A 57,671-nucleotide genomic window follows, 5' to 3' on the forward strand; every position below is an offset into this window, starting at 1 on the left:
ACAATGATGCGCTCATGCTGGATTTTGTGATTGATGATAAGAAAGAGCTCTATGACTGGCAGGCGGTCCCTCGTGACAACTCTGCCAAGGAAAAAGACATCCCGCTGACCATTACGCGCATTAACCTGGGCATGACATCGATGAATGCCCCTTTGGACGTGCGTGTTGTGGACTCCGTGGGGCTGTCTAATCCGTTGGGGGCTCGTCAGCCGCGTATTGAGGGTTCGCGAGTCGGCCACAACAAGCATCTTCCGCTGTCTTGGCAGGCTGCAGATTCTGCGGCCAATCTCAGCGACCTTCCCGTATGGGTTGACGGCCCAGAGGCGAGGAGTGTGCGTAAGGTTCTCTATACCGAGGACGTGGCCGAGTTTATTGCGAGTTATCGAGAACCAATGAGTGTTTCGCGATTCCTTAAAAACATTGCTTTTGCACTCGGACCAGGACGTTCGTTGGAACTTAGTCCAGATCCTGCCCACTATGGGGCTAACACAGACCAGTCCGCCCGTATTTCTTGGCCGGTGAGCGCCCACACTGACTAGTGACGCTTTGCCTCAATTGCATGTATTACCCGCAAAAGTGGGTAAATGAGAGTGCTGCTGGAGTGGGGAACTTTCAAAAAACTAAGTTCCGACTATGAAAAAGGGCATAAGCGAGTTAATCTAACCTGGATTATATCGGTTCTGTAACGGCCCAGACTTTCTGCTCGATACTTAAGCAGGAATGAGACGGGGCGTTTGCGTGCACATGATAACTGCGACGCCGCATACTTAGTTCGAGGAGATTTATGACGATCGCGTCCCGATTGAAAAAGGTAGGCAAAAAAACTACCGCCACACTTACGGCTGTGGCTACGGCGGCAGCCCTGACCGTTGCAGGCACGGGTGTTGCTTCTGCAGGGCCTCGCGACTGGCTGCGCCCAGATGCTACAGGCACCTGCGAGTGGGATGCAGCAAACTACTGGGTGCAGCGTTGCGACGTTGCTTCTCCGGCCATGGGGCACAACGTAACAGTGCAGATCCAGCCGGCAGGTCGTGGCGGTAACGCTGCTCTCTACCTACTCGATGGGGCACGTGCCTCCGATGCGGCCAACGCCTGGACTTTTGACGCCTCCGCACAGAGCATGTTTGTGGATAACAACATCACCTTGGTTATGCCAGTGGGCGGCGCAGGTAGCTTTTATACCGACTGGGCAGCACCATCAGGAATCGGCTCTGTAGGGCAGGTTTTCAAATGGGAGACCTTCCTAACCCAAGAGCTTCCTGCGTACCTCGAAGCGCATTTTGGCGTTGCTCGCAATAACTACTCCGTAGGTGGCCTCTCCATGGGTGCTACCGCTGCAATGAACCTGGCTGCGTTGCATCCAGAGCAGTTCCGTCAGGTGCTGAGCTACTCCGGTTATCTCGCAATGACTGCTCCTGGCATGTACAGCCTCTTGGGCCTCGCCCTCCTCGAAGTTGGTGGCCTGAGCATTAACTCTATGTACGGTAGCTTCTTCAGCCCACGTCGTATCGAGCTAGATCCTCTGTTTAATATGCGGGGTCTTGATGGTAAAGACGTCTACGTCTCTGCTGCCAGCGGTGCATGGGGCGGCCCGGACATCGAAAAGTACTCGTTCAAGGATCGTGTCAATGGTTCCATCCTGGAGGTGGCTTCTCGCATCTCCACCAAGATTTGGGAGACCAGGGCAAAGGGTTATGGCCTGAACTACACCGCGGACTACCCAGCTGTGGGCGTTCACAACTGGCTGCAGTGGAACTATCAGTTGGCTATTACCAGGGATCGTATCCTTAACGTTATGAACGCCTGGTAAGACTGCTATCGCATTCTAAGCTGTGTATCCCCAGAGGGTTTGTGCCTCTGGGGATTTTTATGTTCTTGCTAGTTTGGCCATTACATTGGTCTACGGCTGTTTCTATTGTCCGCTTCTGTTTGTGCTTCCAAGGTGATCGCATGTCCCATATGTCTGAGAGGTCTCAGTCATTCTTGACCCCGCTTGGATGGTTGCTGGCGCTCTTTGCCGGGTGGGCCGCATGGTGGCAGGGGTCTCGAAATTCTCAGCCTGATGATTGGGCGAGCCTGTGGGTAGGCGGACGTATCGTTGCGGATGGCCATGCGGACAGTCTTTATTCCATTGATCCGACAGATTTTGGTAACCCCACGGGGCCAGTGTGGGCGGAGTATGGGGAAAAAGTTAGCGACCTCGCGCCTTTTGCACATCCTTTTGTCCATAACCCCTTGGTCGCCTACGTATTGGCACCGGTGACCCAATTGATGAGTTTTTCCACGAGCGCTTCTGTGTTGTTGGTGCTCAGTGGCATATCAGTGGTCTTGTTTAGTGCTGGTTGCATTAACTTATGGACGCGCCAGACCCCTCAGATAGTTCCCTTAATAATTGCCTCGGTGGCGGTGTGGGTTTCTGCGTCGACACAGCTCAGCTTCTGGATCGGGCAGACTACTCCCATCATTATGATGCTGATTGTTGTGGGGCTCTGTATGAGTGTGCGTCGACCGTGGCTATCGGGATTACTTTTATCCATCGCGGTGCTGATCAAGCTCACTCCGGTGCTCATCGTGGTGATAATGCTGATCTTTGCCAAACGCAGGCGTGCTGGAGTGTGGGCCGCGGGGCTGAGCCTGCTCTGGGGTCTGCTTACCCTCATCGTTGCGCCGGGGCCGGTTATTGGTGCGTGGCTGCAGACTTTAGGATGGCTGGGGTCAAAGACCCTGGTTTCTCCGATTAATCAGTCCCTGGCGTCGTTACTAGCTCGAGGGCAACAGCCCGAGGGGAGCATTGTTGCCGTGATCGATGAGGCTCCTGCATCGGTGATGTGGTGGAGCTTTGGAATAGTGCTGGTCACCATAGCATTATTCCTGTTCAGCCTGATCAGGCTGAAAGACTTCCGATTTGAGATTTGTGCGGTAGTTGCTTTTTTGGGGGTCACGGCATTAGCGGGAATTGTATGGACTCACTACACGATGGTGGCCTTTGTGGCTGTGGCGGGGTTGGTGGTGCTGTCTGAGAAAACTTCTTGGTGGGCAGTGCTTGGGCTGCTTCCCGCGGTATTGCTTTTCCCGCCGTTTGGAGAGGCATTTGTTTCTGCGGAAAGAACTCCCAACTCCCTCATGTGGGCAGGTTTCCTCTCTTTGGTCATTCCGATGATTGTGCTGGCTGGAATGGGGTTGGGGGCACGCCCGGAGATTCGTTCTGAAAGGACGCTTCGGTGGGGTTCCCTGGTGGCGTCGGTGAAGGAAATAGTGAGCGGTCGTGGATAGATATACGCCTGAGAACCCTGATAATGGTGTGAAAATAACGTATTAGAGCTAAAGAAGAGTAAAAAGTGCCGGTGTGTCACTAGCCAAAGTCTCAAGTTGAACTTAAACTTGAGAAACGACCTTGTGGTCCTATTGTCTTCGTGCCCACACACGATTCCAAGGGGCCACTGCGGCGAGAATAAGTCAATAACTCGGCTGCATCGAGGCGTTTGTAACGGCGATCAAGGTGAGCGCAGATAGAAATAGGGAATTTCCGGAGGCGGGGAACCTCCGGAGACGCCCCGTCTGCACCACGCTTGCCCTTGGTATGTCGTGGTCAGCGCTGGATTAAAGCCAACCATAACTACTAGAAGGACAAAGACTCTATGCGCGACACCGCATCCCGTCTCAGCAAACGTGGTTCCCTCTGGATCGCTGCGGCTGCTGTACCTGCTGCTTTGGCAGTAGGCGCCGCAGTCATCGTTCCGGCCACGACGACGGCTCAGAGTGCCCACATCGGTGGGCTTATCGACGACCAAACCGGCTACCTCAAAAACGAGGGAGTACATCGGACCCCGATCCGTACCGATCACCCGAAGATCGAAGGCCTGCCAGAGGGCGTGTCTGTTGATCGCGTCGAGTGGATCACCAACCGCCGCATAGCGCTGTTTATCAAGTCGGCTGCGATGCCCGGTAACCCCATACAGGTTCAGGTGCTCCTGGCTCGCGACTGGCACCAGGATCCAAACCGCACCTTCCCATCAGTGTGGGCCCTTGACGGCCTGCGTGCTGTGGAAACCGAAAGCGGTTGGACCATCAACACCAATATCGAGCAGTTCTATGCAGACAAGAACGTCAACGTAGTCATGCCGGTGGGTGGCGAGTCTTCCTTCTATTCAGATTGGCAGCGCGAGAACAACGGTAAGCACTACAAGTGGGAGACCTTCCTTACCCAGGAGCTTGTACCTGTGTTGGCGCACGGATACCGCACTAATGACTCCCGCGCCGTCGTCGGGCTTTCCATGGGTGGAACCGCCGCAGTTAACTTGGCCGAGCGTCGCCCGGACCTATTCAAGTTTGTCGGCTCATTCTCGGGTTATCTAGACACCACCTCTATTGGCATGCCTACGGCTATCCGTGCGGCACAACGGGACGCAGGTGGATATGACACCACTGCAATGTGGGGGCCGGATGGCTCTCAGGATTGGATCGATCACGATCCGAAGCTCGGCGTTGAGGCCCTGAAGGGCATTAAGACCTATGTTTCTGCAGGTTCCGGACGCGATGACTATGGTCAGCCCGGATCCGTTGCTAAGAACCAGGGCACGTATGCCGGCATTGGCCTGGAAGTCATCTCTCGTATGACCACGCAGACCTTTGTGGATTATGCCAAGCGTGCAGGAGTGGACGTAGTATCGCACTTCCGTCCTTCCGGCGTGCACGACTGGCCTTATTGGCAGTTTGAAATGACTCAGGCGTGGCCATACATGGCCGATGCTTTGGGATTGTCTTCCGAGGATCGAGGCGCATCCTGCGCAGCCATCGGTGCTATCGCCGAGGCAACCAAGGGCGGCCAGGTGGGAACCTGCGTAAACAATGAGTATGACATTGCTGGCGGCAAGGCTGAGGACTTTGTCGACGGCCGCGCTTATTGGTCCCCAGCGACCGGCGCGCATGCGCTCGGCGGGCGCGTCGGAGCCCGCTACTCCGAGATCGGTGGCCCTAACTCCTGGCTGGGATTCCCAGTTTCCGGTGACTTTAAGCTCAAGGACAACGTTGTTGCCGCACAGTTCGAGCGAGGCAACATCTACTGGTCTCCAGAGCGCGGCGCTTTTGAAGTCCCCAAGGACCTCGTGGATAAGTGGGGCGAGATTCAGTGGGAGAACGGCTCCTTGGGCTACCCGGTGGAAGACGCGAAGGACATCAATGGCGGCCTGGTGCAAAAGTTCCAGGGCGGATACGTTACCCGCGACAAAGACCATAAGAACCACTGGGTTCGCGGTGAGATTGCCAGAAAGTATGGCGAGATGGACACCGCTAAGTCTAAGCTTGGCTTCCCAACCTCGGATGAATACCTTATCCCGGGCGGCGCCTTCCAGCAGTTCGAGCACGGCAATATTTATTGGTCTGCAACGACCGGCGCACACGTGATCTACAAGGGCGCGATCTTTGACGCGTGGGGAGCCAAGAAGTGGGAGCAGGGAGAGTATGGTTGGCCAACCTCCGATCAGAGCTCGATCCCTGCGGGCGGTGAAGAAATCTCCTTCCAGCACGGCAAGATCAGTGAAATAAACGGACGCGTAGTGGAGGATCGTCGATAATGCGCAGTAACCGCCTCCTTGTAGGAGCTCTTTTAACTGGCGTTGGTGTTACTCTCGCTGCTTGCGGCGGGGGCGCTACCGTAGAAGATTCCGGCACGAGTACTAGTATTGCCCCGCTAACGCGGGAGGCTAAATCCTCTGACTCTACGTCGGCTAAGAGCTCGGCTTCTGAGACAACATCCGCACACGATTCGGGCTCTGCTTCGAATGGTGGCGGGCGTGTGGAAGAGCCATTCAAGGATGGCGCGGGCCAGGAGATTACGGCTAAGCCAACGCCTGGGGAGTCCTTCTCTGCAAAAGAAAAGGCATTTTTGGATGCCTTGACCAAGGGCGGAGTGAACGTCGCTGGGGTAGAAAACCAGATGATCGGGGCTGCCGGCGTTGTGTGTCAAGGAAACAGCCAATCGTTGAGCCCGGCTACTGTTCAGGCAGTTGCGGGGCAGCTCTTGGAACAGCAACGAGCAAAGCTTTCCTTTGACGAGCTGACTAAGCTCATTGATTCTTCGGCCCGATCCGCGTACTGCTAAAGATTATGAAGAAACTGCTCACGGTTATAGCGACCATCGTGGTGTTGATGCTGATTCTTGTAGGCATCGTTCGGTGGATGAGTGATAAGGATATGAATCCGCTTGATCCCGGTGATAGGGGCGCCGCCCCTAAGTCGGGGGAGACATCTGAGCCCGTCCAGCCTTCGCACTGCCCTGACGTGGAATTTATATCTGCGCCGGGTACGTGGGAATCGGCAAAGAACGATGATCCAATCAATCCAATGGCAAATCCTGCATCCTTTATGTTGTCTATTTCTCGACCACTGCAAGAGCAGTATTCTGCAAACCGCGTAAAGGTATGGACGCTGCCTTATACGGCGCAGTTCCGGAACATCAATGCTCAGCATGAGCTGAGCTATGACGAGTCAAGGCAAGAGGGCACGTCCACGCTAGAGGGTGAGTTGATTCGCACCCATCAGGAATGCCCGCTGACAGACTTCATTCTCGCTGGTTTCTCCCAGGGGGCAGTGATTGCTGGAGATATTGCTAACAAGATTGGTACCGGTCAGGGAGTTATCCCCGCGGAGCGAGTGAGGGGTGTCGCCCTCATCGCGGATGGCAGGAGACAGCCAGGTGTGGGCCAGGCTGTAGGAAATCCTGTGGACGGTGTTGGAGCGGAAGTTGCTCTCGAGCCACTCAACTTTGTGATTCAGCCCATTGTCCCGGGGGCTACCATGCGCGGTCCGCGCGTTAATGGTTTTGGTGAGTTGGATGCAAAAACCTTTGAGATCTGTGCGCCGGATGACACGATCTGTGATGCCCCGGCTGACGTAGGAAATGCGTTGATCCGAGCTCAGGCATTGGTTGAGGCAAACGGCGTTCACGCGCTTTATGCGACCAACCCGCACGTAATTCCTGGAACCACTGCCAACCAATGGGTAGTGGACTGGGCAAAGGGCCTGATCGGCTAATCGAGCAGTATGAGAAAGCTGGAAACCTCACGGGGTTTCCAGCTTTTGTTTTTGTGCACGGATAACCTCTGGAGGGGACCTGCCGAGTGCGTCGTACTGCCGACGCTTAAGGGGATTGGTAGCCTATAGCTAAAGATTTCCCCTAAATATCTAGATTTTTGATCACTGTGTAACGCTTTCGCAATCAAAACTAATAAAGTAGATGGAACGTTAAGCACTTTCGGTGCGTGCGGATGGCTGTGTAGTGGCCCCGTGCTAGGAAACCCTCAAGGAGATTTATGGATCTGAATCAGGCTATGCGCCAGTTCTTTAACGAGAAGGGCGAGATTACCCTCCGGCCCGAGCTGACCCTCGCTGGCCTTGGCGAGGTTCTCTTCCAGGCTGATGCCGCAACAGGCGGGGCTGATCGCCACTGCATCCGCTTCTGGGACTTCACTTCTTCCCGGGAAGGCGAAGCCCGTGACTTTAACCGAACCGAGGTAAACACCCGGATCAAGGTAGTTGCAGCGCGTCTTCAGCAGGTAGGCAGTATCGGTGACCGCGTGGCTATTCTGGCTAACAACAGCCCAGAGTATCTCTTTGGATTCCTAGGTTCGCTCTACGCAGGCATGGTCCCCGTGCCGCTGTATGACCCGACAGAGCCGGGCCATGCAGACCACCTCACTGCAGTTATGGGGGACGCCAAGCCCACCATCGTGTTGACCAACAACACGTCTGCTACGGCTGTTCGCCGCTTCTTTGCAGACACCCCAGGTGCGGAACGCCCACGTATCATTTCCATCGACTCCTTGCCTGATTCTGGCGCACAGAGCTTTGTTAACCCATTGCTCACGGAGGAAGGACAGGCCTTCGCTGCTGCTGCAAAGGTTGCTCCTGTTGATCTTCCGGCATTCTTGCAGTACACCTCGGGCTCTACCCGTACCCCCGCAGGTGTTGTGCTGACTAACCGTTCGATCTTGACCAACGTGCTGCAGATCTTCACAGCCATTCAGCTCAAGACGCCACTGCGCCTTGTCTCTTGGCTTCCGCTGCACCATGACATGGGCATCATCTTGGCAGCGTTTGTGACTCTGCTGGGTCTGGAGTTTGAGCTCATGGCTCCACGCGACTTTATCCAGCAGCCATCGCGCTGGGTGAATCAGCTTAAGCGCCGTGAGGGTGACAACGCGGTTTACACTGTTGTCCCGAACTTTGCGCTGGAGTTGGCGGCTCGTTACGCAGCCCCTGAGGCCGGCTCGGATGCGGATTTCTCCAAGGTCGACGGTCTTATCGTCGGTTCCGAGCCTGTCACGGAAAAGGCAGTGAACGCTTTCTTGGCTGCGTTTGGGCCTTTTGGTCTCAACCGCTCTGTGATTCGCCCCTCTTACGGTTTGGCAGAGGCATCCCTGCTGGTGACCACACCGCAAACTCCGGAACGCCCGCACATTGCGTACTTTGATCGCGATCAGCTCGCTGCAAACAAGGCCGTACAGGTTGCTTCCGATTCTCCTGCTTCCATATCCATAATGGGGTGTGGCCAGGCAGTTGCACCACAGAAGCTCGTGATCGTGGATCCTGAGACCAAGCAAGAGCTTGCCGACGGCTCCATCGGTGAGATCTGGGTTCATGGCGATAACGTGGCGGCCGGCTACCTGGATCGCGCTGAGGACACAGTGGAGACCTTCCGCAATACGTTGGCAGGTCGTTTGGCTGAGAACTCCCATGCAGAAGACGCTCCCGAGGATGACCGCTGGATGGCTACCGGCGACCTTGGAACCATAGTCGACGGCGACCTATTTATCACCGGTCGACTCAAGGACCTGGTCATTATCTCTGGTCGTAACCACTATCCGCAGGATATTGAGTACACCGTGGATCATGCTTCCGAGCACATCCGCCCGGCAGCCGTCGCTGCGTTTGCTATTGAAGGCGATGACGTAGAAAAGCTGGTTATCCTGGCTGAGCGTGACCTTGAGCGCGACGCTAGCGGTGATGCTGAAGCTATCGAGGCGATCCGTGCAGCAGTGACGGAATCCCATGGCGTGGTTCCTGCTGATATCCGCGTGGTTGCTCCTGGAGAGATCCTCCGCTCTTCTTCCGGGAAGATCGCGCGACGCGTGAACAAGAAGGCATACCTAGAGCAGTAATTGGATTTGGGTAGAGGAGGGGTCGTCGAAAAGCTTAATGCGCGGCGGCCCCTTCTTGTGCTTTTATAGTGCGGGTTTGGCAAACCGCAGTGGATGAAACATTTAGTTCCTCGGTGACGATATAGAATAGAACGACTGTCGTAGGTAAATCTTATCGGTGCTCCTTTTTCGAGGGGTGCCGATATTTCGCCGATCACTGAGAAGGTTTTATAGGTATGGATTCTCGCCAGGGTGCCAAAAACGCGATGACCACCGAGCAACTGAGAGTATGGTTGCGCAACTGGGTTATCGCCACTACTGGTCTACCGGCTGAAGAGATCACAGATGACAAGCCGATGCAGTCTTTCGGTTTGTCTTCCCGTGATGTTGTGCTGCTATCAGGCGAGTTGGAGAACCTCCTCGGTGTTCAGCTTGATGCAACGATCGCCTATGAATATCCGACTATCGCGGCGCTGTCTAAGCGCCTGGTAGAGGGTGCTCCCCGTGAGCAGGCTGTACGTCTACAGACCCTCACCCGTACCTCGGCTACCTCAGGGAACCACGACATTGCGGTTGTGGGTATGGCGGCGCGCTATCCGGGCGCCCGCAACATCGATGAGATGTGGTCCATGCTGGTGGAGGGGCGCGACGGCATTACCGATCTCCCCATTGGGCGTTGGTCGGAATATGCGGCTGATGAGGTCACCACCAAAAAGATGGCCGATATCGATTTCCGGGGCGGCTATCTGGACGATATTTCCAGTTTTGATGCCGAGTTTTTTGGGCTTTCACCGCTGGAGGCCGTGAACATTGACCCGCAGCAGCGCATCATGCTTGAGCTGACGTGGGAGGCCCTGGAACACGCGCACATTGCGCCCTCCCAATTGCGCGGGGAACCGGTAGGCGTGTTCGTTGGTTCTTCCAGCAACGACTATGGAATGTTGATCAGCGCAGATCCCTCTGAGTCGCACCCCTATGCGCTCACGGGTACTGCCAGCTCGATCATCCCCAACCGTATCTCCTATGCATTCGACTTCCGTGGGCCGTCGGTCAGCGTAGACACCGCTTGTTCCTCCTCGCTGGTATCTGTGCACCAAGCCATTCGGGCGTTGCGTGAGGGAGATGCCTCCGTTGCTGTGGCTGGTGGAGTGAATATCCTCGCTGCCCCCTTTGTCTCTACGGGCTTTGGTGAGCTGGGGGTCTTTAGCCCCACCGGAAAGATTCATGCTTTCTCCGATGACGCAGACGGTTTTGTGCGTTCCGACGGTGCCGGCGTGCTCATTTTAAAGCGAGTGCAGGACGCCATTACGGATGGCGACAATATCCTGGCTGTGATCAAAGGCTCGGCCGTCAATTCAGATGGGCATTCCAACGGGCTAACTGCCCCGAACCCTGATGCACAGGTAGACGTCCTGCATCGTGCCTATAACGACGCCGGCGTGGACCCCGCGACCGTGGACTATGTGGAGGCGCACGGTACCGGCACGATCCTCGGCGACCCCATTGAGGCCACCTCCCTAGGTAAGGTCCTGGGCCCCGGGCGCGATTATGCTACGCCCACCCTGCTGGGGTCAGCCAAGACAAACTTTGGGCACACCGAGTCGGCCGCAGGCGCTGCTGGCCTGATCAAGGTTGTGCTCTCTATGATTAACAACGTGCTGCCGCCGTCCCTCAACTACACGGCACCGAACCGCTACGTTGACTTTGACGCGGAACACCTTGAGGTGATTGAGGACCCGCGTGAATGGCCTGAGTACTCGGGACACAAAATTGCAGGTGTGTCCGGCTTTGGTTTTGGCGGAACCAACGCGCACGTGGTTGTTTCCTCCTTTGTTCCTGAGGAATACACTGCTCAGCAGAAGCCCACTCCGCAGCTGATAGACCCGGAGGATCCTAACGCGGTCACTCTCGAGGTATCGGGGCTGTTGCCGTCGCGACGCAGAGAAGTCGCTGCACAGCTTGCAGACTTCCTGGAAGGGCGTGCGGACGAAGACCTGATTAAGGTTGCGCGTAGCGTAGCCAAGCGTAACCATGGGCGTTCTCGCGCCGTAGTCCACGCAAATACCACCGCGGATGCCGTGAAGCGCCTGCGCCAGGTTGCGGAAGGCAAGATCAGTGCGGGTATTGCCGCCGCAGATTCGCCGGCTACTGTCGGGCCAGTTTTTGTCTACTCCGGTTTTGGCTCCCAGCATCGCAAGATGGTGAAGAACCTGGTGGCTATGTCTTCCGAGTTCCGGGCGCGCCTGGAAGAGCTTGATCAGCTGGTAGTTTTTGAGTCGGGATGGTCCATCCTGGATATCGTCGCTGACGATGCACAGACCTATGACACCGAAACCGCACAGGTGGCTATCACCGCAATCCAGATCGCGCTGACGGATCTCTTGGCCTCCTATGGGGCTCGCCCGGCCGCGGTGATGGGTATGTCCATGGGCGAGATAGCAGCGGCATATGCAGCCGGTGGCTTGAGCGCTGAGGATGCTATGCGCATTGCGTGCCATCGCTCCCGACTCATGGGAGAGGGCGAAAAGTCTCTTCCTGAGGACCAGCTGGGTGCGATGGCTGTGGTGGAGTTCTCCGTGGAGGCACTCGACGAGTTTATTGCCGCCCATCCAGATTTTGCTGGTATTGAGCCTGCCGTTTATGCCGGCCCAGGGATGACCACAGTGGGCGGGCCACGAGAGGCCGTGGTGCGTCTTGTAGAGAAGCTGGAGTCTGAAGAGAAGTTCGCTCGTCTGCTTAACGTTAAGGGCGCCGGGCATACGAGTGCCGTTGAGCCGCTTCTTGGTGAGCTCGCAGCCGAGACCTCGGACATTACCCCGCTACCTATCAGCATTCCGTTGTTTAGCTCTGTGGACCGGGGAGTCACATATCCGGTGGGCTCTGTGGTTCACGATTCAGACTATTGGCTGCGCTGTACCCGCCAGGCTGTGTGGTTCCAGGACGCTACTGAGCAGGCGTTTGCCGCAGGGCACACAATGTTGGTAGAAATTTCGCCGAACCCGGTTGCCTTGATGGGCATGATGAACACGGCGTTCAGCGTAGGCAAGGGCGACGCACAGCTACTATTTGCACTCAAGCGCAAGGTAAGCGAGGCCGAGTCCATCCGGGATCTCCTGGGCAAGATGTATGTTCAGGGCGCCCCGATAGACTTCAGCCGTCTTTATGGGGAAGGCGAGACTATTCATGCTCCTCATATCCCTTGGAAGCGTCAGCGCTACTGGACCGCTGCTCGCCCGTCGTCGGGCAATCATGCAGCATTGCCCGGCGCAAAGGTGACGCTGCCGCAAGGGGCAGTGGCCTTCTCCACCACAGCTGACCTGGTTCCTTCTGCAGCCGCTCTATTGGAAGCTGCAGTGGAGGCTGTTCTTCCAGGCGCTACGCTCATTGCGGTAGAAGAGACCGGAACACTACCGCCCTCAGGTGATCTAACAACTGTGGTCACTCGCAATATTGGTGGCGTGAGCGTAGAGATTCACCGCGTTATGGGTGACACCACCGTTGCCGTTGCGGAAGGCTTTGCCACCGCTGTGGCTTTGGCGGCTGATTCTTTTGAGACTCCGGCACCGCTGACTCAGGATATTTCTGCACATCAGGCAGAACAGCCTTCTGATTTTGTGGGCGAGTCCCTGCGCTGGGACCCGACGAGCGGGGAAACCGTGGAACAGCGGATGCGCGCTATTGTCTCCGAGGCAATGGGCTATGACGTGGAGGATCTTCCGCTCGAGCTGCCTCTTATCGATCTCGGATTAGACTCCCTGATGGGTATGCGCATCAAGAACCGCATTGAATACGATTTCCAGATCCCTCCGCTACAGGTCCAGGCGCTTCGCGACGCCTCCGCGGCCGAGGTAGTCAGCCTTGTGGAAGGCTTGGTTGCGGCTAAGCCAGCCGACGATGGCACCACTTCTGCTGCTACCGCTGATGCTGAGCGCACCCTGGCACCGGTGCCTACTGCTGCTGCAAAGAGTGAACCCCGTGACGGTGCTAAAGGCGTAGGAGTGGCTCCGCGTGATGCGTCGGAACGCCTTGTCTTTGCTACGTGGGCAGGAATCACTGGTGCTGCGGCAGCGGGAGTCACCAGTGAGCTTCCGTCAATCACTGAAGAGCAGGCTAAGGACATCGCTGAGCGGCTCACCGAGCGTGGCGGCATTGAAGTAACTACAGAGCAGGTTTTTGCTGCGAAGACTCTAGAGCCGCTGGCCAACATTGTTCGCGAGGGGCTAGAGACCGACGTCGAAGGCAATATTCGCGTGCTGCGGGCTCGTCCGGAAGGCTCGACCGCGCCGGCCGTGTTCATGTTCCATCCCGCCGGCGGTTCTTCCGTTGTATACCAACCGCTGATGCGACGACTCCCCGCTGAGGTTCCCGTGTATGGTGTGGAGCGCCTGGAGGGCGCTTTGGACGAGCGCGCGGCTCAGTACCTTGATGAGATCAAGCATTATTCCGATGGCCTTCCGGTTATTTTGGGAGGCTGGAGCTTTGGCGGAGCGTTGGCTTATGAGGTCGCACATCAGTTGCAGGGCAGCGATGTAGAGATCGCTACGATCGCGCTGCTGGATACGGTTCAGCCTAAGGATCCGGCGCCAGACACGATGGAAGAGACTAAGAAGCGGTGGGAGCGCTACTCGGCGTTTGCTAAGAAGACCTACGGCCTTGACTTCCCGGTACCTTATGAGCTCTTGGAAACTGCTGGTGAAGACGCTCTCCTGACCATGATGAGCGAGTTCTTGGCCAACACGGATGCTTCTGAGCATGGCCTTTCTGCCGGTGTGCTGGAGCACCAGAGGGCCTCCTTTGTAGATAACCGAATTTTGGACAAGATGGATATGCAGCGTTGGGCCGGTGTTAAGGCGCCTGTGATCTTGTTCCGTGCAGAACGCATGCACGATGGGGCTATTGAACTGGAACCGGCGTACGCTGAGATTAATCAGGACGGTGGTTGGTCGGCTATCGTAGAGCAGTTGGACATTGTGCAACTGCGCGGCGATCACCTCGCGGTGGTCGATGAGCCGGAAATTGCTACGGTGGGCCTTGCGCTGACCAAGCGAATTTCAGAACTGCACAGCAAATAATCCCCAAGCAGGTGACTGACTAAGTGAGCATGAAGACAACTGCGGAAAAGCTAGCTGATCTACGCGCGCGCCTTGAAAAGGCCCAGGACCCAGGCAGCGAACGCGCCCGCGCAAAGCGCGATGAGGCAGGTTTTACCACGCCTCGTCAGCGTATTCAGCGACTTCTTGATGACGGCTCTTTCGTAGAAATCGGCGCACTTGGCCGCACGCCTGATGAAAAAGACGCCCCTTATGGCGATGGCGTGGTCACTGGGTACGGGCGTATCGATGGCCGTCCCGTGGCTATCTACGCACACGATAAGACGGTGTACGGCGGCTCTGTGGGCGTGACCTTTGGCCGCAAGGTTTGTGAAGTCATGGATATGGCCATCAAGATTGGTTGTCCGGTGATCGGCATCCAGGATTCTGGTGGCGCCCGCATCCAGGATGCTGTGACTTCACTAGCGATGTATTCGGAGATTTCTCGCAGGCAGCTTCCTTTGTCTGGCCGTAGCCCACAGATCTCTATCATGATGGGTAAATCCGCTGGTGGTGCAGTGTATGCGCCGGTAACTACTGACTTTGTGGTGGCCGTTGATGGGCGCGCGGAGTTGTATGTCACAGGCCCCGCCGTGATCAAGGAAGTCACCGGCGAGGAAATTAGTTCCCATGATCTGGGATCTGCCCGCCAGCAGGAACTCAACGGCAACGTCTCCTATGTGGCTGCCGATGAAGAAGACGCATTCAATTATGTCCACGACCTTTTGCAGCACCTGCCGCTGACCTGCCAGGATCCCAATCCTGAATATTGGGCTCCTGCAGATGAGGATCTTGCCGATGACGAGGCCCTAGATTCCTTTATGCCGGATGACACCAACGCCGGCTATGACATGCACGATCTGCTCAAGCGTCTTTTCGACTCCGATGATTTCCTTGAGGTGCAGCCGAACTTTGCGCCTAACTTGATTACGGGTTTTGCGCGTATCGACGGAAAATCCGTAGGCGTGGTGGCCAACCAACCATTAGAGTTTGCCGGCTGCATCGATGCCGATGCCGCTGATAAGGGTGCTCGGTTCATCCGTATTTGCGATGCTTACAACATCCCGGTTTTGTTTGTGGTGGATACCCCTGGCTACCTGCCTGGCGTGGACCAAGAAAAGGCTGGTCTGATCCATCGCGGTGCCAAGCTAGCCTTTGCCTTGGTAGAGGCTACCGTTCCTAAAATCTCATTGATTGTGCGTAAAGCCTATGGCGGAGCGTATGCGGTGATGGGCTCCAAGAACCTTACTGGAGACATCAACCTGGCCTGGCCGACAGCTCAGATCGCCGTGATGGGTGCCGCGGCGGCTTCCGTGATGATCCAAGGCAAGCAGCTGGCGATGATCGAGGATGAGACGCAGCGTGCATACATGAAGAAGGTGTTCATGGACTTCTACGATGAGAACATGACCAGCCCCTATGTTGCTGCCGAGCGCGGCTATGTGGACGCCATGATTCAGCCTCATGAGACGCGCATAGCTTTGCGACGCGCAATGCGTCAGCTAGAGACCAAGGATGTCCGCGACCTGCCTAAGAAGCACACCATCATGCCTATGTAGGCGATTAAGCATGTTATAAGAGGAAAAATCCCCTGTGATGAAAGTCCAGGGGATTTTTCTTATTTATTCTCCTCGGCGTGCGCGTCTGCTTTTTTATCCAGCCATTGTCCCGTTATCCGCCCAAAGACGAGCGCGATGATCCCCAGGATAAGGACTGCGCCGCCCAGGACCCAGGAGATATCCGTGATCCAGGTATGCGCGGCTCTACCCAAAAAGCTAACCATGAGCGTAATTGTTCCGGCCCACGCTATAGCGCCGGCAGCGTTGGCAAAAAAGAAGTGAGAATAAGACATATGGGTCACCCCAGCCAGCGGTCCTGCGAGGATGCGTAGTAGGGCGATGAAGCGTCCGCCGAGGACTACGGGAACCCCTTTGGTCCGCATGAGGTGTTCAGCATAACGCATCCTGTTGGGGGAGAAATGGCGGGGAAAGCGTCTTTCTAGCCAGGAAGTAAGGTGGTGCCCGTAGTGGTGTCCTAGAGAATAACCTATGTTATCGCCGATAATCGCTCCGACGCATGCTACCGCAAAGACCCAGAGCACATGGATATTGGCCGCGTGGGTCGTGGATAGGAGCGATGCTGCGATTACTGCAGTCTCACCTGGAATGGGTATTCCGATGCTCTCAATGAGTACTCCGATCCCTACGATTGCATAAACAACCACGGGATTGAGTCCAGCCAGAAAGGTCTCCACTGTCATTGTGCTTAGAATAGTCGAATATGCCGGCAAGAGAGGGCTGTGTCGGTGATTAATTGAGAGGTTGTGAGGGATATTGCCCCTGGCCGTGGTGCGCTTGATCTGAAAAGAAAGAGTAGCTCCACCGGCAGAAGCGGGTGGAGCTACTCAGAATGGTCCTAATCCCTGGAGCGCAAGAAATCATGTGCCTATGCCCCAGGAAGTTTTAAAGAGTTTATGCGGTGGTCGTTGGGGTGAAAGCGTTTGCGACGTCGTCTGTCGGAAGCTGGTAGTGCTTTGCGACCTTTTCTGTGGTGGAGAGCCAATCTGCATAGAGTCGCATAACGTCTATGGTGCTTTGTACCTTTTGGGCGGCGCGGACGAAGGCGTCATTGTTGGAAGCTGAGCCCTTTGGTTCGGCTTCCTGCAATTCCTTGATGTACTGGTTGGCTTTAGTGGCCTCTTCGCGCGTGGCGTCGATCGCCGTTTTTAGTTCCTTTTCGGCATGCTCCTTAGGAGAGCTCTTAATGAAGGAATCTAATTCTTCTTGACTTGGATTAGCTGCTTTGAGGGCCTCTTCTCCCTCATGCTTAATGTAGGCAGCGGCGCCACCCTTCTCCTCAATTTTCTTTAATAGTTGCTTGGCTTCTTGGAGCTTCTGCTCCGGGGTCTTGGTGGGGGCATCTGCAAGAGCCTGGAGCTCGGAAAGGATGTTATCTTCTGCTGCCGGCGCTGCGAACGCAGGAGCTGCAGGGGAGATGATGGCCGCCGCGAGAATTCCGCTGATGATAAAGGGGAGTCGACGTGAAGATCTAGACGTGAAAACCTCTTTGCTGTGTTGCTCTGGACGAAAACGAGGAACCATTCTCAAGGATGCAAAAGGGCCCCGTGAATGGAACCTGAGGTAGGAAGTTACTTCCAGAAATTAACCTAGCAAAAAGTATATGTTAAGGGAATACTTATTTTTAAGAGGTTTAGATTAAGTATTTGATTGGCTATTGTTTATTTTTCCAGCTACGGCCCGCCAACCTAGGAGTAAGATTCCGCTCATTACGGTAGCCACGATCATAAAAGACCAGTGGGGGACCTGCCCGTGGCGGATGCCCCATACCAAGAGTCCGGCTGCCGCGGTAGCGACCCAGACCACAACGCCATGACGCAAGGAAAGCGGATTCTGGGCGCGGATGAGAAGCCAGCCCAGTGCCGTTCCGATGAGGAAAGGCCACCAGGTATCCAGGATCTGGAATATGCCAAGACCGCCGTGTGCTGCCCGGGCCAATACGGCGAATGCCAGCACAGCTATAACGTCATAGCAGAAGTACTTCATGAGGTTGCGGTCTCCTTATAGGGTTCGTTGTCTTGGTCGCCATAGCTTGCGCGTATTCCGCCGCGGGCAACGGTGACAAAGTAAATGATCCAGCCAATGGCCGTGATAAGGGCAAAGGATAAAATACGGTAAACAAAAACTGCCCCAAAGGCGGGGGATACGGGCATGCCCACGGCTACCAGGCTTGCAGTCATGGCGGCCTCAACAGGACCCACACCGGCCGGGGTGATTTGTGCGGTGCCTACGATTTTTGCAGTAACAAAGGCGAGGGTCACGCCGAGGAACGAGGGGATCTCACCGATGCGTTCCAGGCCAGGCAGGTTGCCTGTAACTGCCCAGATGCATAGCCAGAGGCTGGCGACGTCGAAAAGCCAGTTGGAGAGCGAAAGTAATGAAACTACGCGAAAGCGACTAGGGGTGAGGTGTACGGCGTCTAACTGCGCGATCTGCCCTTTAATCGTGGGAATCCATCGTTCGGGATTCTTGCGCATCAGGCGGTTGAAAGCACGCACGATTCCGGTGACGTAATAGCTGGTTGTGCGTGGGTTATTGGTTGCTGCATAGAGCAATACGGAGACCCCGACCATCACGCCTGCGGTGCCCAGTAGCGGCCATATGCTGAACTGCGCCCCCATGAATAACACTCCGACAATGCCAAGGGCCACGAGCCATAGTGTGGATAACGCGCCGGAGACTACGATAAACCACGAGCTTACTAGGATGCTTACGCCCCACGTGCGCATGGTTTTGAATTGATACACCGTGGAAATAGCTGCGCCCCCGGGGAATGTTCCTGACCAAGAATTGGCAATGAACACTAGCTGGGTGGTGTGCAGCAGGCTGACCTTTGACCCGCCGGCACGCAGAAGTTGCCGCATGACCTCGGCCATAGCGATCAGGGAGACAAGGACCGCGACGACGGATAGGACGAGCCCGGTGTTGTTTGCCTCTAAGACCTCGCGGTATCCCTCGGCGAGAAACGGCATTTTATCGCGTAGCAAGAAGGCGGCGATCGCAAGGATCACCAGCGGTCCTAAAAACCGCACCCACTTGTTATGCCACCATCGGGCTCTAATGTTCTTCACGCAGACGCTTCACCAGCTCAGAGAAGGGGACGAGATCGTTGTCCTCGGAGGCAATGCGTCCGGATCGGCCTGCGGTCCGGGGGTCCACCACTGTTGTGTCGGAGACGAGGGTCTCGCGTCGCGAATGGTGTAGCTTGCGCTTTGAGGCATACGAGCCTTGCCCCTCCACTGTATCGGTGCTTCCCATATCGCGCGATGTGGCAGATGTGCTGCCCCATGTGCGGTTGGGGTTAAAAGTGGGCATCTCCGGGTGGGGAGCTGCTGCGCGCGGAGCCGCCGGGCGCGGAGGCTCCGGACGCGGAGGCGTGGGACGTGGAGCCGCTGGGCGCGGAGGAGCTGCGGTGCGCACTGGGGAAGGACGTTCTTTCACCGGGACCATGGTGCTTGTATCGTCCATATAAGCGGATACTGGCACGCGAGGTTGTGCGGGTTCCGCATGCCTCATGGGCTTATCGACGCTCTCCACGGGCACAGAAACAACAGGCAGCGGTTCAGGCGCAGCGTTGTGCCCCATGGCTTCGGAGGCTCGCTTGACCCAGCGGGGAGCCCACCAGTTATCTTCGCGCAGTAGATGCATGACTGCTGGGACGAGAAGCATGCGGATGATGGTGGCGTCGAAAAGCAATGCCACGACCATGCCAAACGCGATGTACTTCATCATCACAATCTCTGAGAAGCCAAAGGCGCCACAGACCACGATCATGATCAGCGCGGCAGCCGTAATGATGCCGCCGGTATGGGCAGTGCCGTACTTGATGGCCTCATCGGTGGATTCGCCGTTGTCGCGTGCCTCCACCATGCGGGAAACAAGGAATACTTCATAGTCAGTGGACAGGCCATAGACAATCGCCATGATGAGGACCAAGACGGGGCTCATCAATGGGCCGGCGGAGAAGTTAAAGAGACCGGAGCCGACGCCATCAACGAACATCGAGGTGAGAATGCCCAGAGTGGCACCCATTCCAAGGATGGTCATGATGATGGCTTTGGCTGGCAGGATCATTGAGCCGAAGACTAGCGACATCAGGATGAACGTGGCCAGCACGATGTAGATAGCCATCCATGGCAGCTTGTCAAAGAGCGCCTCGATGGACTCGACTTCCATTGCAGGGGTGCCGCCAATGTGTACGTTGACGCCCTCGGGAACCTCGATTGCGCGGAGCTGCTTTACCACGGACTCATTGTCTTTACGATCAGCGATACCCGCAGAGAGAACGGTGGTGCCATCCTTTGTTGCAGTCGACGGCTTGAACCTATCTGTGAGGCCGGTGATCGTGTTCGCCTGCTGATACACCTTGATCAGTTGATCGTTGGTGGCGTTGGAGACCACCAGCTTGATCGGCTCTGTGCGGAATGCCGGGAATTCCTTGTCAAAGGTGGACTGTGCTTTACGGACATCACTGTTAGGCGGCAAGTATGTCTCGTTGATCCCGCCGAACGTGATTCCCGCTAGTGGCACCGTTAGCGCGATCAAGAGAACGACGATGGATATAACGACAGTCTTGGAGCGCTTCATTGCCCATGCGGGGAGCTTGTACCACCAGGTACCGGCGAGCGTACGAGCGCTGCGATTGGTTCGTCGCAGTGTCCACTTGTCGATCTTTGTTCCTAGCATTGCAAAGATGGAAGGCAACACCGTGATGGACAACAAAGCTGCGAGGCCGACGGCACTGATGGCGCCGTAGGCTACCGATTTGAGGAAGGCCTGGGGGAACACCAGAAGGCCAGAAAGGGCCACGGCCACCATAGCGGCAGAAAAGACCACGGTCTTTCCGGCCGTGGAGGTGGTGATGCGCACCGCATCAGCAATATCCCGCCCCTGATCCATTTCCTCACGGAAGCGGGAGACCATGAAGAGGCCGTAGTCGATGGCTAGGCCCAAGCCGAGCAGCGTGACCACGGACTGTGCGAATACATTTACTTGCGTGAATCCGGCGAGGATGGATAGCACGCCGAGAGAACCCAAGATAGAAAGGATGCCCACGATAAGCGGCATAAAGGCGGCTACCACCGAGCCGAAAACAAACAGCAGCAAAATTGCCACGAGCGGAAGGGCTACGATTTCCGCACGTTTAATATCGCCCGCCATGCCGGAGTCGAGGGCGTCGGCGACCGCGGTTGCTCCAGCGACTTGTATGGTCACCCCATCAAATTGCGGCTTTAGGTTCCCCTTGATCGCTCGGAAGTCTTTCAACGTTTGCTCATGGTCGCCCCTGAGGGAGACCGCTGCAAAGGCCGTTTTCCCGTCCTTGGACAGCAACTGGGCGTTGCGGTTATCAAAGTAAGAGGTGACGTCTGCGATGTTGTCGGGGTGTAAAGCCTTGAGGTCGCCTAGATAGCGTTTGATCTCATCGAAGTTCTTGTTTTTTGCTATTCCGTCTTCAGAAGAGAAGAGGAGAATAACATCGCCGGAGTTATCGCGGCCAAAGACTTCTTGCTCAATGTTGGCAGCCTGAGTCGAGGAGGAGCCGGGATCGTCCCAGCCCTCTTGGCTCATGCGCTCGGCAAGGCGGATGCCAAAGATGCCATAAATCGCCACGATAAACACGACGATTGCCACGGGCACCACGCGGCGGTGGCGGTAAGCGAAGTCTCCCCAGCGTGAGAACATGTGTATTGATCCTAGCGATTAGACAATAAGGCAGTAAGTGGACGGAATGGCTGTAGCCATGCGCCTTCGTCGGGAAGCTTGTCCAGGCTGACGCGAGGTAGCGGGTCGCGGAATACTCCGGGCACTTCCTCTAAGTCTACGAACGTCAATGCCTCGTCGGCTACTGCCCAAGATGCGTGTTCGTGGAATCCAAGGACGGTGACGGCTACACCCTCGGCGGCTAACTCGTCCAGGGTGTCTTTGAAATTCTGGCCGTCTGCGCTGGCTACCACTAAGCCTTTGAGCTTGCCGGCCTGATGGCGTAAACGAATATGGGCGAGCATATCCGGGTCCACATCGGTTTCCTCGGAGAGCTTGGGCTTGGCAAACACCGCGAATCCGATGTTGCGCAATGCCTCTACCCAAGGGCGAACGTTATCCGCCCCACCGGGAGTGATGTTGGCAAAGACCGTGGCCTCGGCCTCGATCTTGATGCCAGTGGTATGGCTGAGTTCGCCTGCTTTGGCTAGCAGCCATTTACCTACGGCGTCGAAACGCGGGCGGTGAGCTGCGTTAGGTCGCCCGCCTAGGATGGCGCCGAGGCCCATATCTAGGTTGGGGGCATCCCATACCAAGAGGAGCTCGTTATCAGGGGCCACCGGGATGTGGAGGGGGATATCAAAGGAATTCATTTCTTCCTCCACAGGAATTCCGTAATGGTGTGGTCCTTGTCCAGCCCTTTACCCTCAAATTTGGTGATCACCTGGCGGTCGGTGAGCTGTGGACAGTCTGGCCAGGGCCAGCCCATGTACTCCAGCATGGGTTCTACATCCACGAGCTCGGTAATCCACTCGGCGTAGTCGGCGTGATCGGTGGCTACATGGAGCACTCCACCGGGCTTAAGCCGGGTGGCAATCAGGTTAAGCACCCCCGACTGGATGATGCGCCGTTTATGGTGGCGTGCTTTGGGCCAGGGATCGGGGAAATAGATACGAACCCCATCGAGGGAGGATTCTCCGAACATGCGGGTGAGAACTTCCACCCCATCGCCTCGAACCATGCGGATGTTGCTGATCTCATTGCGAACGATAGCTCCGAGAAGTTTGGCAAGGCCGGGCTTATACAACTCGACGGCAATAATATTTGTGTCGGTTTCGAGTGGGGCCATTGCGGCGGTAGAGGTTCCGGTCCCGGATCCAATTTCTACGATGGTTCGGGCATCATCACGCCCAAACCATTCCTCAACGTTTATCCGCTCATCATAGAGGACCGTGCCCAGCTGGGGCCAGTATTCCTCCCACATGCTTTCTTGATTATCAGTAAGCGTTCCGCGGCGGAAGCTGACGGATCCTAGACGGGGATAATCAAGGTTGTTGTTGAACTGGCTATTGAAATCGGTTTGCGGAGGACGCCCTGCGGGGAGTTCTCCGAGTGAATTTTGAGAATTATCAGAATTAGACATCCCCGCTATTTTGCCTCCCCACCGGGATTTGTTCAATGTGTGAGGCGCAAATCAGGGTAAAAAGAGTGAATTAAAGTGAAAAATGTGATTGAAGTGATTAATCGGAGACGGTTTTTGGCTGATATTTTCCTATGTATTGGCTAGATATCAGACCTCTGCGGATTGGGGTATTGGGAAGGATGGGAAAGTTGTTTCGGGGGAGGAGCGTCTGTAGCGAGGGGCTCTAGTGGGCGTTGATGGTTCGATGAGAGCTTCGGCTTTGTGTTTAGTGTTGCGCGCGGTGTTCCTTGATAAAACTGCAGCGCGTGCGAGTATTTGTAGTGTTCTATGAATGTTTTGCGTGGTCTTGCCCCCGAAAAGGGTGGATGTGTGAGGGGGAATTTTCAAAGATTTTCCCTCGATCTGGTGCGAATATCGGGGTGGAGCTGCAAATGGGCGGTTTTTGTGATGCGCATCTCTGAGTTAGTGTTCCTCTCCTTGCGTCTTAACGGCTACTGTGTGGTGAGGAAGAACAGTCAATTGACACGCGCAATTATGTCAGGAGAAGCGATGTCCACCGTGTCCATTAAGGGCCTTAAGGGTGAAGCCCCTACAAAGAATGAAGTACTGCTGAATTGGATTGCGGAGAATGTAGAGCTTTTCCAGCCGGAGCAAGTCGTCTTTGCAGATGGCTCTCAGGAGGAGTGGGATCGACTTACCTCGGAGCTCGTGGAAGCGGGCACACTTATTCGTCTCAATGAGGAAAAACGCCCAAATAGTTTCCTTGCGCGTTCCAACCCTGCGGATGTCGCACGCGTTGAGTCTCGTACCTTTATCTGTACCTCTACCCCAGAGGGAGCAGGCCCCACCAACAACTGGGCTGATCCGGTAGAGATGAAAGCCGAGATGACGGAACAATACCGTGGTGCCATGAAGGGGCGCACCATGTATGTAGTTCCATTCTGCATGGGACCTATCGACGATCCCGCGCCAAAGCTCGGTGTTCAGCTCACTGACTCCGCCTATGTGGTGCTTTCCATGCGTGTGATGACTCGTATGGGGGCCGAGGCGCTTGCCAAGATCGGCGACAACGGTTCTTTTGTTCCGTGTCTTCACTCCGTGGGCGCGCCATTGGAACCTGGTCAGGAAGATGTTCCGTGGCCGTGCAATGAGACTAAGTACATTACGCAGTTCCCAGAGACCAAGGAGATCTGGTCCTTTGGCTCTGGTTATGGCGGAAATGCCATCCTGGCCAAGAAGTGCTACGCGCTCCGCATTGCTTCTGTTATGGCAAAAGAGGAGGGCTGGATGGCTGAGCACATGCTCATCCTCAAGCTCACCTCTCCAGAAGACAAGGTCTACTACATTGCTGCGGCGTTCCCATCGGCATGCGGCAAGACCAACCTGGCCATGCTGCAGCCGACCATCGAGGGATGGAAGGCCGAGGTGGTTGGTGATGACATCGCATGGCTGCGCTTTGGTGAGGATGGACGCCTGTACGCCATCAACCCCGAGAATGGATTCTTCGGCGTAGCACCAGGAACCAACTACTCCTCTAACCCCAATGCCATGAAGACCATGGAGCCTGGCAACACCCTCTTCACTAACGTTGCGCTTACCGACGATGGCGACGTCTGGTGGGAAGAGCTGGAAAACCGACCTGAGCACCTTATCGATTGGAAGGGCAACGACTGGACCCCGGAGAGCGATCAGCCTTCTAGCCACCCGAACTCCCGCTATTGCGTGCCGCTAGAGCAGTGCCCTGTTGCTGCCCCCGAGTTCAACAATCCAGAAGGCGTTCCTATCTCCGCGATCCTCTTCGGTGGACGCCGACCAGACACAGTGCCGCTGGTTTCTCAGGCTCACAACTGGGATCACGCCACCATGATCGGTGCGCTGCTTTCTTCCGGCCAGACGGCTGCTGCAGAGGGGACAGTGGGCGCTTTGCGACACGACCCCATGGCTATGCTGCCGTTTATCGGGTACAACGCTGCGGATTACCTGCAGCATTGGATCGACATGGGTAAGAAGGGCGGCGACAAGATGCCGGCTGTCTTCCTTGTTAACTGGTTCCGCCGTGGCGACGACGGACGCTTCCTGTGGCCCGGGTTCGGAGACAACAGCCGCGTTCTCAAGTGGATCGTGGACCGCATTGAAGGCCGCGTAGAGGCCGAGGAAACCATCGCGGGTTACACCGCGCGCGTAGAGGACCTTGATCTGACTGGTCTGGACACCCCGATCGAAGACGTTAGAGAAGCCCTCTCTGCCCCTGCTGCTCAATGGAAGGGTGACCTAGAGGATAACGAGCAGTACCTTGAGTTCCTTGGTTCCAAGGGATCGGCAGTACCCGCAGAGGTGCTTGAACAATTTGAGGCCTTGAAGCAGCGCGTGGCTGCTGCAGAGTAACTCTTGCTGTTTGCGCCGGAACTCCCCGAAATTTTAAGGGAGTTCTGGTTTTTTTAGGACCACCACGAGGTTGCTTACAAGAAACTCGCGGAGAATCGGTATCTGTACCAGCCACCACGCCCAGCGTGGGTGATAACGCGGAAAAGCCAGGATCAGGTGCGCGTCGGAAAGCTTACGGGCCCAACGCAACCCCGCAGCACACGAGACGTTGAAGAGGGACGTGCCAAAAATATTTTTGGGCGGATGCCCGTGCCGGCGGCTGTAATAATCCCGGGCAAAATTGCCTCCGATATAGTGCTGCCATAAGCCGGTCTCATGCCCTCCAAAGGGGCCGAGCCATACGGTGTAGCTCAGGATTGTTAGGCCACCCGGTCGCGTTACCCGCAGCATCTCTTCCCCCATGACCCACGGATCAGCGATGTGTTCCGCCACGTTAGAGGAATACACCACATCAAAAGTATCTGAGGCAAAGGGAAGAGCGGTCCCGCTAGCGCGGACAGCGTTCGCTATGGTGATCCCCGCCGCAGACATCTCCCCGACGTCGGGTTCAACGCTAACGTAATAGGCCCCGCGTTGTTCAAACTCATCAGCAAAGTAGCCGGGCCCGCCCCCAACGTCTAAGACGCTGCCCATCGAAGATCGGGCGTCTTTGCACAGATTTGTTATAAGGCGTGCCGTGTCTGCTGCCAGTGGCGCGTAAAATTTATCAGGGGCTGTTTGTTCATGGCGAAAACTCCTCAGAAGCCTGAGGGAACGACGCAGGGTTGCAAGCTTTGCAGTGTGCTGTGGTGGTTTCGCCATGGAGATTATCTTTTCATGCTCTAGGGTGGGTTGTGATATGAAGATCCTCTTATTATGTTGGCGTGATACGACGCACCCTCAAGGCGGCGGTAGCGAGCGCTACCTCGAGCGCGTCGCGGAATATTGTGCACGCCACGGGCACGAGGTCATCTTCCGTACCTCTTCCTACCCGGATGCCCCCCGGCGCAGCATGCGCGAGGGAGTGCGATTTTCCCGCAGTGGTGGCAAGTTTGGAGTTTATCCCAAAGCCGCATTGGGAATGCTCGCCGGACGCCTGGGCTGCGGCACCATGCGGGGAGTCGATGTTGTGGTGGATACCCAAAACGGGATCCCTTTCTTTGCCGCGCTGTTTTCCGGTAAGCCCACCATCTTGCTTACTCATCACTGCCATCGTGAGCAGTGGCCGGTAGCCGGGAAGATCCTGTCTAAGCTCGGCTGGTTTTTGGAATCTAAGGTATCTCCGCGAGTGCACCAGTCGTTGCAATATGTCACGGTTTCACAGCCCAGCAAGGATGAGCTAGTGAGCCTGGGCGTACACCCGGCGCGCGTGGAAATCATCCGCAATGGGGTGGACCATCCGCCCGCGCACATACGCTTGGAAGACGATGGCCGACTCCACCTGGTCACACTTTCGCGCCTGGTACCACATAAGCGTATTGAGGATGCCATCGAGGTGGTGCGCTCTCTTGACGGCGTAGTCTTAGACATCATCGGTTCTGGCTGGTGGGGGCGCAAATTGCGGGATAAAGCGGAAGATATTGCAGATCGGGTGGTCTTCCATGGGCAGGTTTCTGAGGAATATAAGCGCGCCCTGTTAGAACGTGCGGCGATACATCTTATGCCCTCCCGCAAGGAGGGCTGGGGGCTGGCGGTGATCGAGGCAGCTCAGCACCGGGTACCAACCATCGGATATCGTTCCTCGGGCGGTCTTGTGGATTCTGTCCGGGAAGGCGGCGTGCTGGTCGGGGATCGGGATGAATTTATTGCGGAGACCCGCCGGCTATTGGCGGACTCGGATCGTCGAGAAGCTTTGGGCGCCTTAGCCTATGAAGCAGCGCAGGATTACTCCTGGGAGGACACCGGCCGCCGCTTCCTCGAACTTATCGAGCGCACGGCCCAGACCCCGACAACACCCGCGCCTACTGTCAGCCACAACACTACGAGTGAGACCCCTACCCAGTAACTACGTCTGCGGTGGGTGCGGCCGCCGATCTCAGTGATGGTTTCTTCGCCGGAGCTTGTCGACGTCACCACCGCCCCGATGCCCCGTTTTCTAAGACACTCTGTGCATCCACGACGCCACTCCTCGAGCGCAGCCGTATACCGGGGGGAAAGATCGTCTACCAGCGCACCATCCACAACTAGCCCTCCTGCTTCCACACTTGATTGGGCTTTAATTCGAGGGTCCACCATGGTGCGCCCGTGGTAAGTCACCAACCCCCGAGAATCCGGAAAGAGGAGATCTCCTTGGGAACTCGGCCAGGGACGCTCGGCCACCGGGGCGAGCTGTTTGAGGGCCACCGGGGCATCAGGAATCTGGAGGATAACAAGAAAGAGGGTGACTATAGCAAGTGGGCGCCACCGCATTCTGCCCGCGCCCGCGACCAACGCTGGTATAAGCAACATGATGAGCTTCTGGGAATCACGGAAAAGGCTAACGCCCGGAACATTTGTGAGCACCCATTCTCCAGCCGGAGTGCTCAGGCTAAGACAGGCCACCACTGAGAAGAGGCCGAGTAGCTGCCACCGCCGCGGGGCCTTACAGAAGGTGAGTACGCATAGCACTACCCCAAACACCGCAAAACCCGCAGACCGTGAGGGGGGAACTGCCTCAGCGTTCCAGATGCCACCCAGACCCATAAGCGCACCTACCGTGCCTGTCCAGGTTTCCGCGCGGGCGAGGAAAGCCGTTGTGGAAGACATGGGTACGGTGACAAGACTAGGTATAAGCCAGGGCACGCTGGCGACCACACCGGCTAGCAGGACGGGAAGTTTAGAACGAGCAGCAACCAAGCCAGTAGTAGTGGCTATAACAGCCCCCGTGGGAGTTAAAGAACTCAGCCACAGTGCTGCAATCCGCCCCGGTGTCGAGGCCGTGATCACCATCGGCAATAACCACGCGGCGACTACCAAAGACCACTGACCTTGCAAGAGCCGCTCCACCACAAATGGATTCCACAAGGTAAGCGTTATCGCGGCGGCCCGTGACCATGAAGTACTACCCAGCCGTGCAGCACCGATGGCGCCGGCGACAGCTGCCGTTATTAAGAGCACCCTGACTATCCAGGTAGCGGGGATCACATGGCTTAACAGTGCGAGTACTCCGTCTTGAGGCGCATTGCGTGCCGGAAGATCACCAAAACCCAGGGCGCCGGCGGTAAGTGCTGGATGATTGAGCACTACCATGTCGCGTAGGCCCAGCATCCCGAACCAGCCGGAAGGCAGCCACAAGGCCCACATGAGCAGAGTTATCAGCATCGCGGTCCATGCGACGAGCAGATATGATGAAGAACGCGCGCCGGGAACGGACATGCTAGGAGGCGTGCGTAGAAACGTCATGGGGGCGGCGTACAGCAAGCCACAGACCTACCACGAGCAGCGCAAAACCAAGCATTTTTGCCACGAAACCGCCGATACGCAGCCGGTGTAGCGTGTCCACTGTCGGCTGGGCTTCATCGTGGGCATGCGCTTGTGTGGTGGCGTCCCACTGAAGCTTGGTCTTTAAGATTGTGCGCATAGGATCGTGACCACGCTGCGCGGTAGCGTCTGCGTCTTGCTGATCAGTGGCATAGAACATGAACACGTCTTCGCTCTGATTGACCACTACACCGCTCTTAGGCTCCACCCACAGTGTGCGCTTGACCGTGTAATACGGGGTGAGCTTGACCGTGCCGGCACGGCCCTCGCCGTAGAACTTAGACGCTGGGGCAGTGATGTGCATCTTGTGTACATGGTCTTGCTGTTCTTTGCTGAGATCGCTAGTGGTGGCCTCCATAGAGGGCTCGTCGGAGATGTCCTCGGGCTGTGTGAAGGAGCGCGTCGCGGCTTTGGCAAGGTCGGTGGCGGGAATATCCTGGGTAAACATGTAAATCCCATTTTTTTCCTCCACGTAATCCAGTGGCCAGGGTTTTTGAGCGATGGGATCAAAGAACTGGTACGAGCGGCGTTCCGTGTGGAATGGATAAAAGTATTGGAGCCCATCGCGGGCAAAATCGCCGGTATCAAAGCTCAGGTTGAGACTTGGCGCCATGACCTTCATATGAGAGGCAAAATCCAGAACCGGATAGGTGGAGTGCCTGATAAGACGCAGTTTGTCATCAATATCGACGATGGATTTTTGGGTGTCTGTGCGCACAAGGTTGTCCGTTACGTGAAGGTCTACTTCGTCGCGAACATCAGTTTTTACCGTTTTAATTTCCCGATGCAATTGAGTGGTGGTATTAACCACAAAACAGCTTTGTGGGGCATCGGGAGGGCAGGGAGCTTCCGGATCATAGAGAGTGGTAGCCGCAGGAGTGGTAGTGATCTGGCGAGTAGTATCCACCGGAATAGGCTTGATTCGGCTGATCATCAGGGCCGGGCCAGCCGCTGCAACGATAAAGAGCACGGCTGCTGCCACAAAGGCAAAGATAGGGGCACGCCGTGCATGCTTTTCAGAACGTGCAAATAGGGTATTCCGTATACCCGTACCAGCAGTATTTACACCGGTGTCTTTGCTGTCCATCACCCTGATGTCTCTCTACTTTCCGCTATAATCCCTTAAAGTGTCTCCATCGTACCCATCGCGCACGCGAAACTTCCTCCCCCAGCTTGAGGGGCTACGAGGTGTGGCTGCTATCGGGGTACTTTTAACGCACACGGCTTTCCAAACCGGAGTGAGTCAATCGGAGATTGCGGGAGCGATACTTGCGCGCTTTGATTTCTTTGTCGCAGTATTTTTTGGCCTCTCAGCATTCCTGCTATGGCGTGGCAATCACCCGGGTTCCCCGCTCTCTTATTTTCGTCGCCGCGCCATACGCATCCTTCCTGCCTATTGGGCATGTGTTTTACTCGTTTTTGCGTTCTTGCCTGATTCTTTTGGCTCGGGTTGGCGCACGATTGTAACTACCCTCACGCTGACTCAAATTTACCCAGCACACAGCCTTGCTGGTGGCTTAACCCATCTATGGTCGTTGAGCGTTGAGGTGGCGTTTTATCTTTTCCTGCCGGCGCTGGTGTGGGCGCTGCGGGGGACGTCGAAAAGCATGCGCTTGCTGTGCTTCCTCGGGTTTTTTGCGCTAGGCATTGGATGGGCGGCGGTGCCTTGGCCTCTTGATATTGCTGGCGGAATCAACTTTCAGCTTTTCCCGCCCTCCTACGCACCTTGGTTTGCCGTTGGCCTTATTGCGGCGGAGCTGGAGGGGACAAAAATAACTGCGTGGAGAGGTTTTAACGTCACATGGCCTTGGTGGATGCTTGCGCTCGGCGTGGCATGGGCTGCGGGACAACCATGGTTTGGGCCACAGGGATTAACGCACCCCACCCCCGGGGAATTTGTGAGAAAAATCCTGGCCGGTGCCCTTTTCGGGGCGCTGATATTGCTGCCCTATGCATGGGGAACCGGCGGCGCACAGAGATCGATTCTTGGTAGCCGACTTCTGCTCACTCTTGGTCGGTGGAGTTACTCGCTATTTCTTTGGCACCTTCCGGTGCTGTCGGTGGTCTTCCCGCTGTTGGGGATCGCACCATTTTCCGGACACTTCCTTCTTGTTACTGTGGTCTGCTTTGTAGGAAGCGTTATTGTGGCAGCGGTGAGTTTTACATTGGTGGAGCAGAATCTTCTTTTAACAAAATACCGTGGCCTTGAAAGAGCTTAAGGGGCATCTTGAGGCTTTTCTTTTGTAAACAGGGGACACAGCAAAGCCAGACAACATAACACGTCTGTAAAGGGCACAAGATCAAAGTAATGGGCGCTGGGCCAGGGGCTGCGCGCTAGCCAGAGCGCGGTGATTGCCGTCATTGCAGCAACGATGCCGGTGGGGGTGATGGTGGTAAAACGTCGGATAGCCCAGAGGCTTGGAAGTATCAGGAGCCCCCAGCCTCCTAGGACGCAGCAGGTAGCAGCCGTGCCGATAATCGGAAGTATGGGCGCTGGCCAGGCTTTGACAGGCGCCTCGATGGTGCGACGCCGGCGGCTGATGACTAAGCCGCATCCTAGCGCGATTGCTATCGCAAGTGCTCCGCCGCCTAGTAACCCACGACGATAGGTGGTATCCGCGCTCATGCTGAGCGTTACTGCGCCGTGTGCACCCGATGGGAGGATAAAGCTTTGCGACGCCGCGTTAAATTCCACCGGGCGTAGTTCTGTGCCGTCTTCTAAAGTCGCCCTGAGGCCTTTGTTGGCAGCGCGTGTGGTCACCAGAATTCTGTCATGGTCTGCGGCTGGGATTACTTCCCCGCGCGCGAGATCACGTAGGCCAATCTCAGGGGAAAAACCTGGTTCGGTGAGGCGAATCCAGTTGGAACGGGTGCGAACCTCATGGTGACCGGCTGTAAGCTGGATATCGTTGCCGCAGGTATGGGGGGTGCCGTCGATATACGTGGGTTGATTGCAATCGGATTGGGATAGCTGAACCGTGAGATCCTTGGGAAGGCTAAAACTCCTGATGATCACCCCGGTATCCACCGTGACCTTTTGAAAGAGAAACTCTCGGACGCTCATGGGGGCTTCCGGTACCGTGACCACTCGCCGGATTGGCGCATCTTTGATCGCAGCCTCGGCGATCCCTACTTTTCCGGATCCCGTTGTTGTGGGTTGTTGTGGTCCTAGAGTGATGCGCACGGCATCCGTAGGACCACCCGGTACTTTGATAGTGGTGGGAATGCCGGGTTTTATTTTTACCTTTGTGTGTGCTCCCGCGCTGCTTATGGTGAGGGCGGCGGGAGCGCCGGTGGTGGTGAGGCTGAGCGTTGGATTATCGGAGTGCGCCTGTAGTTCCAACCATTGGCCTTCTTGAGTTCCGGGTGCGGGGAACCACGCAGTGTCTGGATCGCCGTCAACGGCGGCGGTAAGGGATCGCTCTGGGTGAGCGCCGCCAAAGGCAGTGGCGTCGGCGGCAGACGAGGATGCTGTCACGCTGCCGCCGGTTTCTACGACACGCGTGTATAAGCCTTGCGACGGATAATCGAGCACCGTTCTTCTAACGTCCGGGGCTTCATCGGCAGAAACAAGGGGAGCCGAGACCGCGGACTGTATGGTGCCAAAGTTGCGGGCGGTTAGCATCGGGGTATCCGTGACTATCTCTGCGTCTTTATTGGTGAGCTCGTAGAGCCCGCGGGGAAGCAGCGGAAGGATTTCGCCGCCTCCTGCGATCTTTGTTGGGGTGGGGGCGGCCTTTTCTGCGTCGGCAAGCAGCATGTTGCGTTGAGGGGCAAACACAATTACATCGATTTTGCCAAAGGTGCGGACCTCTGCGTGGGGGAAGATCTGTTGAGCTTTGTTCAACGTGAGGGCTGTTCCGGTTGTTCCCACCACCGAGTCATCAAGATCATGCCGCAGCACCAGAGCGCCAACGCCGAGGCGTTCGAGCTGCGCTGGTAGCTCATTCAGCGCGCCTTTGTCTATAGCCGCAAGGGATCCATCGAGTGTGCGGATCGCCTCCGGGGGCACAAGGGGCACAGCATCGCGGGCAAGCCAGGGGACAGACAATAGCGGCTGTAGCGGCTCGTCTCTGGTCCAGCCCCATTTTTGCCGGGCAAAACTAGCAGCGGGGAGTATCAACGTGCGAGTCCCTGAGGCCTTCTCATTGAGAAAATCCGCAGCTTCTGACCAATAAGAGGGGACCTGACTATAAGCTCCGGAGGGGAGCAAGCGGCCCGACCATGCAGGAGAAACCGCTGCAGCTGCCACCAGGACTACGAGAGCATAGATTGCTGCACGCTGCTGGGGAACTCCTCGAGTGAAACGAATGTGAACAGCGTGGGAAAGCCCTATGCACAGTGGTAACCGCAAAAGCGGATCAAATTTATGCACGTTGCGGAGAGCGGCGCCGGGGCCGTCGAGAAGCTCGGGGATTAAATGTGCCCCGCACATAATAATCACGCCGACAAAGAGCAACAACATCCAGAACTTATGAAGCCGCAGGTGAGGCCGGCATAACCCGATCAATCCGAGCGTCGCGATGGCTAGTGTTGCCACGACAAAGTAGGGGCTGGTTGCAAGCGCATGACCGGCTTCCCGCTCCGTCTCTACAAAAGGCGTCCATGAGGTGGTGCCGCGTAAGACCTCGGCAGCGTTGAGCCAGCGTGTGGTAACAAAGGAGTTCTCGATGAAGTCAGTAAAAGGAGTGGAATAAGCCCCCAGGATGGCTAGCGGCACCAACCACCACAGGCTCACCGCAACGCACCCAACAGACCACACTGCAAAAAATCGCCAGCGCCGCAGCCACAGCAGCAACAACGCGGCAGGAACGCATGCGGCCACCGTAGCCGTCGCGTTCACCGCACCCATGCCTATTACCGCGAGTAACGATGCTGCGACACCGGAGAGGCCTTGTACGGGAAGTCGCCGATCGGCGTTGTTATGGGCAGCCCCAGCCACCGGGATCAGCGGCCACAGCACCCAGGGGGCTAAAGCCACTGGCCAGGCCTCTGAAGAGATCGCCGTCAGGGTGGTCAGAATTCGGGGGGAAAGCGCATACAGCGCGGCGGCTAATACACGTGAGCCGCTAGAACCCACCCCTATCCGGCGGGTGAGTAATAAAAATCCGGAAAAGGCCAAGCCCAGAAGCAAGGTCCACCACAGGCGCTGGGCCACCCAATCCGGAAGCGGGGAGGCAAGGAGAAAAAATGCTCCCTGAGGAAAGAGATAGCCATAAGCCTGGTTTTGCAGCTGCCCCATGGGGAAAATATCAGTCCATGGATGAAGAGCCGCGCTGAGAAAATGAGCCGGGTTGGCCACTAGATCGTGTTTTGTGTCTGCGGCAGTGAGCCCCCAGGGTTGGGAAAAACTCACCAGCGCGGCGCATACCCAGCCGGAAAAATGAGGCCGGCGGGAGAAAAACAACAAGAGCAGTGACGCTTGTGCCACCAGGAAGTCGGCTAAAGTTCTAGCCTTTGTGCGCACAGTGGATATCAAAGCCGGGTCTACTGACGTGAGCCATACTCCGGGTCGCCGAGTACCGAAGAATCCGCGTGTGGGGTGCCGTTGGCTGGCCCAGAATCCACGAGCGACACACCGATCACAGCCACAATGCCCACCGCGATGCCGATAACGGCGCTGGCTATGGTGGGGCCGAGGGTGCGGCGGTTAAGAGAATCGGATTCAAAAGCCATACATGTAACAATACCGTGGTTTACTGGATGGGCAATGCACATGAAACGACTTCTCGCCGCCGCCCTCCTCGGTGTGCTCGCTGCATGTAGCGACGCCGGAACCAATACGGATCCCACCAGCACTGAGGCCACCACTGCGTTAACAACGCAGGAAACCAGCGCGCCTGCAAGCGCAAAACCACAGCCTGAGGACGTCCGCGCTAAAGCCGCGAGCCTGATGATGGTGGGCGTAAGCAATTACGACGACGCCCTTGCTGCCCTAAACCAAGGCGCTGGGGGCATCTTCATAGGGTCCGGCACCGATCCCAATCTTCTCACCGCTCCGGATAGAAACATTCAGGCGCTGCGTAAGGCCGTGGGGCGAGACTTTTCTGTCTCGATCGATTTTGAGGGAGGGCGTGTTCTCCGGCATCAGGGAATTCTGGGAACCTTCCCCTCGCCCCAAGTGATGGCACAAACCATGAACCCCGAGCAGGTTCGAGGGATGGCCAAAGCGATGGGCGACTCATTGCTGGCTCACGGAGTGACCGTGAATTTTGCTCCGGTCGCGGATATAGACGCTGGATTAGACGTTGTGGGCGATCGTGCCTTTAGCGCAGACCCAAATATTGATGCGGAATACGCCACAGCTTTTGCCCAAGGAATGCTTGATGCTGGGGTCCGGCCAGTGTTTAAGCACTTCCCGGGGCATGGCCGCGCCAGTGGCGATTCACACACAGGACAGGTATTCACGCCCCCTCTAGGTGACCTGGAAAACATTGACCTAGTTCCTTATGGCCGGATTAATGTCCCCGGTGCCGGCGTGATGCTCGGGCATATGGTGGTTCCTGATCTAGGCGCTCCCCAGAACGGACTTCCGTCCACCCTCAATCCGGCCGCATACCAGTTACTACGCACTGGGGCTTATCGTGATGGGCGTCCTTTCGCCGGCGTGGTCTACACGGATGATCTTGCTATGGGAGCAATCACCGGGGTTATGCCTATCCCTCAAGCCGTAGTGGCCTCGCTGCAAGCTGGCGCAGATCAGGCTTTGTGGGTGACCACTGCGGGGCTTAAAGAAGCTATCGACGCTACCGTGGCTGCCGTGGAAACCGGCACGTATCCCAGGGCTCAATTTGAAGAGTCGGTACGCCGGGTTGGTGTTGTTTAATGCCTTTGGGAAGACTTAAGTAAAAAATTATTATGCTGTGATAATCGCATGGAGAAACCCCATGAAATCAGGATTGATAAAGGTTATAAGGGGTTCTTGGCCACTAGAATCATGCGGCGAAAAAATTGCACAGCAGAACTTTAAGGTTCTTGGAATAGTGGGCAGCGCCTTGCGTCTACTAAGTTGGTGTGAGTGAGTTCAAAGAAGGCAGCTAAGTTCGGTGCAGGAGTGGTCCTAGGGATCGCTTTGCTCGGCGGCGTCGGGTATGGCACGGACTATGTGATCAACCAAGGATCCGTCCCCCGAGGGACAAGCGTTGGCGGCATCGACATCGGCGGGATGGGAAAAGATGAGGCCATCTCGACGCTTAAAAAGGGACTGGCGCTTAGTTCTCAAGTACAGATCACCGCGGGAGAACAACACTCCAGCATCTCGCCTGAGGCCGCAGGGCTCGGCGTAGATTGGGAGAAAACGATTGACGGTGCGGGCGCGCAATCTATCAACCCGTTCACCCGCTTGGCTAGCTTCTTTACCACTCATGAGATCAATATTGTCTCCACCGTGGACGATTCTAAGCTGACCCCGCAACTGGATCGTGTGGAAAAAGAACTAACCCCCGCGCCTCAGGACGCCAGCGTGGACATCCACGGCGGCAAGGTGAACTCTCACAAATCCGTTAACGGGCAGACTTTGAGCCGCCAGGAGCTCAACAGTGCGGTTGTCTCCGATTGGTTAAAGCCCAACGGAGTGAACGTGAAGGTAACTACCACTAAGCCTGCGATTGGTGAATCTGCCCTCAAAAAGGCCGAGGAAACAGCCAACGCGGCACTTCAGGGGCCCTTAGTTCTCCATGGGCGCGATAACATTGACGGTTTCATCCCCGTGGAACGGTTAGCCGAGGTTCTCACTTTTGTTCCGGATAATGATTCGCTGAAGCCGGAGATCAATGTCGAAGCGGCTAAAGGCATTTTCCTGGAAAATCTCGGCGTGACAGAGGTAAAACGGCAAAACGCTAATATCACCTTCAGCGGTGGAACCAAGGTGGTCACCCCTAGTACAGATGGAATCACCATTGACTGGGAGAAAACACTGGAAAACTTCCCTGAGCGTGTGACCTCCAAGGACAAACGAAACTTCGACGCTGTTTATATTGACCAGCCCGCTAGCTTTACCACTGAGCAGGCGGAAAGAGCGACCTTTGATGAGGTCGTTGGTGAATTCACCACGGGCGGTTACTCCCAAGCGTCAGGCGTGAACATCGCTCGCGTTGCAGAAATGGTCAACGGGGCAATCGTCGCGCCGGGGGATACGTTCTCGCTGAACGGTTATACGGGGCCGCGCGGACGGGCGCAGGGCTTTGTGGAATCCGGCGTTATCCTCAATGGACGCGCAGATAAAGCGGTAGGAGGCGGCATCAGCCAATTTGCCACCACTTTGTACAACGCCTCTTACTTCGCAGGGATGCAAGATGTAGCTCACACCAATCACAGCTTCTATATCTCGCGCTATCCCGCCGGACGTGAGGCCACGGTCTATGAGGGGGCTATCGACCTACAGTTTAAGAACACCTCCCCGTACCCCGTCAGAATCGTGACATCCGCAGGTGGCGGAAACGTGACCGTCAAGCTCACAGGGGTAAAGACTGTCAACGTGGAGTCCATCAATGGAGGACGCTGGAACTACACCCCACCAAGGCCGATCAAACTATCTGGTCCAGACTGCACGCCTTCAGGTGGTGCACAAGGTTTTACCACATCAGATACCCGGATTGTGCGTGATCTACGTGGCAACCAAATTTCGCGAGAAACTACGACCACCGTTTACGATCCGTCCCCGATTGTGACCTGTTCTTAAGAAAAAGCGAATGCGCGCGGTTCTTTGGCCGCGCGCATTTTTGCGTACTGCCATTTTGAACGTATCTAGGTATTTTTGCTTGCGTTGCGCAGCCTCAAAAGGGGACGAATATCACGACTGGGAAGCACTGCGCTTGTTTTAAAGCAGGCGTAGTGTGGGCTGACAAAGTTCGAGGCTCAGGCGAGATCCTAGGAGGACGTACATGGCGTATAAGACCACAAATCCCTACACCGGTGAAGTACTCAAAGAGTTCCCCACGGCTACCCCAGAGGACATCCAAAACGGCATTGCTCGTGCAGATGCAACCTTTAAAGAATGGAGCCTTAAGCCTGTCTCGGAGCGAGTACAGGTGTTGGCCAAAGCCGCAGAGATTCTGGAAGCCAAGAAGCGCGAGTATGCGGAAACCCTTACCTTAGAGATGGGCAAGCTTCTTGTAGAAGCCGAGGCAGAGGTAGATATTTGTGTAAGCATGCTGCGCTACTACGTGGAGAACGGCGAATCGCAGCTAGCTCCGCGTTATCTGCCCGCACAGGGGTTTGGTGCCCAAGACGTGCAGATAGTGAATGAACCTCTGGGCGTTCTTTATGCCGTGGAACCCTGGAATTTCCCTTATTACCAGGTAATTCGCATTGGTGCACCGCAGTTTACCGCAGGCAACACGATCATTCTCAAGCATGCCTCTAATGTGCCTCAGTCGGCGTTGAAGATGGTTGAGCTGTTCCGTGAAGCAGGAGCTCCCGAAGGACTCTTGGTTAACGTATTTGCAGATCATAACGCTACGGAGACGATCATTTCCGATCCCCGCATCCGCGGAGTGGCACTCACCGGGTCAGAAGCAGCAGGTGCAGTGGTTTCCGCTATCGCTGCAAAGCATGTGAAAAAGTCGACCCTTGAGCTAGGCGGCGCGGATGCCTTTATCGTGCTCAATGATGCTCAGCTGGATAAGGCCGTTGAATGGGCTGTCTTTGGCAGACATTGGAATGCCGGGCAGGTGTGCTGCTCTTCTAAGCGAGTCATCGTTGAAGAGGGGATTTATCAGGACTTCCTAGACAAGTACAAGGCGAAAGTGGCGGAGCTAAAAGCCGGGGACCCCATGAACCCAGAGACTCAGCTAGCGCCTTTATCGTCCCAGCAGGCAGCCGATGATCTTGGAAAGCTAGTGGAAAAAGCGCGCAGCGAAGGCGCAACAGTAGAGGACCTAGGGGCAGCAGTACCCGAGCGTGGCGCTTTCTTCCCGCCGACGGTTCTCACCAATATCCCCCTTGACTCGGACACCGCGCACGCTGAATTTTTTGGGCCAGTGTCTCAGATCTACCGGGCCCGAGACATAGATCATGCTGTGGAGATAGCCAATTCTTCCCCGTTTGGGCTGGGCGGATCCGTGTTTACGGAAGATAAAGATAAAGCTTATGCCATTGCGCGTCGTCTAGATACCGGCATGGTGTATATCAATCAACCCACTGGTGTGAAAGCAGACATCCCCTTTGGCGGAACCAAACGTTCCGGATTTGGCCGTGAACTCACCGATCTGGGGCTACATGAATTTGTGAACCAGAAGGTAGTGGTGGTCGCTGACATTGATGGGGATTTTTAAAATGTGAGGTTTTCTATCGTTCTCAAAAACGACAAAACCTAAGGAATCTTAAACCCGAACCTGCATTTCCATAGACAAAAGGGCCTTTTGCGGTCGAATTTGGGGTTTATGTCTATGGAAATGCAGGTTTTAGCGGGGGCGGGGGATGACTGCTCAAAGGAGCAAAAAGGAGCGTGGTATCTACCATGCTCCGACGCAAAAATGGAGCCGATGACGGGAATCGAACCCGCGTATTCAGCTTGGGAAGCTGATGTTCTACCATTGAACTACATCGGCATACTGCTAAGAAGCAGGACTGCTTAAGCAACGAGAGTTAGTTTAGCACGAATAGTTCGGGGTGTTGTTAAAAAGGGGGGCGGTGAAACACGTAGACTGGTGCCGTGCTTTATTCAGACCACGATATTCGAGCCACAATTGACGCTGGTGAGCTCAACATTGAGCCTTTCGACCCAGAGTTGATCCAACCATCGTCCATTGACGTCCGCATGGACCGCTTCTTCCGGGTCTTTAACAATTCCAAGTACACCCACATTGATCCGATGCTGCAGCAGGATGAGCTGACTAGTCTGGTGGAAGTGCCGGAGGGTGAGCCATTTGTCTTGCACCCCGGAGAATTTGTGCTGGGAGCGACCTTGGAAAAATTTACGCTGCCTGCCCATATCGCGGGGCGTTTGGAGGGGAAGTCTTCACTGGGACGTTTAGGCCTGTTGACGCACTCTACTGCAGGATTCATTGACCCTGGCTTCTCGGGTCACATCACGTTGGAACTGTCTAATGTGGCTAATCTTCCTATTACCCTGTGGCCAGGGATGAAGGTGGGCCAGCTGGCGCTGTTTAGGATGACGTCTCCCGCAGAAAAACCCTATGGCACGGGCGCCTTGGGATCTAAGTACCAGGGACAGCGTGGTCCTACCCCGTCAAAGGCGTATCTGAACTTCCGTACTTAGTCAGATGCAGCTTTCCGTCATCGGGACGGGGTATCTTGGTGCCACTCATGCTGCCTGTATGGCCGAATTGGGCCACGAGGTTGTGGGTATTGATATAGACGCGGCAAAAGTGCTTGCCCTACGCGCCGGGAACCCGCCCTTTTTCGAGCCAGTTCTCGCCGAGCTATTGGCGCGCCACAATGGGTGTGGCCTGGATTTTACTGCCGATATTGCTCAAGCAGCCCACAGGGCGAGCGTGCATTTTATTACGGTGGGAACGCCGGGCTCGCTGGCGTCGGCAAGCATTGACACGGGATGCGTTGAGGCAGTCTTGCGTTCCTTGGTGCCGCTACTGCGTGGGGCGCACCTCATAGTGTGGAAATCGACAGTGCCGGTGGGTACTGCGGAACGGCTGGAGAGGCTGTGTACGCAGCTGAGTCACCCGGACGCGGACGTGGAACTCGCGTGGAATCCCGAGTTTTTAAGGGAAGGCCATGCGGTGGGGGATACGCTGCGGCCGGATCGCATCGTGGTGGGATGCCGCCCTGAGGGGCGGGCAGTCGAGATGCTGTCGGAGGTGTACGCGGATGCGTTGTCTGGCGGTACTCCTATGATTGTTACGGATTTTGCATCGGCGGAGCTGTCCAAGTTAGCAGCTAATGCTTTTTTGGCCACCAAAGTGAGTTTTATTAATGCGATCGCGGAGGTCTGTGAGGCGCAGGGCGGGGACGTGGTTGCGGTTGCACAGACGATGGGCTGTGATGCCCGCATTGGTGCCGATTTTTTGGGTTCCGGTCTGGGGTTTGGCGGCGGATGCCTGCCCAAGGACGTGCGAGGTTTCGCTGCCACGGCGAGAGAGAACGGGGCTTCAGGGGCGGCGGAGTTGCTGTCGGGAGTGGAGAAGCTCAATCGGCAACTGCCTGAAACTTATGTTGATGCGCTTAACCAGATGCTTGGAAAGTTGCGTGGCGCGCGGGTGGCGTTTTGGGCTGTGCTTTCAAACCGGGGTCAGATGATGTGAGGGAGTCGCCGGCTTTGGCCTTGGCTCGGCAGCTCGCGCACAAAGGCGCGCGGGTATGCATGTATGATCCGCAGGCGATGGGAACTGCTCGCAGCGTGGCACCAGAACTCGATTATGCGGAATCTATTGCGCATACGCTTATCGACGCCGATGCGATCGTCCTTGCCACAGAATGGCCGGAGTTTGTCTCCCTGGACCCGGACTTTGCCGCGGGATTGGTTCGGAAGAAGAACATCCTTGACGCCAGGAATGTTATGGACAGGGCTCGGTGGTCTGGGTGGGCGCTGTACCAGCGTGGACGGAGGGGCTAGTCTTAACAGGCGCGCACAAAGGAGGTGCATCATGGCGAAACCCGACAGACGGATGTGGAAGATGAGTCCAGAGCGACTGGAACAACATCTGCAGCTAAAAAACCGGGCGCGAACAATACCCGATAAGCGTAAAGAGAAGAATAAGAAGGCCTGCCGTCGTGATGGATGGCAGGCCTTTGGCCATTTCAGCGAGCGCGTCGCAGCATCCGTGCGTTAGAATCACCCAATGCGCATGTTATACCTCGGAAAGATATTGGTGATTCTTGGTGGGTTGGCATACGCCTCTTTTATTACGGAAGCCATCTATGGCTATCCGCTGAACCCCAAGTATGCGTATCTCTCAGAATATGCGGCGGCAGATAGCTCACTGCGCTGGATTTTTGCTGGTAGTGATGTACTTTCCGCCGTTTTTGTCATCGCTGGTGCACTTTGTTTCATTTTTGACAGTGCGCTGCGTACTCGGTGGACATGGCATCAGAAAGTGGTCGTGGCCGGCTTGCTTGTGGCCAGCGCTGCCACGATCTTGGACGTTATGTATCCGCTTCCTTGCGCGGAGTCGCTTCCCAGCTGCCCAGTGCAGTCGCATCTTAATGCCCATGTTTTTGCCTCAAGCGTGGCTGTTGCGGGACACATGATGATCGCTATAGCGGCCATCATCTTCGTCTGGAAGAAACTTTCTTCTCCTAGAAAGTGGGCCATTATCCCCGTATTTGCCGGGGTCGGTTTTATAGTCTCAACTGCGTCTTTGCTTTTTGCGATGGCAATTCAGGCACCTACGGGATACGAGCAACGAGGTCAGGCTATTTTTGCCTGCATACTCATCGTCACATCTTCGATTATTCTGCTTAAGCATGTGGATCGTTCTACCAGGGTGGGCATGCCCAACAGATAATTACGAAGAGCTTGTTTCGGGGTTGGATGCCAAAATCCTCAATAGTTGGGAGAAGCCATTAAGCTCTTCCATCGCAGATTTGCGTGAGCATTTACAACCTGGTGAAAAAATCAACATCTTTGGCCACTCCGTTGGTGGTTTGGTGGCAATGGAATGGGCATGGTTGTATCCCCAGGAAGTCGATCGCTTGGTGCTTGCTGATCCTTCCGAGCCCGTGCACGTGCGTAGGAGACTTGTGCCCGAATGGCTTAAGGAGGGCACAAGCGTGGCCCTGGGCGAGCTTTTTCCTTTGGGCCATAAGCTCACCCAGCTGACGAGTAGTGATCTGAACAGCAAATTTTCTGAGTTGCGCCGACACTATGGCGGCCGGGATAACGCGCGTTTTCTTTTTGATGAATTCCTCAAAGCAGAGGCCCGACAACGCCGTTTGGCTACTGCCTTTGAGGGGAAAAACCCGGCACCAATGGCAAAAACTACGCTGCTTGTAGGCGCAGGCCTGGGTTTGCAGCGTGGTTTTTTGGAGTCTCAGAAAAAGCTAGGGGAACAACTCCGCGCAGAAACTGTGTTCCTACGCGGCGAGAATCATATGTTCCCGGTTAACAACCCCGAGCTGATCCGTCCGTATCTGGTCTGACAAAGGGGAAGGAGAGAACTTCGCGGATGTTTTGGCCGGTGAGGAACATGACCAAGCGATCAATTCCGATTCCTAGGCCGCCTGTGGGCGGCATGCCAAACTGCAGCGCCTTGAGGAAGTTCTCATCCAATTCCATTGCCTCGGCGTCGCCGCCAGCGGCGCGTAGAGACTGATCGGAAAGACGAGCGTATTGTTCCAGCGGGTCCGCGAGCTCTGTGTAGGCGGTGCCTAGCTCCATCCCGCAGGCTACAAGGTCCCAACGCTGGGCGATGCGCGGCTGATCTGGATCTGCCATTGTGAGCGGCGAAGTCTCCACCGGGAATCCAGCGTAGAAGGTGGGGAAGACGGTGTTGGGTTCGATGAGTTCGTCGTAAAGCTCGTTGACCAGATCACCCACGGTGGCGGCGGTGATGCCGTATTTCTCCGCGATGTCTGCATATTCGGAAACATCTGCGTCTGGGGAAATATGCTTGCCGACGGCCTCAGACACCGCATCATACACAGGAACAACAGGCCAGGATCCGGTGAGATCAAGGATCTGTCCGTCCGCCGTAGTCACCTCTGGCTTCCCGTAGACGGCGATTGCTGCGGAACGAATCAGCTCTTCTGTAAGCACCCGCATGGTGTCCCAGTTGCCATAAGACTGGTAGGCCTCCAGCGACGTGAACTCGGGGTTGTGGGTGGAATCCACGCCCTCGTTACGGAAGTTCCTTCCTATCTCAAAGACACGAGGGATGCCGCCGACCACCAGGCGCTTGAGGTACAGCTCGGGCGCGATCCTGAGCGTGAGGTTTTGATCGTATGCTCGGATATGAGTCCTGAAGGGGCGAGCATTTGCACCACCATGGATGGTCTGCAGAATGGGGGTTTCGGCTTCCATATAGCCCTGCTCTTGCAGCACGGAGCGTACTGCGCTGACGGCCTTGGAACGGGCAAGGAAGATATCCGTAGCTTTTTTATTAAGCGCAAAGTCCATGTGGCGGAACTTTGCCCGCAAGTGCGGGTTGCTGAGCGGGACGCGAGGCATCGGCGTAAGCGATTTAGCGGCCATATCCCAGGAAGAGACAATGAGGGAACGAGTACCGTTGCGAGACTCCCCCAACTGACCTGTGGCAGAAATGAGGTCACCGCGGCTGACCAAGTGCTTAAACAAGGTCATCGTCTGTCCTGCACTGCGCTCAATCACTAGCTGGAGCTTTGTGTGCTCCTCAACCAAATCCGCAAAGACCACTCCGCCATGATCACGGATAAAAGCGACTCTACCGGTGACTGAGATCGGCGCTTCTGAAACGGTGTGGGTCGCATCTGCTGCGAGCAATTCTTTAATAGAAGTAGTCCGAGGCACAGCCGGCGGGTAGGGGCTCATGCTGAGTGACTCAAGCTCCTCCAGCTTTGTCTTGCGCATGCGCTCTTGGGCCGATAAAGCTGGCGGCTCGATAGCCGGCATAAGAGCCGCGGATTCAAGCGCGGCGATCTCCTGAGGGTCGCCCACAGGAGACCCATATTCCTTCATCCAAGGCAAGAAACCCTCGGCGCTAGCAAAAGCAATAAGGACGCGGGCCGTGTGGAATCCATGATCAATGCATAGGAAGCGCGACTGCCATTGCGGATGATACTTGACGTTGGATTGGTACAACGATTGGATCTGCCACCAGCGAGAAGACAGGAGAAGCAGTTTGAGCAGCAGCCGCTCCCTCAGGGAAGCCGCTACATAGGTACCACGATCGAGAGCTTCGCGGAAGGTAACAAAGTTTAGGGAAAACTTGGATATTCCAAGGTTGCCGGCTTCCTGCGCCAGACCAACCACCATAAACTCTGTGACACCGCCGACGGCATCAGGATTGCGGCGCATAACGTCAAGGGAAAGCCCACGGCGTCCCCACGGAACAAAGGAGAGCAGGCCCATGACGTTATCGTCAGCATCGTGGGCGGTTACTATGACAGTACGCGAGTCACGGGGATCGCCGATGCGGCCAGACGCCATGGTGAATCCGCGTTCGTCGCCGCGTCGCCAAGCTTCAGCGAGCTGGGAGAGATGCTGAAGCTCTTCAGCGGGGATCTGCGACTGACGCTGCACCCGGACGGTATAGCCAGCTTTACGCGGTCCGGCTATCTCCTTGCGAACCTCCGGCATATTCTTGAGATGGAAGTTCTCTGCGTCTACTACTGCCTCATCACCAAGCGTAATCACGCTCATGCCTGCAGCAGCATAAGCTTTCGCGCCGGCTTCTGAGACAGAAGCAGCACCGAGAACCCAACCGTTCTTACGGCTATGCTCACGCCAGTTTTCCACAGCCGCAGGCCAGGATTCTGGATCACCGAGGGGGTCACCAGCGGCAAGGCATACACCGTCGACAACGCGGAAGGACACGGCAGCCTTTTCATCCGGGGAGGTGATCAAGCTGCGGTCATAGCGAGTGGAAAAATAAGCGAGTGAATCCGGCGACGGGGGATTAAGCAGTAACTTACGCGTAAGAAGCTGTTCCTCAGCCGTTGCTGCATCATGCCTGCGCGAACCAAAGAGAATAGCGATGGCGGCAAAGAGCGCCACGGAGGAAAGGATGCCACCGATAACCCGGATAAAGTGCGGGCTATGCAGCTCAGTTGGGAAAGGCGGTTCTGAAGGGCTGAGGCCGATGGCAGTGAAGAAAGACCAGGCTGCCGCTATGCTGCTGTCTTGATGCTCCTGCAAGACCAGCACACCCCACATCACAACAAACGAGATAATGAGGCCAACGATGAGCGTGCTGAGAGCCCGCACCCAGGAACCAACAACGCGAGCTGGGAAGTCTTTAAGCGCGCGGTATCCGCAAACAAGATAGAACAGAGAAAACAGCGTGGAAACTGCGAACGCGATAATCGTGTACTTGGCATTATCACCGGTAATCTCGGGATCGTTGAAGAGACCCAAGACGAAGAACAAGATGCCAGAAAGCAGATCCGGCACCTGGAATCCCAGAAGATAAAACAGCAACGCCCCTCGGTGCCCGCGCAGCATCCCCGATGTGAGTAAGACCATGAGGATGGTGATAAATAGAGTGGGGAAGTTGGGGAGGCCGATTAAGAAAAAACCAAAACTAATATCCCTAATGAGATTAATGTTTATATATTTTAGTATCAGTCCAATAATCAGCCAGATAGTGGCTAACTGTGCTGTAAAAAGGATTACTCGGGTTTCCCAGTGTTTCTGCATGCAATCGATAATATGCAACATAGAGCAGAATGCCCACCCAGCGTGGGAGAGAATACGAACACTATTGCGCCGCTGCCCGTTGCTCAGGGACGGTGAGAGCAGCAATAACAGTAGTTAAAGGCACTGCGAGTGTGAGCGTAAGCGCACCGATACCAGAACGTAAGAGCTCTGTGGCCATGATATCGCTGGTCAAAGTTTGTAGGAATGGTCGCTGAGCAGCAAACAAGAGAAGCAGCAATGGTAAGGAAGCACCTGTGTAGGACAGGACCAAGGTGTAGACCATAGAAGAAATATGGTCGCGCCCCACCTTCATAGCGCCTAGGAAGAGCCGCCACCAGGAAGCATTATGATCAAGCTCTGCGAGCTCGTTGACGGTAGAAGACTGCGCAATGGTGACATCATTGAGCACGCCCAGCGCGCCGATAATAAAGCCGCACAGCATCAAACCTGTGACAGATACGTCTGGTAAATACAAGAGGATCTGCAGGTTGCCTTCATCGCCTAAGCCTCGGAGATGGGTGTTGTCTATGGCAACGTTGGCCAGTAGTGCTGCCAGCAGCAGCGCAAGGAGCGTTCCGCCTAACGCCGAGGCAGACTTCCAATTAAAACCGTGGACTAGGAATACAACGAGGAACAAAATAACGGCCCCGCTGAATATCGCTATCCCCGTGGGAGAAGTCCCCAAAAGCAGCGCGGGCAGCGTGAACGTGATCACTACCACCATGGTGATTATCAGGCCGATGAGAGAACGCAGGCCGCGCAATGCCGCAAAAAGAATGATGGCTCCGGCAATAAGAATGCCCCATAACGCCAGAGGAACAGTGCGCTGATAGTCGCTGAAAGAGTAATGGACAGAAGCATCGTTAGATTGTGCCTGGAGTAAACGAATGTGATCGCCGGTGGCTAGCGTCGCTTCGCCTGGCTGCCCTGAATTGACAATAAGCGTGCGTTTGCCGGCGTCGTCGCCCTCGGTGATCTCAGCGATATACCAGGTACAGGAGGAATCTGAACCTGGGGTAATGCGTGGCGACGTAGTGAATACTGTTCCAGATTCCGGTGCCGTGCAGCTTCCTTTTGATTCGGCGACGATCTCGCCGTCTACTTGGTTCTGCCCAAGACTAAAGGTCTTATAAAACTCAGGGGCGATATTAGGCTCACCGCTGGGCCATAACTTGAAGACGCCTATGACAGTAACTATTGCCCAGACAGCAAGGAACACAAGGAGGAGGCGTCGCCATGTATCAATGCGCGACGTCCCGGAATAAAGATCCGTTATCTTAATAAACTTGCTGATCTGGTCAAAGCGGAAACGGCTCTGCGTGAGGGAATGATTGTGTGATTGGGAGTGGTTTCTCCTCTGAGGCCGACTGCCTCCCCGAGGAGGGGTTCCCACCTGGTGTTTACGCGCCTGAACGCGGTCGTTGTGGGGGCGGCTGCTTGCCATGGAGCGGCTGCTTGCCTGAACACGGCTGTTGCCCGTGGAACGACGACGTGGCGCAGGTTGCACACTGCGAGCGCTGTGTCCAGGCTGTTGCGAGACTTGACGCTGCTGTGGCGTCCGCTTTGAACGCGGCGGATTCGTTCCTCGGGCCATACTGTGTCTTCCCACTATCGCTAATCCCTTACTGCTTATAACTAGAGAGGAAGTTGCCTAAACGATCCATCGCTACAGCAAGATCGGCTGCCCAGGGGAGTGTGACCACACGGAAATGGTCAGGCTGAGGCCAGTTGAAGCCCGTGCCCTGAACCATGAGGATTTTTTCTGCGCGAAGCAGATCGAGCATGAGCTGTGCGTCATCGTGGATGTCATAATAATCCAAGTCAATTTTGGGGAACGCATAGAGTGCTCCCATCGGCTTTACACAGCTGACTCCGGGAATTTGGTTGAGCTTCTCCCACGCGACGTTGCGCTGCTCCAACAAACGGCCACCTTCGGAGGTGAGCTCATAGATAGATTGGCGTCCGCCCAGAGCTACTTGAATAGCGTGCTGAGCCGGCACGTTGGAGCACAAGCGGGTCCCTGAGAGCAAGTCGATTCCCTCGATAAAACCGTGTGCGTAATGCTTAGGGCCGGTGATAACCATCCAGCCTGCTCGATATCCGGCAACCCGGTAGGCCTTGGATAATCCGTTATATGTGATGCACAGCAAGTCGGGGGCAAGCGTAGCGATGCTGGTGTGGACGGCGCCGTCATACAGAATACGGTCATAAATCTCATCGGCCAGAATGAGCAGATCGTGTTCCCTGGCTACCTGGACAATATCGCGGAGAACCTCGGGCGAATAAACAGCGCCCGTGGGGTTATTGGGGTTGATCACCACGATGGCCTTAGTCTTTTCTGTGACCTTTGAGCGAATATCCTCGATGGAGGGGTTCCAATCGTCGTCTTCGTCGCAAAGATAATGCACAGGAGTACCGCCGGACAGCGAGGTCGCAGCGGTCCACAGTGGATAATCCGGCATCGGGATGAGGACCTCATCGCCGTTATCCAACAAAGCCTGCATGGTCATCATGATGAGCTCAGAAACACCGTTGCCCAGATACACGTCGTCTACGTCGAAGGCAGGGAAGCCAGGTATGACCTCGTAGCGTGTGACGATGGCGCGCCGGGCAGGAATGATGCCTTTTGACGTGGAATAGCCTTGCGACGTAGAAAGCGCCGCGATCATGTCACGCATGATGACGTCGGGGGCTTCAAAACCAAAGATTGCTGGGTTGCCCGTGTTGAGCTTCAAGATGGTGTTCCCATCTAGCTCCATTTTCTCGGCTAACGCAGTCACCGGTCCACGGATTTCATACAGAACGTTTTTGAGCTTGTCCGACTGGTCAAATGTGCGACGCTTACGACGCAACGGGTTGCCTGCGGAGCCCAGAAGTGCTGATTCGGGAGCGGTGTCTTTTTTACTCACCCGCCCAATGTTGCCACTTTTCTTGGGTAATTAACAGGCCGTTGGTGTTGTGCAGGTAAGCCTTAGAGATTAAGGACAAACCACAGTGCATTGCTGGGGCAGGCGAATCTACTAAGTCTGCATTCTTTTGCTGTGATTGCTCTGGGGACGGCTTAACGGCATTGGGGAACAAAGAGGACGGTTGCGCCGTTAAGTGCGTAACGCCATGGCAGGAGCCTGTTGCTTGATGTGCGCTATCGGCGGGCAGTTATGGGAAAAGTGGCCAAGAACACTGGCCGAACGCCGTTAAATTTTGTGTGATGCGTAACAGTGAAAAGTTGTTTCATCCCGTTCCTGCCAGCATATATTAGAAAAAATAGTACATCAACCGTTTGATGGACAAAAATATTAGATGCAATTTTTATTCAATAGAACATGCATTTGAATTTTTTAAAATTGCATGTAGTCAGCCCGATTTGTTCACGGGCTGGGGTTAAAAATCGGGGGAGTGTAATAATTGTTTTCAATTCGACATTTTTTTGAAGTGGGGTAGTACGGGGTAAATCTCTTCTCGCTTCCTTTTGTTAGTGTCGGGCGTCACAGTCCGTTTTTTCTGTTATCTATCTAATACCACCTGAAGGGGGCGTTTTGTGGGGCTGTTTTTCTGTGAAAAAATGCATTTACCCAGTTAGAAACCTTTGCGCTAGTTGCGTGGCGGGGGTGGTTTTGGAGTTCACATTTAGATTAATGCGAACTGTGAATTTATCTGTAGCATCCGAAAACGTGAATGCGACCAAATCACTAAATCAGACCCTGCCGGTCAAAAAAGTTGGACACGGCAAAGCAGTCCTGATTATTGCCCTGGGTACCGCGTGCCTAGCCTTTACCCCGATCTGGGTCAAGGCTTCGAACATGGATCCGGCAACTCAGGCGTTCCTACGAGTCTTGATTGGCTTCCTTGTTCTGTTGCCGATCGGCCTGTGGGAAATTAAAAACAAGCAAGCCCTGCCTAAGAAGGGCGTGGCGATGTCTATCGCCGCTGGTTTGTTCCTCGGTGTGGACTTCACCGCTTGGAACTATTCCATCTTCTACGTTGGTGCCGGCATCGCCGCGATTCTCCTGAACCTTCAGGTTATCGTTGTGCCGATGCTCACCGCGATCTTTGATAAATACAAGATTCCGCCGGTGTTCCTGATCCTGGTCCCCATCATGTTCGTGGGTGTTTTGCTCACTGGTGGTGTCCTTGAGTCTGCAGAATCTACAGGTCCTGCCACAATTTACGGTATTAAGACCTCTACTCTGGGCACCATGCTTGGCCTGACCTCGGGTATCTGCTATTCCTTCTACCTGTACTTCTCCCGTAAGGCTGGAACCACAGCCCCGCGCAAGGACCTTTATGTGCAGCCCATGATGTACACCATGGCAGCACAGATGGTTGCTCCCTTCACGTGGGCTCACATTGGATCCCCACGTGGTGGCCTAGACTTCACCCACGGTGTCTTGGTTAACGGACAGCTCCCCATGGTTGATCCTGAGAATACTGTTGGCGATCCCCTCAACATGATGAACTGGATCTCCCTTATCTCCCTCGCAATTTTGGGCCAGGCTATCGCATGGACCTTTGTTCAGTGGGGAACCGTTTGGCTAGACCCGACCTTGTCTGCAGGTATCCTCCTGCTCTCCCCTGTGAGCTCGGTTGTTATTGCATGGCCGCTGTTCGGTGAGATCCCATCCATCCTGCAGTTCGTTGGTATCTTGATGATTCTGGGAACAGTGATGTATCAGAATGGACTGTTTGACAAGTTCTTTGGAAATAAGAAGAAAACAGCAGCGCCAGCGGCGCCGGGGGACAACATAGAAGAGCAACTGGTAAGAGAAGGATTGGCGCCAGGACGTAGTCCTGATGAGGCTAGACCTTTGCCAGGTGATCGTCCCTAATTAAAACCTTCGAGCCGGCACATGATGTTGCTTCACGTGCCGGCTTCCTTTGAGATAAGGGTGTTTTCACACGAGCGTGCCACACCCTGAAAAGAAGAAGTTCCATTATCGCTGTACAGTAAAGGAACTTTTCATAATTCCACTTTCCTATGGAGGATTCTCATGCACCTCACCCAACGTGAACAAGATAAGCTCATGATTGTTGTGGCTGCTGATGTAGCTCGGCGTCGTAAAGAGCGCGGCCTCAAGCTCAATCACCCAGAAGCCGTTGCAATTATCACCGCTGAGCTCTTGGAAGGGGCTCGCGACGGCAAAACCGTGGCCCAACTTATGAGCGAGGGCGTGACTATCTTAACTCGCGATGACGTCATGGAAGGCGTACCGGAGATGATCTCCGATGTTCAGGTAGAGGCCACCTTCCCCGATGGAACCAAGCTGGTTACCGTCCACAAACCGATTCGCTAACAGCGCTGAAGCTTTAAGGAGACACAACATGATCCCTGGTGAGTACTTCATCTCTGATGCCGCCCCCATCATCATGAACGAAGGCCGTGAATCCATCACAATCGTGGTGACTAATAAAGGCGACCGCCCCGTACAGGTCGGTTCACACTTCCACTTCGCTGAGGCGAACTCCGAGCTGGAATTCGACCGCGAAGCCGCTATGGGCAAGCGCCTCGACATCCCGGCTGGTACCGCAGTGCGCCTCGAACCGGGTGACTCGCGCACCGTTGAACTCATTGATTTTGCTGGTACCCGTGAAGTCTATGGGTTTAATAACAAAGTCAACGGAAAACTTGATTAACCTGCGCAGACATTCAAAATACAACCCCACAAACAGCGCACATTAAGGTTTAGAGGAGCAAAGCACAATGTCTTTTGAAATGAGTCGGCGTCAGTATGCAGAGCTGAATGGTCCGACCACCGGCGACGGAATCCGTTTGGCTGATACAGAGCTCATTGCCGTTGTTGAAAAGGATCTTACTCAGTACGGCGACGAGGTCTCCTTCGGCGGCGGAAAAGTTATCCGCGACGGCATGGGTCAAAACTCGCGCGTCGAGGCAGATCAGGTCCCGGACCTGGTTATCACGAACACCATTATCGTGGACTACACCGGTATTTACTCTGCTGATATTGCTGTGAAAGACGGCAAGATCATGAAGATCGGTAAAGCGGGCAACCCCGATATTATGGACAACATCGACATCATCGTCGGTGTGGGTACGGAAGTTATTGGTGGCGAAGGCAAGATTGTCACTGCTGGCGCTATTGATACGCACATCCACTTTATTTCCCCGGAACAGGTGGAAGCTGCGCTGGACAACGGTACAACCACCCTTATCGGTGGCGGAACTGGCCCGGTTGATTCCACCAACGCTACTACCGTTACCGCAGGTGCTGCCAACATCACCAAGATGATTGAGGCTTCCCGCGACTTCTCCGTGAACGTCGGTTTCTTGGGTAAGGGACACGCCTCAAACCCTGAGCGTCTGCGTGAGCAGATTCGAGCAGGCGCTATCGGCCTGAAGATTCACGAGGACTGGGGTGCTACCGCTAACACCATCGACAACGCACTGACTGTTGCGGATGAGATGGACGTTCAGGTTGCCATCCACACCGATACCCTCAACGAGGGCGGTTTCGCGGACAACACCATTGCGGCTTTCAAAGATCGCGTTATCCACACCTTCCACACTGAAGGCGCTGGCGGCGGACATGCCCCGGATATTCTGAAGGTAGCTGGTCTGCCTAACGTTCTTCCTGCATCCACCAACCCAACGCTTCCGTTTACCGTGAACACGATGGATGAGCACCTTGACATGATCATGGTGTGCCACCATCTCAATGCTGATCTTCCCGAGGATATTGCGTTTGCTGATTCGCGTATTCGTAAGGAAACCATTGCGGCAGAAGATGTTCTGCACGATATGGGCGTCTTGGCAATCACTTCTTCTGACTCCCAAGCAATGGGCCGAGTTGGCGAGGTTGTCCTGCGCACATGGCAGGTTGCTCACCGCATGAAGCAGCAGCGTGGCCCGCTTGAGGGCGATACCGTTAACAACGACAACGAGCGCATTAAGCGTTACATCGCTAAGTACACCATCAACCCGGCTATTGCCGCTGGCGTCGCAGATACCATTGGTTCTGTTGAAGAAGGAAAGCTGGCTGACCTGGTTGTTTGGGACCCTGCTTACTTTGGCGTGAAGCCAAGCATCGTGCTCAAGTCCGGTATCATCGCGCGCTCCATCATGGGTGATGCCAATGCCTCGATCCCGACTCCACAGCCACGTACTATGCGCTACTCCTTTGGCGCTCGCGGCGCAGCTGCCGGTCGTACCTCTGTTACCTTCCTTCCCACAGCAGCTTTTGAGGCTGGCATACCTGAGAAGCTGGGGATTGATCGTAAGTTTGTTGAGGCAAAGAACATGCGCGAGATCTCTAAAGCTGATCTGAAGTACAACAACGCAACGCCAGATATCAAGGTTGATCCAGAGACCTATGAGCTGACGGTTGATGGAAAGAAGGTTACTTCTGAGGCTGCTACAGAACTGCCGATGACTCAGCGTTACTTCCTGTTCTAGTATTAATTCGGATAGCCACCGGAATGTCCTAGTACATGTGGACAATTCGCTGGAATTAAGGAATGAGGCGGAACCGGTGTAAGCGCACACTGGTTCCGCCTTTTTAACAGAACTTCGCAGAAAGTATTTTAAATTGATTATTACTGAGATACAGGGCAACCTTAATCACCTGGCATCGGAAGAACGTGATGCACTGGAGTTGGATGCAGTCATCTTTGATAATGAGACACGGTTAAAGCGAGTGCAGCGTGTAACCACGGAAAGTGGCGCAGAGTATGCATTGCGTTTGGGTAATGAACTCCGTGAGATCAAGGATGGCGATATCTTGGCCAAAGAAGATAACAAGGTAATTGTGGCTCGAATTGCCGCCACCGATGTCTTAGTTATTACGCCTCGTGATATCAGGGAAGCTTTGGCTGTCGCCCACACCCTGGGCAACCGGCACTTGCAGGCTCAATTCTTTGATCAGGATAGCGTCTTTGGCAAGGCTGCCATGGTGGTGCGTTTTGATCACACGGTAGAGCACTACTTGGAGCACGCGGGCGTGGAATACACGCGAGGCGATTATGTTATGCCTGAGGCATTCCGTCATGCAGAGCATAGCCACTAGTGCCCGAACCGAGTTGGTTATTTGGCACCTTACTGACTCGGCTTTGCCCACAGGTGGATTCGCGCATTCTGCAGGTCTAGAGACCTTCATCCAATCGGGTGAAGTCCATGACCCGGATTCCTATAAGCACTGGTTGCATGGTTATTTGCGGCAGGCAAGTTTTGCCGAGGCGCTAGCTGTGCGTTTTGCCGCTGAGCTTGCACAGTCTGGGCTGGATTGTGCAGAGGCGCAGCCTTTACTGAAGGAACTGGATCAGCTGGTTCATGCCTGCCAAACTCCTAAGCAGGTGCGTACTTCCATGAATTCTATGGGAAAGCGCATGTCAAAGGTTGCAGCTACTATCTCTCCTGATCAGCCCATGGTGGCGGAGTACTGCCGTGCGGTATCAGCCGGAGAAATGCGTGGAAACCCTGCTATCGCTGCTGGTTTGGTTCTTGGCTCTGAGGGAGTCTCGCCGGAGAGAGCCGTTATGGCGTACCTCATGCAGATGGCCAATTCCATGACTCAGAATGCTATCCGCGCGATTCCGCTGGGACAAGATGCTGGGCAAAGGGTATTGGTAAGTGCTTACCAGGCTGTTATGGAATCAGCCGAGATGACTATGTCTCACGGAGTGGCGGATCTGGGTGTAGTCGCCCCAAGGTTAGAAGTTGCGCAGATGCAGCATGAGATGCTGCGTAGTCGCATGTTTATGTCTTAAAAAGTTTGAAGGAAAGTTCTACGATGAGTGTTATTAAAATTGGTGTTGGCGGTCCAGTCGGGTCGGGTAAGACTGCATTAATTGAGCGAATCACCCGCGCACTGGATGGCAAGATTTCTATGGCTGCCATTACTAATGATATCTACACCACCGAGGACGCAAAGATCCTCGCGCGCGAAGGTCTTTTGCCGGAGGATCGCATCATTGGTGTGGAAACCGGCGGCTGCCCACATACGGCTATCCGCGAAGATACGTCGATGAATGATGCAGCTTTTGAAGAACTAGTTAGGCGTCACCCTGACCTTGAGCTGGTCTTTATGGAATCGGGCGGAGACAACCTATCTGCGACATTTAGCCCCGAACTCGTGGATTTTTCTATCTATATCATTGACGTTGCTCAAGGTGAGAAGATTCCGCGCAAGGCTGGTCAGGGCATGATCAAGTCGGACTTGTTTGTGATCAACAAGACTGACCTTGCTCCGTATGTAGGGGCAGACCTCAAGGTGATGGAAGATGATTCCAAGGTCTTCCGCGGCGATAAACCTTTTGTTCTCACAAATCTCAAGACGGACGAGGGCCTGGACAAGGTTATCGATTGGATCCGTCATGATGTGTTAATGCTTGACCTGGCGGATTAAATGTGGAGCGTAGCTAAAGGAATTTTTGAGCACGATCCGCCCCATGAGGAAATGGGCGTGCTTGAATTGGGCGTGGGAGTCAGCGGCGGAAAGTCGATAGCAAAGACTCAGTACCATACTCGGGCGCTGAAGATTGTGCGCCCTCACTATCTTGATGATTCGGGCCAGGTGTATTACATCGTTGTTAACCCCGGTGGCGGATATGTGGGCGGCGATGCGTATCGGCTCAGGTTTGAGGTGGAGTCTGGAGCATCGGTGTTGTTGACTGACCAGTCTGCTGCCAAGGTTTATCGCACGCCTGATGACTTCGTGGTCCAGAACATTGAGATAAAGGTAGACGCCGGTGGCGTCCTGGAATACGTTCCAGATCAGTTGATTCTGTATCGGGATGCGGATTTCCGCCAGCAGATCACTGCGGATGTACATCCAGAGGGTTCGCTGTTCATCTCGGATGTGATTACTCCTGGTTGGTCGCCCGAAGGTGAGAAGTTCTTGTACCGTCAGGCGCGTATTCGGTCGGTGGTCCGGATGAATGGTGAGGTTGTTTTGGTGGACAACCTACGGATTAATCCATTGGAGGCGGAATTTGCTCAGGACGCTGACTTGATGATGGGTGGAAAAACCCATGTTGCGACTGCGATCTGCTTTGATCCGAGCATCGATTCTGATTTTATCCAAGAATTGAAGGAATGCGTTTCGGCGTACTCTGCGGAGAACCCAGATGTAATTGCGGCGATTTCTGAATGCGATAGGCCGGGGTTTGTACTCAGGGGTTTGGGCAACCGAACTGAGGAATTGATGGAATTAATTCTTGACGTTGCGCATATTGTGCGCAGTAAGACCCGAGGTCAAGGTCCTATTAATTTGCGGCAATACTAAAGCAATGGTCTAGCGGAAGACTGTGTCTGATCCTTGATGTTCAGCCACTGAGAATATCTGGCGGGTAGCGCGTATGCTGCCCGCCAGATTTTGTATTTAAAGGATTAAAGACTTGCACTGTCAATCAACTAATTGATAATGTTTGCCGCAGATGGCCAAGGCGAGAGCTGAGGCTGTCACGCTATTGCAAAATTTGATACTCAGTGCTGGAGCTTGACTGGTCTGAAGGGTGATTAAGGTCGCATTTACTCTCCCTAACGCCAAGAAAAGTATGGCTTTGGGTGAAGAGTTTTGTTTTTGGCGGGCGCGTTCGCTGCCGTTTTGGTGGCGATGCGTGTCCGGCATGCTCTAGTGAGAAGCCCTGGTCAGGCGCATACAATCAATTACTCTCGCTAAGGGCTGCCGGATCGCAGGTTTGCGCTCTCGCTTTATGGGGACGGGGTAGGGGGCTCTTAGGCGACCCCTGCAAAAGCTCAGAGTGAAAAATAATTTTTTCAATCCTCATGTAGAACCTGTGAATAAAAGGTATGGTTACATTCAATTGATTGTATGAGAATCGACGGGGGTCGATTCTTCCTGATCAAGGACTGAAAATTAATGATTAGCTTTTTCTCCTGCCGCCGCAGGATGCTGGTTTCAACCAGCGTTGTAGTGGCAGCAGGCCTCACTCTTTCTGCTTGCTCGAATACTGGCTACAACAAAACGGATTCCTCAGCTAATGCCAGCCAGGCTGTCAGCGTGGAAAACTGTGGTGTCAAGGTAAGTCTCTCGGCGCCCGCGCACCGTCTAGTCAGCGTGGAGCAAGGAACCACGGAAACATTGCTGGCTTTTGACGCCCAAAAGGATATTGTGGGCGTTGGGCACACCAAGGATCATTACTGGAAACGCTACGAGGATCGCGCAAAGAATCTCCCTGTGATTTCGGATTCTGTTCCTAACGCAGAGGCCATCCGCGGCGTGGATCCAGATTTGGTTCTTTCGCCGTTTGCCTCCGTATGGACTGAGTCCGGTTCTGGTACGCGTGAAGAGTACTCCAAGCTAGGCGTGGGCACATTTACCACTAACGTAGAGTGCGCTAAGCCTGAGGAGGATCCATACATGGTCCTTGAACGCGACTACGAGCAGCTTGGCGTCCTATTGGGTAAAGAGTCCCGTGCTAAAGAACTGATTGAAGAGCAGCGCGCTGCGGTGAAGGCGGCCAAGGACGCTAACGTCAACTCCCATAAATCCGTCGGATACCTGTATTCGATCTTTGATAACGCCCCCTATGTGGCAGGAAACTACGGTATTCCTAGCGCGATCAGCGCAGCTACCGGAAGCACCAATGTCTTCGCCGGCATTGAAGAGGCTTGGCCTCAGATTTCCTGGGAAGCTTTTGCCGATGCAGACCCAGACGTGATCGTGTTGGTGGATCTTCCTGGTCGTGGTTCTCCAG

42 protein-coding genes, 1 tRNA gene and 2 pseudogenes (2 of these 45 only partly in view) are annotated in these 57,671 nt (G+C 55.2%); 29 read left to right on the plus strand and 16 right to left on the minus strand.

The features are described from left to right. The 9 genes from CpATCC19410_RS03305 to CpATCC19410_RS03345 form a co-directional block, all read left to right on the plus strand. Positions 1–539, plus strand: partial view of an arabinofuranosyltransferase AftB family protein gene (locus CpATCC19410_RS03305; RefSeq protein ID WP_014522775.1) — the 3' portion only. The gene continues 1,405 nt to the left of window position 1, outside the view; the window shows 539 of its 1,944 coding nt (coding positions 1,406–1,944); its start codon lies off the left edge, out of view; it ends in the stop codon at positions 537–539. Positions 540–784: 245 nt separating this feature from the next. Further along, positions 785–1,810, plus strand: a complete 1,026-nt coding sequence (locus tag CpATCC19410_RS03310) for an alpha/beta hydrolase (protein ID WP_013242814.1) — start codon at positions 785–787, stop codon at positions 1,808–1,810. 140 nt (positions 1,811–1,950) lie between these two features. After that, on the plus strand, positions 1,951–3,273 hold the full coding sequence (locus CpATCC19410_RS03315; RefSeq protein ID WP_014301007.1) for a glycosyltransferase family 87 protein: 1,323 nt from the start codon (positions 1,951–1,953) through the stop codon (positions 3,271–3,273). A gap of 365 nt (positions 3,274–3,638) precedes the next feature. Next, a complete protein-coding gene (locus CpATCC19410_RS03320) occupies positions 3,639–5,573 on the plus strand; it encodes an alpha/beta hydrolase-fold protein (protein WP_013242812.1) in 1,935 nt (644 codons plus the stop codon). Then, positions 5,573–6,100: a DUF732 domain-containing protein gene (locus CpATCC19410_RS03325; protein WP_013242811.1), complete on the plus strand. Its 528-nt coding sequence runs from the start codon at positions 5,573–5,575 to the stop codon at positions 6,098–6,100. Before CpATCC19410_RS03320 ends, CpATCC19410_RS03325 begins: the two co-directional genes overlap by 1 nt. Positions 6,101–6,105: 5 nt before the next feature. After that, entirely contained in the window at positions 6,106–7,032 is a 927-nt protein-coding gene (locus tag CpATCC19410_RS03330; protein ID WP_013242810.1) for a cutinase family protein, read from the plus strand. A gap of 278 nt (positions 7,033–7,310) precedes the next feature. Next, positions 7,311–9,158 (plus strand): FadD32-like long-chain-fatty-acid--AMP ligase, encoded by a 1,848-nt coding sequence (locus CpATCC19410_RS03335; RefSeq protein ID WP_014401441.1) that lies wholly within the window; start codon positions 7,311–7,313, stop codon positions 9,156–9,158. Positions 9,159–9,373: 215 nt separating this feature from the next. Continuing rightward, positions 9,374–14,209, plus strand: a complete 4,836-nt coding sequence (gene pks13 / locus CpATCC19410_RS03340; RefSeq protein ID WP_014401440.1) for a polyketide synthase Pks13 — start codon at positions 9,374–9,376, stop codon at positions 14,207–14,209. Between the two features lie 29 nt (positions 14,210–14,238). Next, a complete protein-coding gene (locus tag CpATCC19410_RS03345; RefSeq protein ID WP_014522485.1) occupies positions 14,239–15,786 on the plus strand; it encodes an acyl-CoA carboxylase subunit beta in 1,548 nt (515 codons plus the stop codon). Between the two features lie 59 nt (positions 15,787–15,845). Here the strand turns inward: CpATCC19410_RS03345 and CpATCC19410_RS03350 are convergent, their stop codons facing one another. The 7 genes from CpATCC19410_RS03350 to trmB form a co-directional block, all read right to left on the minus strand. Further along, entirely contained in the window at positions 15,846–16,487 is a 642-nt protein-coding gene (locus CpATCC19410_RS03350) for a DedA family protein (RefSeq protein ID WP_013242806.1), read from the minus strand. Positions 16,488–16,698: 211 nt separating this feature from the next. Beyond that, entirely contained in the window at positions 16,699–17,328 is a 630-nt protein-coding gene (locus CpATCC19410_RS03355) for a hypothetical protein (RefSeq protein ID WP_013242805.1), read from the minus strand. Positions 17,329–17,442: 114 nt separating this feature from the next. Next, complete coding sequence (locus CpATCC19410_RS03360; protein ID WP_013242804.1) at positions 17,443–17,790, minus strand: DUF3054 domain-containing protein; 348 nt, start codon at positions 17,788–17,790, stop codon at positions 17,443–17,445. Then, positions 17,787–18,815 carry a lysylphosphatidylglycerol synthase transmembrane domain-containing protein gene (locus tag CpATCC19410_RS03365; protein ID WP_014301004.1) on the minus strand — a complete coding sequence of 343 codons (1,029 nt, stop codon included), beginning with the start codon at positions 18,813–18,815 and terminating at the stop codon, positions 17,787–17,789. Before CpATCC19410_RS03365 ends, CpATCC19410_RS03360 begins: the two co-directional genes overlap by 4 nt. 46 nt (positions 18,816–18,861) lie before the next feature. Next, positions 18,862–21,486, minus strand: a complete 2,625-nt coding sequence (locus tag CpATCC19410_RS03370; protein ID WP_013242802.1) for an MMPL family transporter — start codon at positions 21,484–21,486, stop codon at positions 18,862–18,864. 11 nt (positions 21,487–21,497) lie between these two features. After that, the gene (locus CpATCC19410_RS03375) at positions 21,498–22,157 is read right to left on the minus strand and encodes an NYN domain-containing protein (protein ID WP_013242801.1); all 660 of its coding nucleotides are present in this window, start codon (positions 22,155–22,157) and stop codon (positions 21,498–21,500) included. Then, positions 22,154–22,927, minus strand: a complete 774-nt coding sequence (gene trmB, locus CpATCC19410_RS03380) for a tRNA (guanosine(46)-N7)-methyltransferase TrmB (protein WP_014522578.1) — start codon at positions 22,925–22,927, stop codon at positions 22,154–22,156. The genes CpATCC19410_RS03375 and trmB overlap by 4 nt, the downstream gene beginning before the upstream one ends. 549 nt (positions 22,928–23,476) lie before the next feature. On the opposite strand from trmB, the gene CpATCC19410_RS03385 reads away from it, so the two are divergent. Further along, positions 23,477–25,312, plus strand: coding sequence for a phosphoenolpyruvate carboxykinase (GTP) (locus tag CpATCC19410_RS03385; protein ID WP_013242799.1), 1,836 nt, complete (start codon positions 23,477–23,479; stop codon positions 25,310–25,312). 33 nt (positions 25,313–25,345) lie between these two features. Here the strand turns inward: CpATCC19410_RS03385 and CpATCC19410_RS03390 are convergent, their stop codons facing one another. Beyond that, positions 25,346–26,113, minus strand: coding sequence for a class I SAM-dependent methyltransferase (locus CpATCC19410_RS03390; RefSeq protein ID WP_013242798.1), 768 nt, complete (start codon positions 26,111–26,113; stop codon positions 25,346–25,348). Positions 26,114–26,150: 37 nt separating this feature from the next. Here CpATCC19410_RS03390 and CpATCC19410_RS03395 point away from each other — a divergent pair, with 37 nt between their 5' ends. After that, positions 26,151–27,296: a glycosyltransferase family 4 protein gene (locus CpATCC19410_RS03395; RefSeq protein ID WP_086591954.1), complete on the plus strand. Its 1,146-nt coding sequence runs from the start codon at positions 26,151–26,153 to the stop codon at positions 27,294–27,296. Here the strand turns inward: CpATCC19410_RS03395 and CpATCC19410_RS11110 are convergent. Both CpATCC19410_RS11110 and CpATCC19410_RS03405 read right to left on the minus strand, forming a co-directional pair. Beyond that, positions 27,260–28,672: pseudogene (locus tag CpATCC19410_RS11110) on the minus strand (MmpA family trehalose lipid delivery protein); the annotation flags it as partial. The gene CpATCC19410_RS03395 and the pseudogene CpATCC19410_RS11110 sit on opposite strands and share 37 nt — an antisense overlap. Continuing rightward, a complete protein-coding gene (locus CpATCC19410_RS03405) occupies positions 28,647–29,837 on the minus strand; it encodes a PorA family protein (protein WP_013242795.1) in 1,191 nt (396 codons plus the stop codon). The gene CpATCC19410_RS03405 and the pseudogene CpATCC19410_RS11110, both read right to left, overlap by 26 nt. Positions 29,838–29,877: 40 nt before the next feature. Between CpATCC19410_RS03405 and CpATCC19410_RS03410 the strand changes: the two genes are divergently transcribed. Then, complete coding sequence (locus CpATCC19410_RS03410) at positions 29,878–30,969, plus strand: acyltransferase family protein (protein WP_014367750.1); 1,092 nt, start codon at positions 29,878–29,880, stop codon at positions 30,967–30,969. Here CpATCC19410_RS03410 and CpATCC19410_RS03415 read toward each other — a convergent pair. Both CpATCC19410_RS03415 and CpATCC19410_RS03420 read right to left on the minus strand, forming a co-directional pair. Continuing rightward, on the minus strand, positions 30,966–34,229 hold the full coding sequence (locus CpATCC19410_RS03415; protein WP_014401434.1) for a DUF3367 domain-containing protein: 3,264 nt from the start codon (positions 34,227–34,229) through the stop codon (positions 30,966–30,968). The two genes, CpATCC19410_RS03410 and CpATCC19410_RS03415, sit on opposite strands and share 4 nt — an antisense overlap. An 8-nt stretch (positions 34,230–34,237) precedes the next feature. Beyond that, positions 34,238–34,468, minus strand: a complete 231-nt coding sequence (locus CpATCC19410_RS03420) for a DUF2613 family protein (protein WP_501162023.1) — start codon at positions 34,466–34,468, stop codon at positions 34,238–34,240. Between CpATCC19410_RS03420 and CpATCC19410_RS03425 the strand changes: the two genes are divergently transcribed. The 3 genes from CpATCC19410_RS03425 (at position 34,377) to CpATCC19410_RS03435 (ending at position 39,024) form a co-directional block, all read left to right on the plus strand. Further along, a complete protein-coding gene (locus tag CpATCC19410_RS03425) occupies positions 34,377–35,576 on the plus strand; it encodes a glycoside hydrolase family 3 N-terminal domain-containing protein (protein ID WP_501039786.1) in 1,200 nt (399 codons plus the stop codon). The two genes, CpATCC19410_RS03420 and CpATCC19410_RS03425, sit on opposite strands and share 92 nt — an antisense overlap. A gap of 192 nt (positions 35,577–35,768) precedes the next feature. After that, positions 35,769–37,430, plus strand: a complete 1,662-nt coding sequence (locus tag CpATCC19410_RS03430) for a VanW family protein (protein ID WP_013242791.1) — start codon at positions 35,769–35,771, stop codon at positions 37,428–37,430. 202 nt (positions 37,431–37,632) lie between these two features. Continuing rightward, the gene (locus tag CpATCC19410_RS03435; RefSeq protein WP_014522483.1) at positions 37,633–39,024 is read left to right on the plus strand and encodes an NAD-dependent succinate-semialdehyde dehydrogenase; all 1,392 of its coding nucleotides are present in this window, start codon (positions 37,633–37,635) and stop codon (positions 39,022–39,024) included. 202 nt (positions 39,025–39,226) lie between these two features. Here the strand turns inward: CpATCC19410_RS03435 and CpATCC19410_RS03440 are convergent. Further along, positions 39,227–39,300: transfer RNA gene (locus CpATCC19410_RS03440), tRNA-Gly, on the minus strand. 104 nt (positions 39,301–39,404) lie between these two features. Here CpATCC19410_RS03440 and dcd point away from each other — a divergent pair. The 5 genes and pseudogenes from dcd to CpATCC19410_RS03465 all read left to right on the plus strand — a co-directional run bounded on the left by dcd (position 39,405) and on the right by CpATCC19410_RS03465 (position 42,808). After that, positions 39,405–39,971, plus strand: coding sequence for a dCTP deaminase (gene dcd / locus CpATCC19410_RS03445; protein ID WP_013242789.1), 567 nt, complete (start codon positions 39,405–39,407; stop codon positions 39,969–39,971). A 4-nt stretch (positions 39,972–39,975) separates the two neighbouring features. Continuing rightward, a pseudogene (locus CpATCC19410_RS03450) lies at positions 39,976–41,282 on the plus strand (UDP-glucose dehydrogenase family protein). A gap of 31 nt (positions 41,283–41,313) precedes the next feature. Further along, positions 41,314–41,499 carry a hypothetical protein gene (locus tag CpATCC19410_RS03455; RefSeq protein ID WP_014401430.1) on the plus strand — a complete coding sequence of 62 codons (186 nt, stop codon included), beginning with the start codon at positions 41,314–41,316 and terminating at the stop codon, positions 41,497–41,499. Positions 41,500–41,508: 9 nt separating this feature from the next. Continuing rightward, positions 41,509–42,174, plus strand: coding sequence for a DUF998 domain-containing protein (locus CpATCC19410_RS03460; protein WP_013242787.1), 666 nt, complete (start codon positions 41,509–41,511; stop codon positions 42,172–42,174). A gap of 22 nt (positions 42,175–42,196) precedes the next feature. Next, positions 42,197–42,808, plus strand: a complete 612-nt coding sequence (locus CpATCC19410_RS03465) for an alpha/beta fold hydrolase (protein WP_014300996.1) — start codon at positions 42,197–42,199, stop codon at positions 42,806–42,808. Here the strand turns inward: CpATCC19410_RS03465 and lysX are convergent. Genes lysX through CpATCC19410_RS03480 form a run of 3 tightly spaced genes read right to left on the minus strand, consistent with a single transcriptional unit; the run spans position 42,771 to position 48,910 of the window. Then, the gene (lysX, locus tag CpATCC19410_RS03470) at positions 42,771–46,022 is read right to left on the minus strand and encodes a bifunctional lysylphosphatidylglycerol synthetase/lysine--tRNA ligase LysX (protein ID WP_013242785.1); all 3,252 of its coding nucleotides are present in this window, start codon (positions 46,020–46,022) and stop codon (positions 42,771–42,773) included. The genes CpATCC19410_RS03465 and lysX overlap by 38 nt on opposite strands. Positions 46,023–46,062: 40 nt before the next feature. Further along, positions 46,063–47,595, minus strand: a complete 1,533-nt coding sequence (locus tag CpATCC19410_RS03475) for a YibE/F family protein (protein WP_013242784.1) — start codon at positions 47,593–47,595, stop codon at positions 46,063–46,065. A 28-nt stretch (positions 47,596–47,623) separates the two neighbouring features. Then, entirely contained in the window at positions 47,624–48,910 is a 1,287-nt protein-coding gene (locus CpATCC19410_RS03480) for a pyridoxal phosphate-dependent aminotransferase (RefSeq protein WP_013242783.1), read from the minus strand. Positions 48,911–49,636: 726 nt separating this feature from the next. Between CpATCC19410_RS03480 and CpATCC19410_RS03490 the strand changes: the two genes are divergently transcribed. From CpATCC19410_RS03490 to CpATCC19410_RS03530, 9 genes are all read left to right on the plus strand, one after another. After that, positions 49,637–50,827, plus strand: a complete 1,191-nt coding sequence (locus CpATCC19410_RS03490) for a DMT family transporter (protein ID WP_013242782.1) — start codon at positions 49,637–49,639, stop codon at positions 50,825–50,827. A gap of 162 nt (positions 50,828–50,989) precedes the next feature. Beyond that, positions 50,990–51,292, plus strand: coding sequence for an urease subunit gamma (locus CpATCC19410_RS03495; RefSeq protein ID WP_013242781.1), 303 nt, complete (start codon positions 50,990–50,992; stop codon positions 51,290–51,292). Positions 51,293–51,320: 28 nt separating this feature from the next. After that, positions 51,321–51,632: an urease subunit beta gene (locus tag CpATCC19410_RS03500; protein ID WP_014300992.1), complete on the plus strand. Its 312-nt coding sequence runs from the start codon at positions 51,321–51,323 to the stop codon at positions 51,630–51,632. A gap of 67 nt (positions 51,633–51,699) precedes the next feature. Further along, complete coding sequence (gene ureC, locus CpATCC19410_RS03505) at positions 51,700–53,409, plus strand: urease subunit alpha (protein ID WP_013242779.1); 1,710 nt, start codon at positions 51,700–51,702, stop codon at positions 53,407–53,409. 133 nt (positions 53,410–53,542) lie between these two features. Further along, entirely contained in the window at positions 53,543–54,019 is a 477-nt protein-coding gene (ureE, locus tag CpATCC19410_RS03510; protein WP_013242778.1) for an urease accessory protein UreE, read from the plus strand. After that, positions 54,000–54,719 carry an urease accessory protein UreF gene (locus tag CpATCC19410_RS03515; protein ID WP_014300991.1) on the plus strand — a complete coding sequence of 240 codons (720 nt, stop codon included), beginning with the start codon at positions 54,000–54,002 and terminating at the stop codon, positions 54,717–54,719. Before ureE ends, CpATCC19410_RS03515 begins: the two co-directional genes overlap by 20 nt. A gap of 23 nt (positions 54,720–54,742) precedes the next feature. Continuing rightward, entirely contained in the window at positions 54,743–55,357 is a 615-nt protein-coding gene (gene ureG, locus CpATCC19410_RS03520; protein WP_013242776.1) for an urease accessory protein UreG, read from the plus strand. Continuing rightward, positions 55,358–56,236, plus strand: a complete 879-nt coding sequence (locus CpATCC19410_RS03525) for an urease accessory protein UreD (RefSeq protein ID WP_013242775.1) — start codon at positions 55,358–55,360, stop codon at positions 56,234–56,236. A gap of 597 nt (positions 56,237–56,833) precedes the next feature. Continuing rightward, on the plus strand, positions 56,834–57,671 hold the 5' portion of the coding sequence (locus CpATCC19410_RS03530; protein WP_013242774.1) for an ABC transporter substrate-binding protein. Its footprint extends 173 nt past the window's final position; only the first 838 of its 1,011 coding nucleotides appear in the window; its start codon is at positions 56,834–56,836; its stop codon lies off the right edge, out of view.

Source organism: Corynebacterium pseudotuberculosis (assembly GCF_002155265.1).
Classification (GTDB): domain Bacteria; phylum Actinomycetota; class Actinomycetes; order Mycobacteriales; family Mycobacteriaceae; genus Corynebacterium; species Corynebacterium pseudotuberculosis.

Excerpts from the sequence above, each read along its gene's own strand:
- CpATCC19410_RS03310 (WP_013242814.1), top strand. The coding sequence starts at position 785 with ATGACGATCGCGTCCCGATTGAAAAAGGTAGGCAAAAAAACTACCGCC.
- CpATCC19410_RS03315 (WP_014301007.1), top strand. The coding sequence starts at position 1,951 with ATGTCCCATATGTCTGAGAGGTCTCAGTCATTCTTGACCCCGCTTGGA.
- CpATCC19410_RS03320 (WP_013242812.1), top strand. The coding sequence starts at position 3,639 with ATGCGCGACACCGCATCCCGTCTCAGCAAACGTGGTTCCCTCTGGATC.
- CpATCC19410_RS03325 (WP_013242811.1), top strand. The coding sequence starts at position 5,573 with ATGCGCAGTAACCGCCTCCTTGTAGGAGCTCTTTTAACTGGCGTTGGT.
- CpATCC19410_RS03330 (WP_013242810.1), top strand. The coding sequence starts at position 6,106 with ATGAAGAAACTGCTCACGGTTATAGCGACCATCGTGGTGTTGATGCTG.
- CpATCC19410_RS03335 (WP_014401441.1), top strand. The coding sequence starts at position 7,311 with ATGGATCTGAATCAGGCTATGCGCCAGTTCTTTAACGAGAAGGGCGAG.
- pks13 (WP_014401440.1), top strand. The coding sequence starts at position 9,374 with ATGGATTCTCGCCAGGGTGCCAAAAACGCGATGACCACCGAGCAACTG.
- CpATCC19410_RS03345 (WP_014522485.1), top strand. The coding sequence starts at position 14,239 with ATGAAGACAACTGCGGAAAAGCTAGCTGATCTACGCGCGCGCCTTGAA.
- CpATCC19410_RS03350 (WP_013242806.1), bottom strand. The coding sequence starts at position 16,487 with ATGACAGTGGAGACCTTTCTGGCTGGACTCAATCCCGTGGTTGTTTAT.
- CpATCC19410_RS03355 (WP_013242805.1), bottom strand. The coding sequence starts at position 17,328 with ATGGTTCCTCGTTTTCGTCCAGAGCAACACAGCAAAGAGGTTTTCACG.
- CpATCC19410_RS03360 (WP_013242804.1), bottom strand. The coding sequence starts at position 17,790 with ATGAAGTACTTCTGCTATGACGTTATAGCTGTGCTGGCATTCGCCGTA.
- CpATCC19410_RS03370 (WP_013242802.1), bottom strand. The coding sequence starts at position 21,486 with ATGTTCTCACGCTGGGGAGACTTCGCTTACCGCCACCGCCGCGTGGTG.
- CpATCC19410_RS03375 (WP_013242801.1), bottom strand. The coding sequence starts at position 22,157 with ATGAATTCCTTTGATATCCCCCTCCACATCCCGGTGGCCCCTGATAAC.
- trmB (WP_014522578.1), bottom strand. The coding sequence starts at position 22,927 with ATGTCTAATTCTGATAATTCTCAAAATTCACTCGGAGAACTCCCCGCA.
- CpATCC19410_RS03385 (WP_013242799.1), top strand. The coding sequence starts at position 23,477 with ATGTCCACCGTGTCCATTAAGGGCCTTAAGGGTGAAGCCCCTACAAAG.
- CpATCC19410_RS03390 (WP_013242798.1), bottom strand. The coding sequence starts at position 26,113 with ATGGCGAAACCACCACAGCACACTGCAAAGCTTGCAACCCTGCGTCGT.
- CpATCC19410_RS03395 (WP_086591954.1), top strand. The coding sequence starts at position 26,151 with ATGAAGATCCTCTTATTATGTTGGCGTGATACGACGCACCCTCAAGGC.
- CpATCC19410_RS03405 (WP_013242795.1), bottom strand. The coding sequence starts at position 29,837 with ATGGACAGCAAAGACACCGGTGTAAATACTGCTGGTACGGGTATACGG.
- CpATCC19410_RS03425 (WP_501039786.1), top strand. The coding sequence starts at position 34,377 with ATGGTGGGGCCGAGGGTGCGGCGGTTAAGAGAATCGGATTCAAAAGCC.
- CpATCC19410_RS03420 (WP_501162023.1), bottom strand. The coding sequence starts at position 34,468 with ATGTGCATTGCCCATCCAGTAAACCACGGTATTGTTACATGTATGGCT.
- CpATCC19410_RS03435 (WP_014522483.1), top strand. The coding sequence starts at position 37,633 with ATGGCGTATAAGACCACAAATCCCTACACCGGTGAAGTACTCAAAGAG.
- CpATCC19410_RS03455 (WP_014401430.1), top strand. The coding sequence starts at position 41,314 with ATGGCGAAACCCGACAGACGGATGTGGAAGATGAGTCCAGAGCGACTG.
- CpATCC19410_RS03460 (WP_013242787.1), top strand. The coding sequence starts at position 41,509 with ATGCGCATGTTATACCTCGGAAAGATATTGGTGATTCTTGGTGGGTTG.
- lysX (WP_013242785.1), bottom strand. The coding sequence starts at position 46,022 with ATGTTGCATATTATCGATTGCATGCAGAAACACTGGGAAACCCGAGTA.
- CpATCC19410_RS03475 (WP_013242784.1), bottom strand. The coding sequence starts at position 47,595 with ATGGCCCGAGGAACGAATCCGCCGCGTTCAAAGCGGACGCCACAGCAG.
- CpATCC19410_RS03490 (WP_013242782.1), top strand. The coding sequence starts at position 49,637 with ATGCGAACTGTGAATTTATCTGTAGCATCCGAAAACGTGAATGCGACC.
- CpATCC19410_RS03495 (WP_013242781.1), top strand. The coding sequence starts at position 50,990 with ATGCACCTCACCCAACGTGAACAAGATAAGCTCATGATTGTTGTGGCT.
- CpATCC19410_RS03500 (WP_014300992.1), top strand. The coding sequence starts at position 51,321 with ATGATCCCTGGTGAGTACTTCATCTCTGATGCCGCCCCCATCATCATG.
- ureC (WP_013242779.1), top strand. The coding sequence starts at position 51,700 with ATGTCTTTTGAAATGAGTCGGCGTCAGTATGCAGAGCTGAATGGTCCG.
- CpATCC19410_RS03515 (WP_014300991.1), top strand. The coding sequence starts at position 54,000 with ATGCAGAGCATAGCCACTAGTGCCCGAACCGAGTTGGTTATTTGGCAC.
- ureG (WP_013242776.1), top strand. The coding sequence starts at position 54,743 with ATGAGTGTTATTAAAATTGGTGTTGGCGGTCCAGTCGGGTCGGGTAAG.
- CpATCC19410_RS03525 (WP_013242775.1), top strand. The coding sequence starts at position 55,358 with ATGTGGAGCGTAGCTAAAGGAATTTTTGAGCACGATCCGCCCCATGAG.